At 64.9% G+C, this 57,671-nt stretch carries 18 protein-coding genes (1 of these 18 running past the window's edge); 7 read left to right on the top strand and 11 right to left on the bottom strand.

The features are described 5' to 3' along the window. Positions 1-387 precede the first annotated feature (387 nt). Positions 388-1,362: a LysR family transcriptional regulator gene (locus GIB19_RS24745; protein WP_274888379.1), complete on the top strand. Its 975-nt coding sequence runs from the start codon at positions 388-390 to the stop codon at positions 1,360-1,362. Between the two features lie 48 nt (positions 1,363-1,410). On the opposite strand, the gene GIB19_RS24750 is transcribed toward GIB19_RS24745, so the two are convergent. From GIB19_RS24750 to hisN, 3 genes are all read right to left on the bottom strand, one after another. Next, complete coding sequence (locus tag GIB19_RS24750) at positions 1,411-2,244, bottom strand: RHS repeat-associated core domain-containing protein (RefSeq protein WP_274888380.1); 834 nt, start codon at positions 2,242-2,244, stop codon at positions 1,411-1,413. A gap of 123 nt (positions 2,245-2,367) precedes the next feature. Further along, on the bottom strand, positions 2,368-3,099 hold the full coding sequence (locus tag GIB19_RS24755; RefSeq protein WP_027596802.1) for a hypothetical protein: 732 nt from the start codon (positions 3,097-3,099) through the stop codon (positions 2,368-2,370). Positions 3,100-3,187: 88 nt separating this feature from the next. Beyond that, positions 3,188-3,979, bottom strand: coding sequence for a histidinol-phosphatase (hisN, locus tag GIB19_RS24760; RefSeq protein ID WP_085273361.1), 792 nt, complete (start codon positions 3,977-3,979; stop codon positions 3,188-3,190). A 220-nt stretch (positions 3,980-4,199) separates the two neighbouring features. Here hisN and GIB19_RS24765 point away from each other — a divergent pair, with 220 nt between their 5' ends. Next, entirely contained in the window at positions 4,200-4,844 is a 645-nt protein-coding gene (locus GIB19_RS24765; RefSeq protein WP_274888381.1) for a helix-turn-helix transcriptional regulator, read from the top strand. A 149-nt stretch (positions 4,845-4,993) separates the two neighbouring features. Here GIB19_RS24765 and GIB19_RS24770 read toward each other — a convergent pair whose 3' ends face one another. The 5 genes from GIB19_RS24770 to GIB19_RS24790 form a co-directional block, all read right to left on the bottom strand. Continuing rightward, positions 4,994-6,997 carry a MacB family efflux pump subunit gene (locus GIB19_RS24770; RefSeq protein ID WP_027596799.1) on the bottom strand — a complete coding sequence of 668 codons (2,004 nt, stop codon included), beginning with the start codon at positions 6,995-6,997 and terminating at the stop codon, positions 4,994-4,996. Between the two features lie 2 nt (positions 6,998-6,999). Continuing rightward, positions 7,000-8,157 (bottom strand): macrolide transporter subunit MacA, encoded by a 1,158-nt coding sequence (gene macA / locus GIB19_RS24775; protein WP_099430906.1) that lies wholly within the window; start codon positions 8,155-8,157, stop codon positions 7,000-7,002. A 63-nt stretch (positions 8,158-8,220) separates the two neighbouring features. Next, a complete protein-coding gene (locus GIB19_RS24780; protein ID WP_274888382.1) occupies positions 8,221-19,545 on the bottom strand; it encodes a non-ribosomal peptide synthetase in 11,325 nt (3,774 codons plus the stop codon). After that, positions 19,542-41,873, bottom strand: coding sequence for a non-ribosomal peptide synthase/polyketide synthase (locus tag GIB19_RS24785; RefSeq protein ID WP_274888383.1), 22,332 nt, complete (start codon positions 41,871-41,873; stop codon positions 19,542-19,544). The genes GIB19_RS24780 and GIB19_RS24785 overlap by 4 nt, the downstream gene beginning before the upstream one ends. Positions 41,874-42,244: 371 nt before the next feature. Next, positions 42,245-48,613, bottom strand: coding sequence for a non-ribosomal peptide synthetase (locus GIB19_RS24790; protein ID WP_274888384.1), 6,369 nt, complete (start codon positions 48,611-48,613; stop codon positions 42,245-42,247). A 415-nt stretch (positions 48,614-49,028) separates the two neighbouring features. On the opposite strand from GIB19_RS24790, the gene GIB19_RS24795 reads away from it, so the two are divergent. The 4 genes from GIB19_RS24795 (at position 49,029) to GIB19_RS24810 (ending at position 54,633) form a co-directional block, all read left to right on the top strand. Next, positions 49,029-49,811: a helix-turn-helix transcriptional regulator gene (locus tag GIB19_RS24795; RefSeq protein ID WP_274888385.1), complete on the top strand. Its 783-nt coding sequence runs from the start codon at positions 49,029-49,031 to the stop codon at positions 49,809-49,811. Positions 49,812-49,828: 17 nt separating this feature from the next. Continuing rightward, complete coding sequence (locus tag GIB19_RS24800) at positions 49,829-51,295, top strand: efflux transporter outer membrane subunit (protein WP_274888386.1); 1,467 nt, start codon at positions 49,829-49,831, stop codon at positions 51,293-51,295. Between the two features lie 55 nt (positions 51,296-51,350). Continuing rightward, the gene (locus tag GIB19_RS24805) at positions 51,351-52,241 is read left to right on the top strand and encodes a universal stress protein (protein ID WP_099429421.1); all 891 of its coding nucleotides are present in this window, start codon (positions 51,351-51,353) and stop codon (positions 52,239-52,241) included. 256 nt (positions 52,242-52,497) lie between these two features. Continuing rightward, a complete protein-coding gene (locus GIB19_RS24810; protein WP_274888387.1) occupies positions 52,498-54,633 on the top strand; it encodes a TonB-dependent siderophore receptor in 2,136 nt (711 codons plus the stop codon). 114 nt (positions 54,634-54,747) lie between these two features. Here the strand turns inward: GIB19_RS24810 and GIB19_RS24815 are convergent, their stop codons facing one another. The 3 genes from GIB19_RS24815 to GIB19_RS24825 all read right to left on the bottom strand — a co-directional run bounded on the left by GIB19_RS24815 (position 54,748) and on the right by GIB19_RS24825 (position 56,718). Continuing rightward, positions 54,748-55,269 carry an acyloxyacyl hydrolase gene (locus GIB19_RS24815; protein ID WP_027596791.1) on the bottom strand — a complete coding sequence of 174 codons (522 nt, stop codon included), beginning with the start codon at positions 55,267-55,269 and terminating at the stop codon, positions 54,748-54,750. A 201-nt stretch (positions 55,270-55,470) separates the two neighbouring features. After that, entirely contained in the window at positions 55,471-56,217 is a 747-nt protein-coding gene (locus tag GIB19_RS24820; RefSeq protein WP_274888389.1) for a phytanoyl-CoA dioxygenase family protein, read from the bottom strand. Positions 56,218-56,274: 57 nt separating this feature from the next. Next, positions 56,275-56,718 carry a carboxypeptidase regulatory-like domain-containing protein gene (locus GIB19_RS24825; protein WP_274888391.1) on the bottom strand — a complete coding sequence of 148 codons (444 nt, stop codon included), beginning with the start codon at positions 56,716-56,718 and terminating at the stop codon, positions 56,275-56,277. 431 nt (positions 56,719-57,149) lie between these two features. On the opposite strand from GIB19_RS24825, the gene tssG reads away from it, so the two are divergent. Next, positions 57,150-57,671, top strand: the 5' portion of a protein-coding gene (tssG, locus tag GIB19_RS24830; RefSeq protein ID WP_274888392.1) for a type VI secretion system baseplate subunit TssG. 489 nt of this gene lie beyond the right edge of the window; 522 of the gene's 1,011 nt are visible here — the first part of the coding sequence; it begins with the start codon at positions 57,150-57,152; the stop codon falls past the right edge of the window.

A 57,671-nucleotide genomic window follows, 5' to 3' on the forward strand; every position in this document is an offset into this window, starting at 1 on the left:
GTTATTATGCTTATTAACCAATCTATCAACATCGCACTGTTCGGTAAGGCGGGTAGATCAGTGCGAGTACGCTTGGCAGTCCGTTCAAGAGCGAACGTGAGTCAACACCGGCACGCAGAAAGTCCTGCTTCAAAAAGTTATTCGACATCGATGTCTCAATGTCGCGCCGTGGGATTTACGTTATGCCTTGGCCCAGGGTGGGTCCAACGACATTTGCAGGGCGCTAATCATTACCTGAAGTTATCAATCAAGGCCCTATCCCGCCCCGCCCTTTGTAGGAGCAGCCTTGTGCTGCGAAGAGGCCCGCTCATACACTGGCTATGGGTGCCTGTACGGGCCCTTTCGCAGCACAAGGCTGCTCCTACACAGGACCTGAACCCTACCGACATGGTCAGACACTCCGAACCCGATCAGACCTTGATCAAGATGCCTTCGCTGCGCGCGGTCAAAGTCTTCGTCGCGGCCGCCAAATACCAGAATTTCACCCGTGCCGCCGAGGCCCTGTGCGTCACCCAGGCCGCCGTGAGCCGGCAGATCCGTGAGCTGGAAACCTACCTGGGTGCCGAACTGTTTACCCGTGTCGGCCGCGCGGTAGAGCTGACCGTGGCGGGTTCAATCTTCTTCGATGCGGTGCAGTTATCGTTCGTCAACATCTCCCAGGCGGCCGAGCGAATCCGCAGCAACATCAACCCCAAGCACGTGGTTACCCTGTGCTGCTCGCCAGCTTTTGCCGCCCTGTGGCTGGGGCCACGGATGCCGAAGTTCTTCGAGCAAAACCCGGACATCGACATCAACCTGGTGACTACCCAGAACTTCCTGTCGATGGAGCCTGGCGTACGGCCGGACATCTACATCACCAAGCTGGGCAAGATCCAGGCCGGCTACAGCTGCCACCCGCTCAACCATGATGTGGTCTACCCGGTATGCAGCCCGCAATACCTGGCACAGCACCCACAGCTGGCTACCTTGGAAGGGATTCGCGACGGCTCGCTGCTCAACCTCAGCCCCTATGGGCGCTCACAGGTGGCCGAGCACGTCGACTGGAATGTCTGGTTGGCGTTCCATGACGTCGACCTGAAGAGCCGTGCCAGCACGGCGCCGCATTTCTTCAATGCCAATGACTACAACCTGCTGGTGCAGCTTGCCCTGAGTAGCCAGGGCGTGGCATTGGGTTGGCACCACCTGGTGGGCCCGCTGGTGGAGCAAGGCTTGCTGGTGCGGCCGGTCGAACAGCAGTTGGTGCTCAAGGACACCTTCCATTTCCTGGCCTTCAACGAAGACAAGGAGCATGACGCCAGTTGCCGACGGTTGCGTGACTGGTTGTTGGTAGAATTTCAACCGTTGCTGGAGGCTGCCACCTGACGCCTGCACATTGATTGCCTGATAGACGCTCGATCTGGCAATGACTCGTCAGCGGAGGCGCTTCCTCCGCTCCAAGCCCTTAGGTGGCGGCTTGTTGTTATAAAGTCTAGTATAAGCGTCGTCTAGGCTAAGCATCCCGAAATCAAAATCTCCTCCTCGCAAAGCTGCAACCAATGCAATAAAAGTGGATTCCACCCTGGTTTTAACTTCAATGTTGTGCAGACCAATTGCCGCCGCCGCCCAACCGGCATCTCCGACGATCATCCCCAAGTTGCCAGGTGTTATCTGGCCGTTCTGGATCGCCTGCAACGCCGTCAATCTAGAGTTTAACACCATCGAATACTCTGAACCGGGGTTCAATTTTACGAAATCCACCATTGACCGCGACCCCACCTTTGACAACTGCCTAACATAATCAGCATGGATATCTTCAGACCGCTTAATTATTTTGCTTTTTACATGCTCTGGCAGATTAGCATCCGTACCGCCCCTCAAACCGTTGCGAAGACGAGTTCGAGCTTGATTTTCGATGATTTTGCTGTGGATCTTAACCCTATTTCTGGCTCTCGACGCCCATTCCGCAGCAGCTTTGGCATAGATAGGTTTAAGCTCATGACCGGTTGGGTCAGCATAGTTTATTGGATCATTGTTGCAATATGCATACGCATTGAACCCTCCTTCATCAAAGGGACTCCATCCATCGGGTGAATTAAAACGCATCCTACAGGGGCTGTAGACTCTGTAACCATTGCCTAAAACATATCCATCCCATTTGCTATCCTGTCGTTCACCCACGTAACGAACAAGCGGGATACTGCTTAGCCCGAAATGGCTATACCCATAGGGTGAGTAATTGAATCCATTACTTTTTTCTTTTCCCATGACACAAGCACCGTGCTTGATGAATAATGCCAAATACGATAGTAACTATTCTACTTTGTGCAACTAGCAAAAATACCAGGCAACGCATAACTCGCTCGTACGGAAACGTACTAAAACCGTACTTCACTGCACCGGCAAGAAATTCATCAACAACAGGCTTTGCGCATAATTGAGTCCGATCCGCCGATAGCGCTCGTCCAGCAGCTCTGCCAGCAAATCCAGCCGCGCCACAATCTTGCCGAACTCGACGGCGAAACTCAGGTTGCTGCCCTCCTCCGAAATCTCGTTGGAGAACAGCAACAGCACGCCGTTGGCATCCTGCCGCTGGCTAAGCATCCAGGTGGCTTTCTCGATATTGCGTGCCGCGTTGTTGACGAACAGCGGGTCGATGGTGTCCGTCATGTAGAACTCGGTGCGCCCGCCATGGGCGGTAATCAGCATGCTGCCGATGGCATAGATGAACGCGCCGACCCGGTCCCCGCGAAACTCCGGGCTCAGCGCGTAACTCAAGGCGGCAAGGTCGCGGCGATTGCCCAGTTGCGCCAACGGTTGGCGCTGTTCGATGGCGATGCGGATCTGCCGCTCGGCCGTGGCGGCATCGACGTAGCCAGACATCTTCCACTGGTTGGGGTTGCGCAGGTACAGCTTGTTCATCAGCAGGTACAAGCTCTGCAGGTTGTCGCGCATCGACAGTGTCGCCAGGCGGTCGACGCTGGTCTGGAACAGCTCGCTGGGCTTGCCGTTGCCGAACTGGCTGACGATGTCACGGCCCTGCTCTTGGGTACAGGCGCACAGGCACGTCAGGGCGCCTGCCAACAGCAGGCCGGGGACTATTCTGGAAGGGCTTGCAACCATCGGCACCGGGTCGATATTCGGCGGCCGCACCGGGGATCAGTGCAGCCTGGCCAAGCATAGAGCCCAAGAAACCGAAAAAGTGCGATGGTCACATGGCGTGACGCAACATCTCCACCACCTGCGCATGCAACGCCGGGTCACCACAGGCCACCACACACCCGCCATGCTGCGCCGAGCTGCCATCCCAGGCCGTGATCACACCGCCCGCCCCTTCGATGATCGGCATCAAGGCCTGCACGTCATACGGCTGCAGGCTCGCCTCCACGATCACATCGACAAAGCCCGACGCCAGCATGCAATAGGCATAGCAGTCGCCGCCATAACGCATCAGCCGGGCCTTGCCGGCGACGGTCTCGAATGCCGCCTTGCGCGCTGCGGTGTCGAACATGTCCGGGGTGGTGCACATCAGCGTGGCCGAGGCCAGGTCTGCGCAGGCACGGGTTTTCAGCGGCGTGCCACTGCGCCAGGCACCTTCCGGGGTGCCGACGAAGCGTTCGCCGGTAAAGGGCTGGTTCATCACCCCTACCCGCGGACGCGTGCCATCGTTCAAGGCAATCAAGGTGCCCCACAGCGGCAAGCCGGTGATGAACGCGCGGGTACCGTCGATCGGGTCGAGTACCCAGGTCAAGGGGCTGGTGCCCACTGCCACGCCCTGCTCTTCACCCAAAATACCGTGCTCGGGATAGCGCGCCTGGATCAGCGCGCGCATGGCATCTTCAGCCGCCTTGTCGGCCACCGTCACCGGGTCGTACAACCGCCCGCCCTTGTCCTCGACGTCCAGGCTGGCACGGAAATACGGCGTGATCGCCACAGCGGCGGCATCGGCCAACTGCTCGGCAAAGGCGCGGAATTCGCCAATCTGTTCAGCACTCAGGGACATGGGGCAGGCCTCTTGAAGATGATGGAGGCCAGCATCATACCCGACAACCCGCGCCACAGCAGTCGCCTGCCATAGAGGCCATTATTATGCCACTATCGCTACTTCATTTAACCGTCACTCAATCGTTGTACTAGGATACCCATCACCTCCCGAATGCGGCCCAGGATGCGGGCCAACAGCCAGACGGGAAATTGCACCACCGGACCTCATGGACGACACGATGAATTCGCACCTGCTCTACCCACAAATCGGCAAAGTCATTGCCAGCACCGGCAGCCGCCAATTCCCGCGCATGCTGCACGACCTGATCCAGGCCCACCTGACCATCGACGCCACGCACATACGCCTGCTGCCCGTGGCCCCGGCCGGCCCTGATGCCAACGCGCCCGTGATCAACGAGACCGTATTTTCCTCGGACGTGCAGCCAAGCAGGGACTGCAGCGACCCGACGCGCTTGCACCTGATTCGCCGCAAAGGCGACGCCCGCTACGAAATCCATGTGCTGCGCGCTGACTCCACCTACGGCTTCTCCGCCTTCGAACGCAACCGCCTGGACGACATCTCGCCCCTGCTGCTGCCGATGCTGGAAAAGCACATCGATGCCCTGCAACCCGCCGCCGAGCGCGCCACGCAAGAGAGCCTCGAACAGCGTTTTCTCGACCGCCTGGCGCAATCGGGGCTGAAGCTGTCCGAACGGGAGCGCCAGGTGTGCCTTGGCCTGCTGGCCGGGCATACCGCACCGGAGCAGGCCGAGCGGCTGGATTTGAAGGTGAATACGGTCGAAAGCTATTTGCGCCGGGCGGCGATCAAGCTTGGCATCAGCGGGCGGCATTCGTTGATGCGCTGGATGTATACGGCAGTTTGATCTTGTAATCCCCACCGGGGCACGAATCGCCGTGTAGGAGCAGCCTTGTGCTGCGAAGAGGCCGGTGATAACACCGTGAATCTTCGTTGCTATTACCGGCCTCTTCGCAGCACAAGGCTGCTCCTACAAGGGTTGAGGTACAGGGCACCTCAATCCCGTGCCAGCGCTTCGATCGGGTCAAGCCGGGCCGCGTTGCGCGCTGGCACAAAACCGAACACCACCCCAATCAACGTCGAACAGGCAAACGCCATCACGATCGACGCCGGTGAGAACACCATCTCCCACTGTTTGACGAACAACTCGAACAGGTAGCCGATCCCATACGACAAGCCAATACCGACTAACCCGCCAAACAGGCAGACCATCACTGCCTCCACCAGAAACTGCTGACGAATGTCCGACTGCCGTGCCCCCACCGCCATGCGAATGCCGATTTCGCGGGTACGCTCGGTCACCGACACCAGCATGATGTTCATTACCCCGATACCGCCCACCACCAGCGAAATCACCGCGATCAGCGACAGCAGCAGGGTCAGCGAGCGGCTGGTCTTTTGCACGGTCTGCATGATGCTGTCGAGGTTGTTGGTGAAAAAATCCTTTGTGCCATGGCGTTGCAGCATCAGCTTGGTCACCTCCTCCTCAACCCGCTTGCTGGGCACGCCGTCCTTGATGCGTACGCTGATGCTGTCCAAGTGGCGTTGGCCAAGCACGCGGCCGGCAGCAGTCTCGTACGGCACCCAGATATTCAGCTGGTTGCTGGCGACGAACAGGTTCTTGTTCTCGGCGGTAACGCCGATCACCGTGCACGGCAGGTTCCCCACCAGGATCACCTGCCCCAGCGGATCTACGTTGGGGCCGAACAGGCGCTTGCGGGTGTTGTGGTCGATCACCACCACCTGGGCCTGGCGCCGTGCGTCCTCGGCACTGAACACGATACCGGCGGCCAGGGGAATGTTGCGCACCTGGAAGTAGTGTTCGCTGACGCCATTGAGCTGCACATCGACATCGAGGTTGCGGTAGCGCACCAAGGTGCTCTGGCCGATCACCGGGGTGGCGCTGTCGACGTAGTACAGCGCGTTGAGCGCCGTGACGTCGGCGGGCACCAGGGTTTCGATGGTCTTCGCCCGGCTGTCTCCGAAGTTGCTACCCGAATAGATATCGATGGTGTTGCTGCCAATTGCCTGGATGTCCTTGAGCACGTAGCCCTTGGCCCCTTCGCCGATGGCCGAGATGGACACCACCGAGGTGATGCCAATGACAATCCCGAGCATGGTCAACAAGGTGCGCATGCGGTGCGAGATCAAAGCGATCCAGGCCATCTTGAAGGCCTCGCGGAACATCCCCAGGCTAGCGACCAGGCGCCTTGCCGGCGAGGCGGCCGGTGCCGGCTCGGCCACCGGGGTGGGCATGGCTGCAGTGCCCGTGCGCCGGTCGCTGACGATTTGACCGTCGCTGACCTCGATGACCCGTTCGGCATGCGCGGCGACCTTGGGGTCGTGGGTCACCAGGATCACCGTGTGCCCGGCTGCGTGCAGCTCCAGCAGAATATTCATCACCTCTTTTCCGCTGGCCGTGTCCAGCGCACCGGTCGGCTCGTCGGCGAGGATCACCTGGCCACCGTTCATCAGCGCCCGGCAGATACTCACCCGCTGCTGCTGCCCGCCGGACAACTGGCTGGGGCGGTGCTCCAGATGCCCGGCAAGGCCCAAGCGCGTGAGCAGCTCACGTGCCCGGTCGTGGCGTTGCCCGTGCGCAGTGCCGGCATACACTGCTGGAATCTCGACGTTGTGCAGGGCATCCAGGTGCGGCAGCAGGTGGTAGCGCTGAAAGATGAAGCCAAAATGGTCGCGGCGCAGCGCCGCCAGGGCATCGTCGTCCAGCGTGCGCGTCTCTTGCCCGCCGACCTGGTAGCTGCCACTGCTGGCGTTGTCCAGGCAGCCGAGGATGTTCATCAATGTGGACTTGCCGGACCCGGAGGCGCCGATGATCGCCACCAACTCGCCACTGTGGATCTGCAGATCGATACCCTTCAGCGCCAGGAACTCGCGGTCGCCGGCCAAGAAACTGCGGCTGACCCCCTGCAGGCGCAACAATGGCTCGCCGTTGCTGCAGGCAACGGCGCTGTGTGCGCTCAGCTCGACATTCATGTTCATGCTCACGCCCCTGCTTCGCCAGACACCGGTTCGCCGATCACCACACGGTCACCTTCGGCCAGGCCATCCTTGATCTGCACTTTGACGTTGTTGTTGATCCCCGCCTGCACGTTGCGCACCTGAGCGAAGCCCTTGGCATCGATCACCCGCACCGGGAAGCTGCCGTCGCCATTGCGCGCGCCCAGGGCGGCCACCGGCACAGTGAGCACGCCTTCGGCCGTGTCGAGCACGATGTGCACCTGCGCGGTCATCGAGATGCGCAGGCGGTGCTCGGGGTTCGCCACCTCGAACAGGGCGTTGTAAAACACCGCGCCATTGGGTTTCGTGGCGCTGCCATCGCTGTTGTCGGTGCTTTGCGCGTAGTTCTGCGGGGCCGGTTCGGTGCCGCGCAGCTTGGCGTAGTAGCGTTTGTCTTCACCGAGGATGGTGAAGTACACCGGTTGGCCTGGGCTGATGTGGATCACATCGGCTTCCGACACCTGCGCCTTGACGGTCATGGTGTCGAGGTCGGCCAGCTTGAGCAGCACGGGCGCCAACTGGTTGGCGATCACGGTCTGCCCTTCTTGCGTGACGATGCCCACCACATGGCCGTTGATCGGTGCATTGATACGGGTGTAGCCCAGGTTGACCTTGGCCGTGTCGATCTCGACCCGGGCACTCTGGATTTGCGCATCGAGCGAGCGCACGGCGGCCTGCTGTACCTCGTATTCGGACTCGGCGTTCTCGAAGTCCTGGCGCGATACCGACTCGTCGGCCTGCAGTTCGCGATAGCGCTCATACACCCGCCTGGCCTGCTTGAGCTGGGCCAGGCTAGAACGGCGCTCGGCCTGCAATTTGTCCTCGTCGACCTCAGCCTGGCGCAAGGTATTGCGCAGCACCAGCGGGTCGATTTCGGCCAGCCACTGGCCCTCGGTGACCTTGTCACCCAGCTTGACCTTCAACGAGCGCAACTGGCCCGACACCTGGGCGCCGACGTCAACCTGCTTGATGCCCTGCAACGTGCCGGTGGCCAACACGGCGTTTTCGATGTCGCCACGCTCGACCGTGGCGGTGATGTATTGCGGCGGCTTGGCCGGGGCCTGGACGGCATACAGCGTGATGCCGGCGACCAGGGCCACGGCGATGCCGAGGCTGTATTTGCGGAATCTGGACTTTTCCATGAACACTCACTATCTCTTCGGATTCGCATAACCCGGCCCCAGTGGGGCCGGGAAGGCCCATCTTTAAGGGGTAACCTTGCCGTGGTGCAGCGCCTGCCCGTCGTGCCACCAGGCCGCCAGGCTGAACACATCCGGCACCTTGAGGATGCTGAAGTGGTCACCGGGCCCCTGCCACAGCGCAAGCTTGGGCATCAGTTGCTGCCAACCGGCCTGCATGGCGGCATGCTCGCGGGCATTGCCCAAGGCATCCAGGCCCGGGTCATCCACCAGCACCAGGCCGATCGGCCCGTGGTAGCTCAACGTTGGCCGGTAGGCCGTGCGCAACGCCGTGGCGAAGGTCCGTACGGTGCCGTCCAGCGCCCCTGGCTGCGACCGCGCCGGCAGTAATCCGACCCGCACCATGGCCGCGTGCAGCTGGCTCAACTGCTGGTCTTCGCTGGCCTCGGCAAAGGCGCCTGGGTCAATACCCAGGGTTTTGCCGGTGGACAGCTGCAACGCCTCGATCAGCCGCTGCAAGGCTTCGCCCAGGGTGTAGGGCTGGCCACAGGTGCCCCCCTCGCCCGGCGCTTCGCTGTCGATCAGTGTCAATGAACGCACCTGCCGCCCCTTGGCCTCGAACCGGGCAGCCATGGCATGTGCCACCCAGCCGCCAAACGAATGCCCGACCAGGTTCAGCGGCCCTTGCGGATAAAGCGCCTCGATGGCCTGCACATGGCAATCGGCAGCAGCCTCCACCGAAGTGTGCGGCACCGAGCAGCCGTCCAGCCCCCGCGCCTGCAGGCCGTACAGCGGCCAGTCCGGGCCCAGGGCCTCGGCCAGGCCTATGAAACTGGTGACGCTGTCGCCAGCCCCCGGCACGCAAAACAACGGTGCATGCCCGTGCTGACCGGTCTGGATCGCCACCAAGGGCTGATAAGCCGCTGCCTTGGTGCTGTTCGTGCTAGGCACACTGCCCAGTAGCTGGCCAAGCGCCTGACCGAGCGCGGCCACGTGGGGCGCCTGCATCATGCTGCGGTGGTCCCCCGGCACGCCCAGGAGGATCAGGGCCTGGGACGGCAAGGTCTCGCGCCAGCCCAGAGTCGACTGGCTGTCACTGCCCTGTTCGGCGCGCAGCAGGTGCACCGGCACGCTCAACGGTGAAGGGCGGTAATGTGCCAGCGCATGGCCGTGCGCCAGTTCACGGGTGAAGTAGTGCAGCAGTTGCGCGTCGCTCATGCTCGCCCACAGCCCATAGAGCAACTGGTGCTCGCGGCAGCTGGCGACCAGCGTGGCAAAATCGGCCTGACCGGCCTCCAGTTGCTGCAGGCGTGCCAGCTTGTCGGCGCCTGCCGGGCCTTGCGTGCGCCAGAACGTGCTGCAGTTCAACAGCAACTGCCGTTCGAGTGCTCGTGGCCCCTGCCAGCGCGCCTTGCCCTGGTCGGCCAGGCGCGGCACATAGGTGTCGATCAAACCGAGGAATTCGACCTCCTCGTCCACACCCAGCAATTGGTTAGCCATTTCGAAGGCCAATACTCCGCCGAACGACCAGCCTGCCAGGCGATACGGCCCCTGTGGCTGCACGCTGCGCATCTGTTCGATCTGGTAGCGGGCCAGGCACTCGAGCGTCTGTGGCTGCGCTTGATCGGCCGGGATGCCGGGCAGCCCATAGAGGGCGAAATCACCGGGCAAGTGCTGGCCCAGCACCGGGAAGTAGAAATCCAGGCCGGTGAATTCGTGAACCAGGAACAGCGGCGTCTGGCTGCCCCCTGCACGCACCCGGATCACCCCGCGGTGCGCAGCGTCAGGGCTGCCGAGCCTGGCCGCCAGCAACGCTACGCTGGGGTGCTGGAACACATCGTTGATGGCCACCTTCAGGCCCGCCTTGGTCATCTTGTCGACCAGCCGGATTGCCGCCAGGGAGTGGCCGCCCAGCTCGAAGAAGTTGTCGTGCCGCCCTACCCGCTCCACGCCCAACAGTTCGGACCAGATCGTTGCCAACAGGGTTTCGGTTTCACCTTCTGGCGCTTGGTACTCGCGGTTCTGCAGGGCCTCGGTATCCGGTAATGGCAAAGCCTTGCGGTCGAGCTTGCCGTTGGGGCTCAAGGGCAGTGCCTGCAGGTGGACGAACAGCGCCGGCACCATGAAGGTCGGCAGGCGCCCGAGCAATGCCGAGCGCAGCGCCTCCACCGGGAACGACTCGCCCGTGTAGTAAGCGAGCAACTGCTGCTCATGAGCGATCACCACGGCCTCCTTGACCCCCTCTATTCGCGTCAGGCAGGCCTGAATTTCGCCCAGTTCGATGCGCAAGCCGTGGATTTTGACCTGGTCATCGTTACGGCCCAGGTATTCGATGTTGCCATCGGCCAGGTGACGCGCCAGGTCGCCGGTGCGGTACAGGCGTGCACCAGGGCGGGTGCTGAGCGGGTCTTCGAGGAAGCGTTCGGCGGTCAGTTCAGTGCGGTTCAGGTAGCCTCGGGCGACCTGCACGCCGCCGATGAACAGTTCGCCGGCCACGCCTTGCGGGACCGGCTGGCCTTGGCTGTCGAGTACGTACAGCGTGGTGTTGGCGATCGGTTTGCCGATGGGGGTGTTGTCCGGTGCCGTCACGCAGTGCCAGGCGCTCACGTCCACCGCTGCTTCAGTCGGGCCGTACAGGTTGTGCAGTTCAACGGTTGGCAATTGCGCGTGGAAGCGTCGGACCAGGCTGCCCGGCAAGGCCTCGCCGCTGCACAGGACGCGTTTGAGGCCATCGGTCGACGCGTCGCCATGGGCCAGGAATACATCCAGCATCGAGGGCACGAAGTGCAAGGTGGTGACGTTTTCGCTGCGGATCACCTGACGCAGGTACTCCGGATCGCGATGGCCGCCGGGACGCGCCATGACCAGGCGCGCGCCGGTTTGCAGGGGCCAGAGGAACTCCCATACCGACACGTCGAAGCTGAACGGGGTCTTCTGCAAGACCACGTCTTCAGCGCCGAGGTTATAGGCGTCTTGCATCCACAACAGGCGGTTGACCACGCCGGCATGCTCGTTCATCACACCCTTCGGCAAGCCGGTGGAACCTGAGGTGTAGATCACGTAAGCAAGGTGACGCGGGGTCAAGTTGGTGACAACTGGGTTGCTGGACGGCTGGGCGTTCCAGGTCGGCTGATCCAGGTCGATAACCTGGGCCGAATCCGGTACGTGCCGCGTAGCGCTATGCACCAGCACCGCCACCGGCGCGCTGTCACTCAGCATATGCCGCACGCGCTCCGCTGGGTAATCGGGGTCAACCGGCACATACGCGCAACCCGCCTTGAGGATGGCCAGCAAGCCAACCACCATCGACAGCCCACGTTCAACGCAGATCGCCACCCGATCATCAGGTTTAACACCCAGTTCAATCAGGTGATGCGCTAATCGGTTGGCCTGCTCATTCAGCTGGCAATAGCTCAGTACCCCTTCTTCGGCTTTAACCGCGATCGCATCCGGCGTACGCAACACCTGCGCCTCGATCATCCCGTGCAGGGTCTGCTCAAGGTCATAATCCACCGCCGTGTCGTTAAAGCCCTGCAACAACCGCTTGCGCTCATCGGCATCCGGCAAACCGACATGGCCCGGAATGGCCCGATCGCTCTCCACGAAGGCCCACAGCAGTTGTTGGAAATACCCCGCATAACGCGCGATGGTCGAGCGTTCGAACAGGGCTGTGGCAAACACGATACCGCCGGCAAAACCTTCGGCGCGCTCACCCAGGCTCAGGCTCAGGTCGAACTTGGCGATGCACGCAGGCCCACTCACTGCGCTCACCGACAGGTCGGCCAGTTGCAGCGCCTGGCGCTCCGGGCTGGCGTCCCAGTCCAGGGTGGCCTGGTACAGCGGCGTATGCGCAAGGCTTCGGCGCGGGCGCAGCAACTCGACCACCTGCTCGAACGGCAAGTCCTGATGCGCCTGCCCGCCCAGCACCACGGCCTTTACCCGGGCCAGCAAGGTCGCCACATCCGGTGCCCCCGAGGTGTCCACGCGCAACGCCATGGCATTGACGAACATGCCGACCAGGCCATCCACTTCAGCCTGCCTGCGGTTGGCTACCGGCGAGCCGATCACCACTTCATCCTGGCCGGCAAGCCGGCTCAACAACACTGCCCAAGCCGCCATGAACAGCATGTAAGGCGTGACGCCATGGCGCCGGCACACGGCTTTGAGCTCGGCACTCAGGCGCGGGTCCAGGCTCAGCGCGACGCTGTCACCGGCATACTGCTGACGCTCTGGCCGTGGGTGATCCCAAGGCAGGCTGAGCAGCGCCGGTGCCCCGGCCAGCTGGCCAACCCAGTAATCCGCCTGTTGGCGCAGCGCATCGCCGCTCAGCCAGCGCCGCTGCCACAAGGCATAGTCGATGTACTGCACGGGCAAGGCCGGCAAGGGGTCGTCGCCACCGCAACTGAAGGCTTGGTACAACTCGCCAAGCTCGCGCACCAACACCCCCAGCGACCAACCGTCGGCCACCAGGTGGTGCAAGGTCAGCAGTAGCAGGTGGTGGTCCTCGGCCAGCTGCAGCAGGCGCCCACGCACCGGCAGGTCGCGGCTAAGCACGAAGGGTTGGCTCGCCTCCTGGCGGATCAGCGCCGCAATAGCGGCTTCATCCAGGCCCTGGCAAAGGTCCCGGTCAAACAGGAAGCCTTCGCTACCGGTGGCCAGCACCACCTGCGGCTCGCCTTCCTGTTCGACAAAATGGCTGCGCAGGCTTTCATGGCGCTCGACCAGACGCCTTAACGCACGCTCCAGCGCCCCAGAGTCCAAACGGCCCTCCAGGCGCAGGGCCAGGGGAATGTGATAGGCCGCGCTGGCTTCCTCCATCTGCGCCAGAAACCACAGCCGCTGTTGGGCGAACGAAAGCGGTAAAGCACCGTCACGCGGGCCCGGCTGGATGGCCGGCAAGGTGTCGCCGTCACGCGCAAGGCAGGCGGCCACCGCTGCCAGGCTGTCATCGGCAAACAGGTCGCCCAATGCCAGCTCCAGCCCCAGGCGTTGGCGAACTTGGGCCAGCATGCGCATCGCCAGCAGTGAATGGCCGCCCAATTCGAAGAAGCGGTCGTGACGCCCGACGCGTTCCAGGTGCAGCAGTTCGCCCCACAACGTGGCCAGCGCCTGCTCGCGCTCGCCTTCCGGTGCTTCGTACGCTGTCACCGCCAAGTCCTGGGGTGCCGGCGCCGGCAAGGCCTGGCGATCAACTTTGCCATTGTTGTTCAGTGGCATCCGCGGCAATGCCACAAATGCGGTAGGCACCATGTAATCCGGCAAGCGCCCACGCAGGAAGGCTCGCAGGTCAGCGGCCTCCACTGGGGCCTCGTGCCGGGTAAACCAGGCCACCAGCCGCAGTGGGCCCTGCTCGTTCGGCACAGCCATCACCACGATTTCACCGACACCCGGTGCCAGTGCCAACTGCTGCTCGATTTCGCCCAGCTCGATCCGGTAACCGCGAATTTTGACCTGGTCGTCATTGCGCCCCAGGCACTCCAGTTGGCCGTCGGCCTGCCAGCGTACAAGGTCGCCGGTGCGGTACAGCCGAGCGCCCGGCTGCGGGCTGAACGGGTCATCGATAAACCGCTGCGCCGTCAATTCTGGGCGGTTCAGATAACCCAGCGCCACGCCGTCGCCGCCGATATACAGTTCACCGACCACGCCTTGCGGCACGGGCTGTTGCCAGGCGTCCAGCACATACACCTGGGTATTGCCGATCGGCCGGCCAATCGGCACTTGAGCTGCATCGGGCGCCAATTCACGCACCTCGCAGGTCACCGCGAACGTGGTGGTTTCGGTGGGCCCGTAGCCATTGAGCAGGCGCAGCCCAGGTGCTTTGTGCAGCAGCGTGTGGAAGGCTGCAGGTTCGGCACGCTCACCGCCGCTGATCAGCACACGCAACGCGGCCAGGGCCTCGGGGATCAACTGCACGTACTGGTTGAACAACGCCGTGGTCAAGAACAGAACGGTGATGCCCTGCTCCGCCAGCGCCTTCGCGAACAGTGCCGGGTCGACCAGCGTGCGGTGGTCGATCACCCGCACCTGCCCGCCATTGAGCAATGCGCCCCACACCTCCAGGGTGCTGGCATCGAACGCCGGGTTGGAAGCGAAAGCGATGCGGTCGCTGGCCAGCAACCCGGCATACCGCTCGTTCAGCACCAACCGCGCAATACCCCGGTGCGGCACGCACACGCCCTTGGGTTTGCCTGTGGTGCCAGAGGTGTACATCACATAGGCCGCACTGCCAGCGTCCTGGGCCACCCCAGGGTTGTGGCCAGGCTGTTCATCGAGGACCAGTTGGTCCAGGTCGACCCGCGGCACCGCATACTCAACCGGTGTGCCAGCAAGCGTCAGCAGCGCGGTGGCCTGGCAATCCTCGACCATGAAGGCCTGGCGCTCGGTCGGGGCATGAATGTCGAGCGGCACATAGACCGCGCCACACTTGAGCACAGCCAGTTGCGCGACCAGCAGGTGCAACGAGCGCGGCAGCAGCACGGCCACATAGGCACCCGGTACCACACCTGCGCCCATCAGGTAATGGGCCAGGCGGTTGGCGCGTTCGTTGAGTGCCCCGTAGCACAGCGCCTGGTCGCCCTGCACTGCCGCCACGGCCAGGGGATGGCGCGCCACGCGCTGCTCAAAAAGCTGCTGCACGGCCTGGTCACGGGGGTAATCGCGCTGCGTGGCATTGAAACTGTGCAGCAAGGTCTGGCGCTCGGCGTCGCCAAGCAACGGCAACTGTGCTAGCGGCTGTTGATCATCGCCGATCATGGCCCAGAGCAAGGTCTCGAAGTAGCCAACATAGCGCCGCACGGTTGTTTCGTCGAACAGCGAGGTGGCGTAGTCCAGGCTGCCGGCCAGCGTGTCGCCGAACTCGCCGAGGTTCAGCGTCAGGTCGAACTTGGCGACCTGGCCAGCCTGGGCCACGGCCTCCAACTGCAGGCCCGGCAGTTGCAAGGCGCCACCTTCGATCGCCTGCCAGTTGAGCGTGGCCTGGAACAAGGGGGTGTGGCCGAGGCTGCGCACTGGGCGGACGATTTCCACCACCTGCTCGAATGGCAGGTCCTGGTGCGCCTGAGCCTCCAGCACGCGCGTACGGACCTGCTCCAGCAGGGTTTGCGCCGTCGGTGCGGCAGCCGTGTCGATGCGCACGGCCAGGGTATTGACGAACAAGCCAACCAGCGGCTCCAGCTCGGCACGGCCGCGGCCCGCCACAGGGCAACCGATGACGATTTCGCCCTGACCGGACAGCCGCGTCAACACGGCGGCCCAGGCACTGAGCACAGCCATGTACAGGGTTACCCCGTGGCGCTGGGCCAGGCTGCGCAGGCCAGCCGCCAGGCGGGGCTGCAACTGCAGTGGCAGGCTTGCGCCGGCAAAGTCCTGGCGTTCGGGGCGTGGGCGATCACTGGGCAGCTTGAGCAGGCTGGGTGCACCGCCCAGGGCCTGGCGCCAGTAATCGGCCTGGCGCTGCAACTGGGCGCCGGCCAACCAGCGGCGCTGCCACACGGCATAGTCGCCGTACTGGATGTCCAGGGCCGGCAGCGGATTATCCTGGCCCTGGCAGCAGGCCGTATACAGCGCGCTCAGTTCGCGGGTCAGCACGCCCAGCGACCAGCCATCGGCAACGATGTGGTGCACGGTCAGGGCCAGCACATGGTGTTCTGCGCCTAGACGCAGCAAACGCGCTCGCAACAGCGGCCCGTGGGCCAGGTCGAAAGGCGCACTGGCCGCTTCATGCAAGCGGGCGGGCAGCGCATCGACGCTCAGGTCTTCACGCTGGAACCAATCGGCACCCGCGGTGGCGGCCAGCACCACCTCGGCACTGTCATCGCGTGGTACGAAGCGGCTGCGCAAGGTCTCGTGGCGCTCGATGATGCCCAGCAAGGCCGCTTCCAGCGCATCGGCATCCAGTGCCCCGCGCAGGCCCAGGGCCAGCGGCACATTGTAAGCCTGGTTGCCGCCTTCCATTTGCGCCAGGAACCACAACCGCTGTTGGGCGAACGACATCGGCAGCGGCGCGTCGCGCGGCACCGGGCGTATCGCTGGCAGCTCACTGCGCCCGGCATGGGCCAGTACCTCGGCCACGGCGGCCAGCTCGGGGTTGGCGAACAGGTCGGCCAGGCTCAGTTCGACACCCAGGCGCAGGCGCACCTGGGAGACCATGCGCATCGCCAGCAGTGAATGCCCGCCCAAGCTGAAAAAATGGTCGCGACGGCCGACTCGCTCAACGTGCAGCAACTCGGCCCATAGTGTTGCCAGCGCCTGCTCCAACGCCCCTTCGGGGGCCTCGTAGCCCTGCTCGAACAGCGCCGAGCGCTCGGGGCGTGGCAATGCGCGGCGGTCGAGTTTGCCGTTGGCCGTCAGCGGCAACGCCGGCAGCTCGACATAGGCCACAGGCACCATGTATTCCGGCAGGTGCGCCTGCAATTGGCTGCGTAGGCCTTCTGGGGTGAGCGGTTCGACACCTGCCTGGGCGGTGAAGTAGGCCACCAGGCGCGGCTGGCCGGGCTGGTCCTCACGGGCCAGCACCACGGCTTCATCGATGCCAGCCAGGGCGTTCAGCCGGCTTTCGATCTCGCCCAGTTCGATGCGCACGCCGCGGATCTTGACCTGGTCATCGTTGCGCCCCAGGTAGTCCAGGGTGCCGTCCGCCAGCCAGCGCACCAGGTCGCCTGTGCGGTACATGCGCCCACGGGCGGCGAAGGGGTCGTCGAGGAAGCGCTCGGCGGTGAGCGCCGGGCGGTTCAGGTAGCCCCGGGCAACCCCAGCGCCACCAATGTACAGCTCACCTGGCACACCCAGCGCGACAGGCTGCAGGTGTGGGTCGAGTACGTACAGACGGGCGTTATCGACCGGCCGACCGATGTGCAGCGCTCCGCCCGCTTCCACCGCGCCGGAGCTGGCCACCACCGTGGTTTCGGTCGGGCCGTAGTTGTTGACCACGGCAAAGCGCTGGGTGCGGTTGAACTGGCGCAGACGGTCACCGCCGATCAACAGGGTGCGTAGGGTCGAGTGTTCGAGCTGATGGTTGAAGGCATACTCGGCCACCGGCGTCGGCAAGAAGCTCACGTCCAGGGGCTGCGCCTGCCACCAGGCAAGCATGGCATCCAGGTCGTCGTTGCCCTCCGACGCCGGCGCCAGGTGCAACGTGGCCCCGGCGCACAACGCCGGCCAGACTTCCCAGGCCATGGCGTCGAAACCAAAACCGGCCAGGCTCGAAGTGTGCCGGCCATGGCACAGGTCGAAGGCGCGGCAGTGCCAGTCGACCAGGTTGTTGACGGTCTGGTGCTCGACCACCACGCCCTTGGGCTGCCCGGTGGAACCGGAGGTGTAGATCACATAGGCCAGGTGGCACGCGCTCAGCCCCGGCACAACCGGGTCGCTCTCGCATACAGGCCAGTGCGGCTGGTCGAGCAGCACCACCGGCACCGCGACAGGCCCCAGGCGCTCACGCAGCGTCTGCTGCGTCAGCACCGCTACCGGGCCGCTGTCATTCAGCAGGTAGTGCACGCGCTCATCCGGGTGGGCGGGGTCTACCGGCACGTAACCGGCTCCGGCCTTGAGTACCGCCAACAAGCCCACCAGCGTCTGAAGGCTGCGCCGCGCCACCACGGCGACGCGGTCGTCAGGCCGCACGCCCAGGTTGATCAGGTGCTGCGCCAGGGCATTGGCCTGGCGGTTGAGCTCGGCGTAACTCAAGCGCGTACCGTTACAGGTGGCGGCGACGGTGTCAGGGTGCAGCTCGGCGCGGTGTGCAATGCGCTGGTGCAGGGTCAGTTGCCGCTCATAGGGGGCCGGATAATCGTTGAACGCTTCCAGCAGCTCCGTGCGCTCGCTGTCGGGGAGCATGGCCAGCGCCAGGACCGACGACTGCGGTGCCTGCACCAGGCTTTCGAGGGTCTGCTGCAGGTAAGCACAGACGCGCTGCGCCGGCACTTCGGCGCTGGCCAGCAAGGTCAGGCGAAACGCTTCGCCCAAGTCGTCGACGCTGAGCGTCAAGGGATAGTTGGTGGCCTCGGCAGACTCGACGATGTCGATGCCGGCCTGGGCTGCGCGGCGTGGCTGAGTGCTGTCCACTGCGCTGTGGCGGTAGTTGAGCAAGGCATTGAACAGCGGCGCCGGCGCCGCCACACCGCTGCACCGCTGGGCCAGGGCCAGTGGCGCGTGTTCATGGCGCATCAATGCGCTCAGCCGTTGGTGGGTGGCGCGGATCGCCGTCGGCAAGTCAGCACTGTCCAGGTCAACGCGTACCGGCAGGGTATTGATGAAAATCCCCAGCGCCCGGTCGGTGGCTTCGGCGCCCTGCAAGCGCCCCATCAGCACTGTGCCGAACACCACCTGCTCGCGCCCCGTCAGCCCGCCCAGCACGCGGCCCCAGGCCAGGTGGAAGAGGCTGGCGACGCTCACGCCCAGGCTTCGTGCCTGGCTGCGTAACTGCTGGCACAGCGCAAGTGGCAGGTCGAGTGCGTGCTCGTTGTGCACCTCGCCCACGCCTTGCACATCCTGGATGCCGTAGGCCAGGGTCGACGCGTCGATCCCACCCAGCATGTCGCGGAAAAACGCCTCGTGTTCGGCCTCGCTGATACCCAGCACGGCTTGTGCCACATAATTGCGAAACGGCACCGGGGTGCCCAGCCGATCACCCTCGCCGGCCAGAAACGCGATCAGTTCGTGACGCACCACTTCCAAGGCACTGTGGTCCATGGCGATATGGTGGAACTGCAGGGTGGCGGCCAGTGCGCCATCGGCTTGCTCGGCCTCACGCAGCAGGCGGATTAGCGGTGCCTGGGTCAGGTCGAGCCTGCCGCGCATGGGGTCGTTGTCGGGTAACGTCGCCACCTGCAGGTCAGCGCGGCGCCAGACCACCTGCACCGGCGTTTCCAGCCCTTCCCAGTGCACCGAGGTGCGCAAGATGTCGTGGCGGGCAATTACACCACGCAGCGCATCGGCAAACGCCTGCAAGCGGGCTTCGCTGGCAAACACGAAACGCGCCTGCATCACGTACGGGTCGCTGTCGGTGGCACTGGCGTGGTGGAACAGCATGCCCTGCTGCAGCGGTGCCAGTGGGTAGACATCTTGCACGTTGGCCGCGCCGCCGGGGATGCAAGCGACGATGCGTTCAAGGGTGCCCTGGTCCAGGTCGATCAGGTTGAGGTGCTGCGGCGTAATGCGCGTGCAGCCCGGCTCGATGAGGTTGGACGGCACGTGTACCGCACCCTGTTTCACGGCCACGTACTCGCCGCGCTCGATCATCGCCACCAGCGTTGGCTTGTGTTCACGCAGTTGCGCCACCAACGCGGGGTCGGTCAGGGCCTGACGGTTGCCCTGGACGGCCAGTTGGCCGTCCTTCAACGCCAGTTGCACGTTTTTGGCCGTCAGTGTTGCCAGTAGTTGGTTGATGCTCACAGGACGATCTCCATTCTGTCTGTGATGGCTGCGTAGCCCGCCAAGGTCGGTTGGTCGAACAGGGCGCGCACGTCGGCTTCCAGGCCTTGATCACGCAGGCGGGAGGTGAGGGTCACCGCCAGCAGCGAATGGCCGCCCAGTTCGAAGAAGTTGTCGTGGCGCCCTACCCGCTCCACGCCCAGCAGCTCAGCCCATATCGTTGCCAGCAGGGTTTCGGTTTCGCCTTCTGGGGCTTGGTACTCGCGGTTCTGCAGGGCCTCGGTATCCGGCAGTGGCAAAGCCTTGCGGTCGAGCTTGCCGTTGGGGCTCAGGGGCAATGCGTCCAGGTGCAGGAACAGCGCGGGCACCATGAACTCCGGCAGGTGGGCCAGCAATGCCGTGCGCAGAACGTCTGTGGCCTGCTGCTCACCGGTGTAATACGCCACCAGACGCTGGTCGCGGGCGACAACAACTGCCTCCTTCACGCCTTCGATGGCCGTCAGGCCAGCCTGGATTTCACCCAGCTCGATGCGTAGGCCGCGCAGCTTCACCTGGTCATCGTTGCGGCCCAGGTATTCGATGTTGCCATCGGCCAGGTGCCGCGCCAGGTCGCCGGTGCGGTACAGGCGTGCACCAGGGCGGGTGCTGAACGGGTCGTCGAGGAAGCGTTCGGCGGTCAGTTCGATGCGGTTCAGGTAGCCTCGGGCGACTTGCACGCCGCCGATGAACAGCTCGCCAGCCACGCCTTGCGGGACCGGCTGGCCTTGGCTGTCGAGTACGTACAGCGTGGTGTTGGCGATCGGTTTGCCGATGGGGGTGTTGTCCGGCGCCGTCACGCAGTGCCAGGCGCTCACGTCCACCGCTGCTTCAGTCGGGCCGTACAGGTTGTGCAGTTCAACGGCTGGCAATTGCGCGTGGAAGCGTCGGACCAGGCCGCCTGGCAAGGCTTCGCCGCTGCACAGGACGCGCTTCAACGAAGCCGCCGAGACATCACCATGGGCCAGGAATACATCCAGCATCGAAGGCACGAAGTGCAAGGTGGTGACATTTCCGTTACGGATCACCTGACGCAGGTACTCCGGATCGCGATGGCCGCCGGGGCGAGCCATGACCAGACGTGCGCCGGTTTGCAGCGGCCAGAGGAACTCCCACACCGACACGTCGAAGCTGAATGGGGTCTTCTGCAAGACCACGTCGTCAGCGCCGAGGTTATAGGCGTCTTGCATCCAAAGCAGTCGATTGACCACGCCGGCATGCTCGTTCATCACGCCCTTCGGCAAGCCGGTGGAGCCTGAGGTGTAGATCACGTAGGCAAGATGACGCGGGGTCAAGCCGGTGACAACTGGGTTGCTGGACGGCTGGGCGTTCCAGGTCGGCTGATCGAGGTCGATAACCTGGGCCGAATCAGGTACGTGCCGCGTAGCGCCATGCACCAGCACCGCCACCGGCGCGCTGTCGCTCAGCATATGCCGCACGCGCTCAGCTGGGTAATCCGGGTCAACCGGCACATACGCGCCACCCGCCTTGAGGATGGCCAGCAAACCAACCACCATCGACAGCCCACGCTCGACGCAGATCGCCACCCGATCATCAGGTTTAACACCGAGTTCAATCAGGTGATGCGCTAATCGGTTGGCCTGCTCATTCAGCTGGCAATAGCTCAGTACCCCTTCTTCGGCTTTAACCGCGATCGCATCCGGCGTACGCAACACCTGCACCTCGATCATCCCATGCAGGGTCTGCTCAAGGTCATAATCCACCGACGTGTCGTTGAAGCCCAGCAGCACACGCTCACGCTCCTGCGCTTCCAGCACCGGCAAGCGCTGCACCGGCAGTTCCGGCGTCTGCTCCAGCGCCTCGACCATGGCCTCCAACACCTGGTTCATCTGCCCGCAGATACGCGCCGCGCCTACGTCGGCCGGGGTCATGGCAACCAGGCGGAAGCCCTCCCCCAGGTCATCCACGTTCAACCCCAGCGGGTAGTTGCTGCGTTCCTGGCTTTCCAGGTTGTCGATACCTTGTGTCGCCTGCCGCTGGCTGTCAGTGACCTGCGTGCTGTGCCGGTAGTTGAGCATGGCGCTGAACAACGGCAAGGGCGCAGCCACGCCACTGCAGCGCTGGGCCAACGCCAGCGATGCATGCTCGTGGGCCAGCAAGGCACTGAGGCGCTGATGGGTAGCACGGGCCCCTTCACGCAGGCTGATACCGCCCAGGTCGACCCGCAGCGGCAAGGTGTTGATGAACATGCCCAGCGCCCGCTCGGCGCCTTCACCGCCTTGCAGGCGGCCCAGCAGTACGGTGCCGAACACCACGCTGTCCTGGCCACTGGCGGCCGCCAGCAGGCGCGCCCAGGCCAGGTGGAACAGGCTGGCGACGCTGATACCCAATTGCCGGCCTTGTTGGCGCAGCCGTTGTGCCAAGTCGTCACGCAGCCACAGCTGGGCCTCCTCGATGTCACGGCCGTCACCCTGCACATCGCTAAGGCCAAACGGCAGCGTTGGCGCGTCGATATCCGCCAGTTGCCCGCGGAAGAACGCTTCATGCTCGGCCTGGCTGATACCCAGCCGCGCCTGGGCCACGTAGTTGCGGTACGGCACCGGTGCCTGGGCCGGCTCGGCCGCACCCTGCAGATAACCGATCAGCTCCTCGCCGACCACTTCCATGGCCGTGTGGTCGAGCACGATGTGGTGGAACTGCAAGGTGGCTTCGATGCGGGCCGCGCCCGGCTGCTGCGTGTACAGCAGACGGATCAGCGGTGCCTTGCTCAGGTCGAGCATTGCCTCGCTGTCGCGACCACGCGCCATGACCGACAACGGCGCCTGCCGCCAGACCACCTGCACCGGCTGCGGCAGGCCTTCCCAGAGTACCGCTGTGCGCAGCACGTCGTGGCGGGCGATGACCTTGTCCAACGCTGCCGCAAAGTTGTTCAAGTGTTCGCGGCTGGCGAACCCGAAGCGCGACTGCAGCACATAAGGGTCGTGCCCCTGCGCGCTGAGGTGGTGGTACAGGATGCCTTCCTGCAAGGGTGCCAGCGGGTAGATGTCCTGCACATTGCGGGCACCGCCGGGTACCTGGGCAACGATACGGTCGATGGCCGCCTGCTCCAGCGCCACCAGCGGCAGCATGCCGGGGGTGATGTGCGGGCAGCCGGCCGGGATCAGGTTGTCCGGCACCTGCACTTGTTGCACCTGGCCCAGGGTCGTCGCCAGTGCCGCCACCGTCGGCTGGCCAAACAGCGTACGCACATCCACCTGCACGCCCTCGCGGCGCAAACGCGCGGTCAGGTTCACCGCCAGCAACGAATGGCCACCCAGCTCGAAGAAGTTATCGTGCCGGCCCACTCGCTCGACGCCCAGCATGTCGGCCCACACCGCTGCCAGGGCCATTTCCACTTCGCCCTGCGGGGCGACATAGGCCTGGCCTGCAAGCAGCGCCGGATCCGGGTCGGGCAACGCCTTGCGGTCGAGCTTGCCATGGCTGGTCAACGGCAGTGCTGGCAGGCAGGTGAAGGCCAACGGCACCAGGTGTGCGGGCAGGCTTGCCTGCAAAGCCTGGCGCAGTGTGTCCACTGCCACCGGTGTGGTTTCAGTGAACCAGGCCAGCAGCCGCTCGCCACGCACCAGCACCACCGCATCGCCGATACCAGGCTGCGCGGCAAGTACGCTTTCGATCTCGCCAAGCTCTACCCGTACGCCGCGGATCTTCACCTGGTCGTCGTTACGGCCCAGGTAATCCAGAGTGCCGTCAGCGTTCCAGCGCACCAGGTCACCTGTGCGGTACAGCCGCGCATGGGGTTGGGCGGTGAACGGATCGGCAATGAAGCGCTCCTCGGTCAGTGCCGGGCGGTTGAAGTAACCGCGGGCCACCCCGGCGCCGCCAATGTACAACTCGCCCACGGCGCCCACCGGCACCGGCTGGCGGCGCTCGTCGAGCACATACACCTGGGTGTTGGCGATAGGCTTACCGATATGCAGCCCCCCCGCGGGTATCAGTTGCCCGGACGTGGCCACCACGGTGGCTTCGGTCGGGCCATAGTTGTTGACCAGGGCAAAACCTGGGTCGCGCTCGAACTGGCGCAGGCGATCGCCGCCGACCAGCAGCGTGCGCAAGGTCGGGTGCTGACGCTCGCGGCGCAGCGCCTGTTCGGCCACGGGTGTGGGCAGGAAGCTGACGGCCAGCGGCTGCTCCAGCCACCAGTCGAGCAATTCGTCGACGTGCTCACCGGCAATGCGTGCGGGCGGCACGTGCAGCACGGCCCCCGTGCACAGCGCCGGCCACACCTCCCAGGCCACCGCATCGAAGCCGAAACCGGCCACCGTGCTGGTATGGCTGCCGGCTTTCAAGGCAAAGGCCTCACAGTGCCAGTGCACCAGGTTGGCCAGGGTCGCATGCTCGACCATCACCCCTTTCGGCTGGCCGGTAGAGCCGGAGGTGTAGATCACATACGCCAGTTGGCGATCATCCAGGCCTGCCACGCAGGGGTTGCTGTCGGCTGCGCCCTGCCAGGCATCGCGGTGCAGCTCGACACGTGGGGTGTCCCCCACCAGCGCCAGGGTGGCCGCATCGACCAGCACCAATGCCGGCGTGCTGTCTTCAAGCAGGTAGGCGATGCGTTCGCTTGGGTAGGCCGGGTCGATCGGCACATAGGCCGCACCGGCCTTGAGGATGGCCAGCAGGCCGACCAGGCGCTCCAGGGTGCGCGGCAAGCACAATGCCACCCGGTCGCCGACCTTCACCCCGCGGCTGATAAGGTGATGCGCCAGGCGGTTGGCGCAGCGATTAAGCTCGCCGTAGCTCAGTACCTGGCCATCCTGCACCAGCGCTGCCGCTTGCGGTGCGCGGGCCGCCTGGGCCTCGACCAAGGCGTGCACGGCCTGCCCTTTCGGGTAGTCGCGTGCAGTGGCATTGAACGCTTCCAGCACCTGCTGCCGTGCCACCGGGTCCAGGATCGACAATGCCTCGACCGGCTTGGCCGCAGACTGCGTCAGCGCCTGCAGCAGTTCGACCAGGGCCTGGTTCATCCAGCCAGCGACCCGCTCGGCGCCAATGCCTGCCTGGGCCAGCACACTCAAGGCAAAGCCTTCGCCCAGGTCGTCGACACTGAGGGTCAGCGGGTAGTTGCTGCGCTCCTCACCGCCCAGCAGGCGAACACCCTGGCTGTGGGTATCGCCGTCGGCAGGCACCCCTGCCGTGCTGTGGCGGTAGTTGAACAGGGCGCTGAACAACGGTGTGGACGCCGCCACGCCACTGCAGCGCTGGGCCAACGCCAGCGAGGCATGCTCGTGCGCCAACAGCGCCGAGAGCCGCTGATGGGTGGCGCGCACCGCCTGCGCCACCGGTGCAGTCAAGTCGATGCGCAGCGGCAAGGTGTTGATGAACACGCCCAATGCCCGGTCGGCCCCTTCACCGCCCTGCAAGCGCCCCATCAGCACGGTGCCAAACACAACATCGGTGCGGTTGGCGAGCACACCCAGCACCCGTGCCCAGGCCAGGTGCGCCAGGCTCGCGGCACTCACGCCAAGCTGCCGAGCCTGTTCGCGCAAGCCGCGCGCCACGATGGCGTCGATGACCAGGTGGGCTTCTTCGATAGCGTGGCCGTCACCCTGTACGTCGCTCAGGCCAAACGGCAAGGTCGGGGCATCAAGGTCCCCCAGCATCTCGCGGAAGAACGCTTCATGGCTGGCATCGTCGGCCCCAAGGCGGGCTTGGGCAACATAGGTGCGATAAGGCACTGGCGCCGGCAAGCGTTCGCCCTGGCCCGCCAGCAACACCTGCATCTCGCTGGCGATGACTTCCATGGCGGTATGGTCCAGGGCCAGGTGATGGAATTGCAGAATCGCCACCACGCGCTGGTTGGCCGGGTCATCGGCATGCAGCAGGCGCAGCAAGGGTGCCCGCGACAGGTCGAGGCGCTGGTGACGGGCGTCGAAGCGGGCCTGCAAGGCATCGATCACCGACCCGGTAGCCAGGCCTTCGATTGCGCTCACCTGCATCCTCGCTTCCCGCCAGACCACTTGTACTGCGTGCGCAAGCCCTTCGCTGACCACTGCGGTGCGCAGAATGTCGTGCCGGTCGATGACCTGCTGCAAGGCGCCCGCCCAGCGCTGCAAGTGCGCCAGGCTGTCGAAGGCCAGGCGCGACTGCAGCAGGTACGGGTCGCCCTGTGCGGCGCTCAAGTGGTGGTACAGGATGCCCTCCTGCAGCGGGGCCAGCGGGTAGATCTCTTGCACATTGGCGGCGCCGCCCGGCACCGTGGCGACGATACGGTCGATACTGGCCTGGTCGAGCTCGATCAGGCTGAGCATGTCCGGGGTGATGTGGCGGGCCGTGTGTGGCACACGGTTGGCGGGCACCTGCACCTCGCGACCGCTGCCCACGGCGGCGGCCAGCGCCGCCAGGGTGGGCTGGGCAAACAGCACGCGCACATCGGCACTGAGGCCGGCCTTGCGCATGCGCTCGACCAGGGTCACGGCCAGCAGCGAATGGCCGCCCAGCTCGAAGAAGTGGTCGTGGCGCCCGACCTGCGCGACCTTGAGCAGGTCGGCCCAGATCGCCGCCAGGGTGGTTTCGACCTCACCCTGTGGCGCCTCGAAGGCGCGGCTGAGTACTGCCTCGTTGCCGGGCTGCGGCAAGGCACGGCGGTCGAGCTTGCCGTTGGCGGTCAGCGGCAGTGCATCCAGGCACACGTAGGCCGCTGGCAGCATGTAGTCCGGCAACTGACCTTGCAGCTGTTGGTGCAGTTCGGCAATGCCAAGGGCCGGATTGTTGGCGGTGAAATAGGCCACCAGGCGCTTGTCACCGGGCACGTCCTCACGCACTACCACGGCCGTGTCACGCACACCGGCACACGCGCCCAGGCGCGCTTCGATTTCACCCAGCTCGATGCGGAAGCCTCGCAGCTTGATCTGCTGGTCGGCACGGCCCAGGTAACGCAACGTGCCGTCGGCCTGCCAGCAGGCCAGGTCGCCACTGCGGTACATGCGCGCACCCGGCTCACGGCTGAACGGGTCCTCGAGGAAGCGCTCAGTGGTAAGAGCCGGCTGGCCGAGGTACCCCAAGGCGACGCCAGCGCCGCCGATGTACAGCTCACCGACCGCGCCAACCGGCAACGGCTGCTGACGGGCGTCGAGCACGTAGCAACGGGCATTGCCGATCGGCCTGCCAATCGGGATGCTGCCCTCGCCGACCGTGGCGATGAGGTGGGTGGTGCTGAAGGTGGTGGCTTCAGTCGGGCCATAGCCATTGAGCAGGTGTTGTGGGGCGCCTTCGCGCAGCACCCGGCCGACGATGGCCGGGTCCAGCACATCGCCGCCCACCATCAGGTAGCGAAGCTTGGCGAATGCCGGCAGCAGGTCATCGGCAAACTGATGGAACAGGCCGGCAGTCAGCCACAGCACGCTGACGCGCTGCTCCAGCAACACCTCACGCAAGGCCTGACGCGACAGTACCTGATCCTGGTCGATGACGACCACCGTGCCGCCGTTGAGCAGCGGCGCCCAGACTTCCAGGGTACTGGCGTCGAACGCAGGGTTGGAGGCGAACGCGACACGGTCCTGGCAGGTGAATTCGGCAAAGCCGTTGTTGATCACCAGGCGCACGATGGCCCGGTGCGGCACTTGCACGCCCTTGGGGGTGCCGGTAGAGCCGGAGGTGTACATGATGTAGGCGGCGCTTTCGGCAGCTACCGCCAGGCCCGGCGACTGCTGCGCGTACCCGGTGAGGTCGAGGCGGTCCAGCTCGACGCGCAGGGCATTGCCTACCCGCTGTTCGCTGCTGAAGGTGAGCAAGACACGCGCCTGGCTGTCTTCGATCATGAAGGCCTGGCGCTCGGCAGGCGCGTTGCTGTCCAGCGGCACGAACACCGCCGCGCATTTGCTCGCCGCCAGTTGCGCAGCCAGTAACTCGATGCTGCGGGGCAGCAGCAGGGCCACACGATCGCCAGGGCGCACGCCCAGGGCGAGCAGGTGGTGAGCCAGGCGGTTGGCGTGCTGTTCGAGCTGCTCATAGCTCCACTGCCGGCCACCGTGAACCACCGCCGGTGCAGCCGGGCTGAGCGCGGCATAGGTGCCAAACAGGGTGTGCAGCGCATGTTCCCGTGGGTAATCGCGGCGGGTGGCATTGAAGCCTTGCAACACCAGTTCGCGCTCGGCAACTGCCAGCTGGCTCACCTTGTGCAGGGCCGTGGTCGGCGCCTGCGCAAGGGCTTGGGCCAGTTGCTCAAGGGCGGTACTGAGCAGGCGGCAGACCTGCGCGCCATCGACTTCCGGCACCGCTTGCACGGTCAGCACAAAGGCGTCGCCCACGTCGTCGACGTTGACCACCAATGGATAGTTGCTGCGCTCATGCGCGGCCAGTTGCTCGATACCCTGCCAGGCCTGGCGCAGCTCGGCCTTGGCCGGTGCACTGTGGCGGAAGTTGAGCAGGCTGGTGAACAGCGCCTGAGACGCCGGCACTGCGCTGCAACGCTGAGCCAACGCCAGCGAGGCTTGCTCATGGGCCAGCAGGCGGGCCAGCCGCTGGTGGGTCAGGCGTACGCCCTCGGCCACCGCCGTGGCACCCACGCTCACCCGCAGCGGCAAGGTGTTGATGAACATGCCCAGGGCCCGTTCAGCCCCCTCGCCGCCTTGCAGGCGACCGAGCAACACCGTGCCGAACACCACTTCCTCGCGCCCTGACAGTTGCGCCAACACCTGCCCCCAGGCCTGGTGCACCAGGCTGGCGACGCTGATGCCAAGCAGGCGCGCCTGCTCGCGCAAACGGCCGGCCAGCGCCGTGTCCAGGGCCAGACGGCTGTCCAGTACACGGCTGCCGTCACTGAGCGCATCGCGTAGGCCGAATACCGTGGTGGGTTCGTCGATGTCGCCCAGCAGCTCGCGGAACAGTGCCTCGTCAGCCTGGGTATCGGCGCCCAGGCGTGCCTGCGCCACATAGTTGCGGTAGGGCACGCTGGCCTGCGACAGGGCCTGGCCTTGCAGCACAGCGGTGATCTCGGCCACCAGCTGTTCGACGGCTGCGTGGTCGAGGATGATGTGGTGGATCAGCAGCGTGGCTTCCACGCGTCCCTCGCCGTGGCTAGGGAGCAGGCGGATCAAGGGGGCCTTGTTCAAGTCGAGCGTGGTGCTGCTTTCATCACCGCGCACGGCTGCGCCGACTGCCGGCACAGTGTGCCAGACGACCTGCACGGGCTCCTCCAGGCCCTGCCAGTGGATGCTGGTGCGCAGGATGTCGTGACGGGCGATGACCTGGTCGAGCGCTGCGGCAAAGGCATCGAGTTCGGCTTGCGTCGGGAAGGCAAAGCGTGCCTGCAGCACGTAGGGGTCTGCGCCTTCGCTGGCCAAGTGATGGTAGAGAATGCCTTGCTGCAGCGGGGCCAGGCCGTAGACATCCTGGACATTGGCCACGCCACCGGGGATCTGCGCGACCAGGGTGTCGATGGCCGCCTGGGACAGCTCGGTGAGCGGTAGCATGTCCGGCGTGATGCGTGTGCCCTCTGCCGGAATGCGGTTGGCTGGCACGCTAATGCGGGTTTCACCGCCCACCGCAGCGGCGAGCGCTGCCAAGGTCGGCTGGCCGAACAGTACGCGGATATCGGCATGCAGGCCTTGCTGGCGCAGGCGCGAGGTCAGGGTCACCGCCAGCAGCGAATGGCCGCCCAGTTCGAAGAAGTTGTCGTGGCGCCCTACCCGCTCCACGCACAGCAGCTCAGCCCAGATCGCAGCCAGCAGCGTTTCGGTTTCGCCTTCTGGGGCTGCGTACACACGGTTTTGCAGGGCCTCGGTATCCGGCAGTGGCAAAGCCTTGCGGTCGAGTTTGCCGTTGGGGCTCAGGGGCAGTGCGTCCAGGTGCAGGAACAGCGCGGGCACCATGAACTCCGGCAGGTGGGCCAGCAATGCCGTGCGCAGAACGTCTGTGGCCTGCTGCTCACCGGTGTAATACGCCACCAGACGCTGGTCGCGGGCGACAACAACTGCCTCCTTCACGCCTTCGATGGCCGTCAGGCCAGCCTGGATTTCACCCAGCTCGATGCGTAGGCCGCGCAGCTTCACCTGGTCATCGTTGCGGCCCAGGTATTCGATGTTGCCATCGGCCAGGTGCCGCGCCAGGTCGCCGGTGCGGTACAGGCGTGCACCAGGGCGGGTGCTGAACGGATCTTCTAGGAAGCGTTCAGCGGTCAGTTCGGCGCGGTGGAGGTAGCCTCGGGCGACTTGCACGCCGCCGATGAACAGTTCGCCGGCCACGCCTTGAGGGACCGGCTGGCCTTGGCTGTCGAGTACGTACAGCGTGGTGTTGGCGATCGGTTTGCCGATGGGGGTGTTGTCTGGTGCCGTCACGCAGTGCCAGGCACTCACGTCCACCGCTGCTTCAGTCGGGCCGTACAGGTTGTGCAGTTCGACGGTTGGCAATTGCGCGTGGAAGCGTCGGACCAGGCTGCCTGGCAAAGCTTCGCCGCTGCACAGGACGCGCTTGAGACCATCTGCCGATATTTGGCCGTGAGCCAGGAACACATCCAGCATCGAGGGCACGAAGTGCAAGGTGGTGACGTTTTCGTTACGGATCACCTGACGCAGGTACTCCGGATCGCGATGGCCGCCGGGGCGCGCCATGACCAGACGTGCGCCGGTTTGCAGCGGCCAGAGGAATTCCCATACCGATACGTCGAAGCTGAATGGGGTCTTCTGCAAGACCACGTCGTCAGCGCCGAGGTTGTAGGCCTCTTGCATCCACAGCAGGCGGTTGACCACGCCGGCATGCTCGTTCATCACGCCTTTCGGCAAGCCGGTGGAGCCTGAGGTGTAGATCACGTAGGCCAGGTGACGCGGGGTCAAGTCGGTGACAACTGGGTTGCTGGAAGGCCGGGCGATCCAGGTCGGCTGATCCAGGTCGATAACCTGGGTCGAATCCGATACATGGCGGGTAGCACTGTGCACCAGCACCGCCACCGGCGCGCTGTCAGTCAGCATATGCCGCACGCGTTCCGCTGGGTAATCGGGGTCAACCGGCACATACGCGCCACCCGCCTTGAGGATGGCCAGCAAGCCAACCACCATCGACAGCCCACGTTCAACGCAGATCGCCACCCGATCATCAGGTTTAACACCCAGATCAATCAGGTGATGCGCTAATCGGTTGGCTTGCTCATTCAGCTGGCGATAGCTCAGCGCCCCCTCTTCGGCCTTAACCGCGACCGCATCCGGCGTAAGCAACACCTGTACCTCGATCATCCCGTGCAGGGTCTGCTCAAGGTCATAATCCACCGCCGTATCGTTGAAGCCCAGCAGCACACGCTCACGCTCCTGCGCTTCCAGCACCGGCAAGCGCTGCACCGGCAGTTCCGGCGTCTGCTCCAGCGCCTCGACCATGGCCTCCAGCACCTGATTCATCTGCCCACAGATACGCGCCGCGCCTACGTCGGCCGGGGTCATGGCAACCAGGCGGAAGCCCTCCCCCAAATCGTCGACGTTCAGGCTCAACGGGTAGTTGGTGCGCTCCTGGCCTTCGAGCACGTCGATGCCTTGCCACGCCTGCCGCTGTTCGGCGCTGGCTTCTGCGCCATGGCGGTAGTTGAGCATGGCGCTGAACAACGGCAACGGTGTAGCCACAGCGCTGCAGCGCTGGGCCAACGCCAAGGACGCGTGTTCGTGCGCCAGCAGTGCACTGAGGCGCTGATGCACGGCCTGCGCCCCATCGCGCAGGCTCACCTCGCCCAGGTCGACCCGCAGCGGCAAGGTATTGATGAACATGCCGAGCGCCCGCTCGGCGCCCTCACCGCCTTGCAGGCGCCCCAGCAACACCGTGCCGAACACCACGCGGTCCTTGCCGCTGGCAGCGGCCAACAGGCGCGCCCAAGCCAGGTGGAACAGGCTGGCGACACTGATGCCCAGGTGCCGTGCCTGGCGCCGCAGCCCTGCGGCCAGCTCGGCCGACAGCGCCAGCTTGGCTTCTTGCATGCCAAGGCCATCGCCTTGCACATCGCTAAGGCCGAACGGCAACGTCGGCTCGTCGACATCCGCCAACTGCTCGCGGAAGAACGCCTCATGCTCGGCCTGGCTGACACCCAGGCGCGCCTGGGCCACGTAGTTGCGATACGGCACGGGGGGTTGGACCGGCGGCGTGCCCTGCAGGAAGCCAATCAACTCCTCACCGACCACCTCCAGGGCGGTGTGGTCGAGGACGATGTGGTGGAACTGCAAGGTGGCTTCGATGCACCCGCTGCCCGGTGCCTGGCGATGAAGCAGACGAATCAGCGGCGCTTGGCTCAAGTCCAGGCCAACGGTAGCCGCATCGTCGTCGCGCAGGACCTGCAGCGGTGCGTGACGCCAGACCACCTGCACAGCCTGCGGCAGGCCGTCCCACAGCACAGCTGTGCGCAGCACGTCGTGGCGGGCGATGACCTGGTCCAGCGCGCTGGCGAAGGCTTGCAGGCGTTCGCCGTTGTCAAAACGCAGCCGGGAATACAGCACATAGGGATCGTGCTCGGCGCTCAGGTGATGGTAAAGGATACCTTCCTGCAGCGGAGCCAGCGGGTAGATGTCCTGCACATTGGCCGCACCGCCCGGCACGCGCGCGACGATGCGGTCGATTGCGGGTTGGTCGAGGTCGATCAGGCTCAGCAGGCCCGGGGTGATATGAGTACAACCGGCAGGGATGCGGTTTTCAGGTACCAGCACTTGCTGGTTGCGACCCAAGGTCTCGGCCAGGGCCGCGATGGTAGGCCGGCCGAACAGGGTCCGTACATCGACTTGCAGCCCTTCCAGGCGCAGCCGCGCAGTCAGGCTTACCGCCAGCAGCGAGTGGCCACCCAGCTCGAAGAAGTTGTCGTGACGGCCCACGTGCTCGACGCCCAGCAGTTGCGCCCACAGTTGGGCCAGCAGGGTTTCGGTCTGCCCCTGCGGCGCCTGGTAGGGGCGTTCATGCAAGGCAGCATCCGGCGCCGGCAGCGCTTTACGGTCGAGCTTGCCATTGGGCGTCAACGGCAGCTGGTCGAGGTGGATGTACTGTGCCGGCAGCATGTATTCCGGCAGGTCGTGCAGCAGTGCCTGACGCAGGCTGTCCGCCTCGGGTGGCTCACCGGTGAGGTAGGCGACCAGGCGCGGCCCACTGGCCGGGGCATCGTAAGCCAGTACCACGGCCTCGCGCACACCGGGCACACGCACCAGGCAGGCTTCGATCTCGCCCGGCTCGATGCGCAGGCCGCGGATTTTGACCTGGTGGTCGTTACGGCCAAGGAAGACCAGGTTGCCATCCTCGCGCTGGCGCACCAGGTCACCGCTGCGGTACAGGCGATCACCGTCAACGAAGGGGCTGGCGATGAAGCGTTCGGCCTGCTGTTCGGGCAAACCCAGGTAACCCCGCGCTACGCCCGCGCCGCCGATATGCAGGTGGCCGACCACGCCCCACGGCACGGGTTGGTCGTAGTGGTCGAGTACATACAGCCGGGTATTGTCGATGGCGGTGCCAATCGGCAACGCCCCGTGCGGCAGGTCCGCGCCCGGTTCCAGCGTCCAGGCGCTGCAATCGACGGTGGTCTCGGTCGGGCCATATACGTTGTGCAGGCGCACACCCGGCAGACGCTCGCGTACCTGGGCGGCCAGCGCCTGGGTCAACTCACCGCCACCGCAGACGATATCGCTGAGGCTGGTGCAGCGAGCGCTCGCAGGTGCTTCGAGGAACTGCTGCAGCAACGCCGGCACGAATTGCACCACGCTGACCTGCTGCGCCTCAATCAATTGCGCGAGGTAGTGCGGGTCACGCTGGCCGTGCGGGCGCGCCAGTACCAGGCGTAGGCCGCTGCACAACGGCCAGAACAGTTCCCACACCGAGGCATCGAAGCTGACCGGGGTCTTGTGCAGCACAGCGCCTTTGCCAGGTAGGTGGCAAAGGCGCTGGCTCCAGCGCACCAGGTTGACCACGTTGCGGTGTTCGACCATCACCCCCTTGGGCTGGCCTGTGGAGCCCGAGGTGTAGATCACATACGCCAGGTGGCTCGCGTTCAGCGCAGCTACGCGAGGGTTGCTGATCGGCTGGGCTTCCCAGCAAGGCTGATCGAGGTCGACCAGCTGCACCGGGGTGCCGTGTAGGACCTCACGGGTAGCGCTGTGCATCAGCACGGCCAGCGGCGCACTGTCGCTCAGCATGTGGCGGATACGTTCAGCCGGGTATCCTGGGTCAACTGGCACATAGGCGCCGCCTGCCTTGAGGATGGCCAGCAAGCCGACCACCATCGACAGCCCGCGCTCGACGCAGATCGCTACACGATCATCCGGTTTGACGCCCAAGCCGATCAAATGATGGGCAAGCCGATTGGCTTGCTCATCGAGCTGGCGATAGCTCAGCTCGCCTTCCTCGGCGACCAGTGCAATGGCAGTGGGCGTGCGCCGTACCTGGGCCTCGAACAGCCCGTGCAGCGGTTGCGCCACGTCGTGAGGCGTTTGCGGGGCATTGGCCAGCAGTCGCCGGCGCTCATCAGGCGTCAGTACCGGTAACTGCTGCACTGGCGTGTCAGGCGCGTGCTCAAGTGCATTCAGCAACCCGTGCAGCACCTGCAGCAGTTGGTCGCAGACACGCTGCGCGCCCACCTGAGCGCTGACCTGGGCCGTCAGCCGCAGGCCGTCGCCCAGGTCGTCCACGTTGACACTCAGCGGGTAGTTGCCGTGGCCGCCGCTGGGCAGTGCCTGGATGCCTTCCAGGGCTTCGCGTTGCGCTTGCTGCTCGGGCTGGCTGGCGCCATGCCGGTAGTTGAGCATGGCACTGAACAACGGCGTCGGCGCAGCCACGCCGCTGCAACGCTGGGCCAAGGCCAACGAAGCGTGCTCGTGCACCAGCAACGCACTCAGCCGCTGGTGGGCCAGGCGCACCCCTGCACGCACGCCTAGCCCTTGCAGGTCCAGGCGCAGTGGCAAGGTATTGATGAACATGCCCAGGCCCCGATCAGCGCCGGCACCCCCTTGCAGGCGCCCCAACAGCACAGTGCCGAACACCACGCGGTCGTTGCCACTGGTGGCGGCCACCAGCCGCGCCCAGGCCAGGTGCAGCACGCTGGCAGCGCTCACGCCCAACTGCTGGGCATGGCTGCGCAGGCGCTGGTACTGCTCGGGCGCCAGTTGCACCGTGGCCAACTCGAAGGCGCTGGCCTGGCCCTGCAGGTCGGCCAGGCCATAGGGCAAGGTCGGTTCGTCGATGTCGGCCAGCTCGGCGCGGAAGAACGCTTCGTGCTCGGCCTCGCTGATGGCCAGGCGCGCCTGGGCCACGTAGTTGCGGTACGGCACGGCCGGTTGGCTGGGCTGCTGGCCGCGCAGGTGATCGCGGATTTCTTCCAGCACCACCTTCATGGCCGTGTGGTCCAAGGCGATGTGGTGGAACTGCAGGGTGGCTTCGAGGCCTTCGGTGCCTGGCTGTGGGGTCTGCAGCAGGCGGATCAGTGGGGCTTGGCTCAGGTCGAGAGGGCCGGTGGCTTCGCTGCTATTGACCAGCACCGAGCCCGGCACCCTGCGCCATACCACCTGCACCGGCTGCACCAGGCCGTCCCAGAGCACGGCGGTACGCAGGATATCGTGGCGCGCGATGACCTTGTCCAAGGCCTGGGCGAAGGCCAGCAGGCGGGCTTGGCTGTCGAATGCCACACGCCACTGCAGCAGGTACGGGTCTTCGTCTGCGGCACTCAGGTGATGGTAGAGAATGCCCTCCTGCAGCGGTGCCAACGGGTAGATGTCCTGCACGTTGGCAGCACCACCTGGCACCGTGGCGACGATGCGCTCGAGGGTACTGGCGTCCAACGTCAGCAAAGGCAGCATGGCGGGGGTAATGTGGGTGCAGCCCGCTGGAATACGGTTCTCGGGCACGCTGACCTGGCGACCTTTGCCCAGCGCGGCAGCCAGTGCAGCCACGGTGGGCTGGCCGAACAGCACCCGCACGTCGGTCTGCAGGCCCTGTTGGCGCAAGCGTTCGATCAGGGTCACAGCCAGCAGCGAGTGGCCGCCCAGCTCGAAGAAGTTGTCGTGCCGCCCTACCCGTTCCACGCCCAGCACGTCGGCCCAGACGCTGGCCATGGCCGCTTCGGTCTCGCTGGCAGGGGCTTCATAGCCCTGGCTGATCAGTTGGGCCGCGTCCGGCTCAGGCAGCGCCCGGCGGTCCAGCTTGCCATGGCTGGTCAACGGCCATTGGTCCAGGCGGATGAGCGCCTGCGGCACCATGTGCCCCGGCAAGCTGGCCTGCAGCGCGTGACGCACAGCCTCGACCGCCACCGGCACCTGTTCGGTGAACCAGGCCACCAGGCGCTCGCCGCGCACCAATACCACGGCATCGGCAATACCGGCCTGGGCCGTCAGCGCCGCCTCGATTTCACCCAACTCCACGCGCACGCCGCGGATCTTCACCTGGTCGTCATTGCGGCCGAGGTAGTCCAGCGTGCCATCGGCGTTCCAGCGCACCAGGTCGCCACTGCGATACATGCGCGCGCCAGGCTTGCGGCTGAACGGGTCGGCGAGGAAGCGCTCTTCGGTCAGTTCAGGGCGATTGAAATAGCCCCGCGCTACCTGTGCGCCGCCGATGTACAGCTCGCCCACGACGCCCACGGGCACCACTTGGCGATGGGCATCGAGCACATAGACGCGGGTATTGGCGATGGGCGTGCCAATGTGCAACGCCGCACCCGGCAAGACCTGGCCAGACGTGGCGACCACCGTGGTCTCGGTCGGCCCATAGTTGTTGACCAGGGCGAAGCCTGGATCGCGGTCGAACTGGCGCAGGCGGTCGCCACCGATCAGCAAGGTGCGCAAGGTGGGGTGTTGCCGTTCGCGGCGCAGCGCCTGTTCGGCCACCGGCGTGGGCAAGAAGCTGACCGCCAGCGGCTGCTCGAGCCACCAGTCGAGCAGTTCATCCACATGTTCATTGCCGATGTGCGCAGGTGGCAGGTGCAGCGTGGCACCGGCACACAGCGCCGGCCATACTTCCCAGGCCATGGCGTCGAAGCCAAAGCCTGCGACGCTCGAGGTACGCACACCGGCCTCCAGCGCGAAGGCCTGGCAGTGCCAGTGCACCAGGTTGGCCAGGGTGTGGTGTTCGATCATCACGCCCTTGGGCTGGCCGGTGGAGCCGGAGGTGTAGACCAAGTAGGCCAAGTGGTGCGCATCCAGCCCAGGTACGTGCGGGTTGCTGTCCAGGGCATCATCGGCGGCGGCCTGGTCGAGGTTCAGGCGGGGTATGTCAGCAGGCAGGCCGGCAATGCCCGTTTCGCTCAGCACCAGGGCGGGCGCGCTGTCGGCCAGCAGGTAGGCAATGCGTTCGGCAGGATAGCCCGGGTCGACCGGCACATAGGCAGCGCCGGCCTTGAGCACGGCCAGCAGGCCGATTACTCGCTCGGCACTGCGGCCCACGCACAATGCCACGCGGTCACCGCCGCGCACGCCGCGTGCGATCAGTTGATGCGCCAGGCGGTTGGCCCGCAGGTTCAGGTCACCATAGCTGAGTGCCTGGCCATCCTGGTTCACGGCCGTGGCATCCGGGGTCTCGGCTGCTCGGGCCTCCACCAGCGCGTGTACCGTCTGCCCTTGCGGGTAGTGCTGTGCGGTGGCGTTGAAACTGCCCAGCAGCTGTTGGCGCGCTTCGTCGCTCAGGATCGACAAGCTGTCGACCCGCGCATCCTGCCCTTGCTGTAATGCTTGCAGCAGCTGGGTGACGGCATTGACCATCCAGGCGGCGACCCGCGCCGCACCAATTCCTGAAATAGCCAGCACACTGAAGGTGAAACCTTCACCCAGGTCATTGACGCTGAGGGTCAGCGGGTAGTTGCTGCGCTCCTCGCCACCGAGCAGGCGCACACCCTCCCAGATTGCCTCGCCGGTGGCCGCGTCGGCGCTGTGCCGATAGTTGAGCAAGGCACTGAACAACGGCGCGGACGCGGCCACGCCACTGCAGCGCTGGGCCAAGGCCAGCGGCGCGTGCTCATGGCCCAGCAAGGCCGAGAGGTTGCGGTGGGTGGCGCGCACGGCGGCACGCACGGCCAGCGTGGTGTCCACCCGCAGCGGCAGGGTGTTGATGAACATCCCCAATGCCCGGTCGGCGCCCTCGCCGCCCTGCAGCCGGCCCATCAGTACCGTGCCAAACACCACATCATCGCGGTTGGCCAGCACGCCCAGTACGCGCGCCCAGGCCAGGTGCATGAGGCTGGCGGTACTGACGCCCAGTTGCCGCGCCTGGCTGCGCAAACCGTGGGCAACTTCGCCGTCCAGTGCCTGGAACGCCGTTTCGATGCCGCGGCCATCGCCCTGCACATCGGCATAACCCAGTGGCAGGGTCGATTCTTCGACATCCGCCAGCATTTCGCGGAAGAACGCCTCGTGGCCCGCCTGGTCACCCAGGCGAGCCTGGGCCACATAATTGCGGTATGGCACCGCTGCCGGCAGTGTGTGCCCCTGGCCGAACAGCAAGGCGCGCATCTCGCGGGCGACCACGTTCATGGCCGTGTGGTCGAGGGTCAGGTGATGGAACAGCAGAATCGCCACCACCTGCTGGTTGGCGGGGTCCAGGCTGTAATACAGGCGGGTCAATGGCGCCTGGGTCAGGTCCAACCGGTGGTGCCGCGCATCGAACCGGGCATGCAACTGTTCAACCCGCGCCAGGCCATCGTCATCGGCCAGGTCGTCGATTTCGCTGACCACCAACTCGGCCTTGCGCCAAACCACCTGCAGCGGCTGCGCCAGCCCTTGCCAAAGCACGGCGGTGCGCAGGATATCGTGGCGATCGATGACCTGTTGCAGCGCACCGGCCCAGGCCAGCAAGCGCTCGACACTGTCGAAGGCCAGACGGGTCTGCAGCAGGTAGGGGTCGCCCTGCTCGGCGCTCAGGTGGTGGTAGAGAATGCCTTCCTGCAGCGGGGCCAGCGGGTAAATTTCCTGCACATTGGCGGCGCCACCCGGCACCGTTGCGACGATGTCGTCGATTGCTGCCTGGTCCAGGTCGATCAGGCTGAGCATGCTCGGCGTGATGCGTTGGGCCTGCGCGGGCACCCGGTTGGCCGGCACCTTCACTTGGTGGCCGATGCCCGCCGCGCCGGCTAGGGCAGCCAGGGTCGGTTGGGCGAACAGCACCCGCACATCGATCAGCAGGCCAGCCTTGCGCACGCGCTCGACCAACGTCACCGCCAGCAGCGAGTGGCCGCCCAGTTCGAAGAAGTTGTCATGGCGCCCTACCCGCTGCACACCCAGCACATCGGCCCAGATCGCCGCCATCGTCGCTTCGGTTTCGCCCGTGGGCGCTTCGTAGGCCTGGCCGAACAACTGCGAGGTCTCTGGGTCAGGCAGCGCACGGCGGTCGAGTTTGCCATGGCTAGTCAGCGGCAGCTCATCGAGGCGCACGAACGCCAGCGGCACCATGTGCGCCGGCAAGCGGGCCTGCAGGGCCTGGCGCAAGGCGTCGAGGGCGACAGGGGCGGTCTCGGTGAACCAGGCCAGCAAACGCTCGCCCCGCACCAGCACCACGGCGGCGTCGATACCCGGCTGCGCCGCGAGGGTGGCCTCGATTTCACCCAGCTCAACCCGCACACCGCGGATCTTCACCTGGTCGTCGTTGCGGCCGAGGTAGTCGAGGGTGCCGTCGGCATTCCAGCGCACCCGGTCACCGCTGCGGTACATGCGTGCGTTGGGCTGCTCGCTGAACGGGTCGACAAGAAAAGCCTGTTCGGTCAACGCCGGGCGATTGAAGTAGCCCCGCGCCACTTGCGCGCCGCCGATGAACAGCTCACCCGCGACGCCAACCGGGACTGGCTGCAAGCCTTCGTCCAGTACATAGACGCGGGTATTGGCGATGGGTCGGCCGATGTGCAGTGCCCCGTTGGGCAAGACCTGCCCAGAGGTGGCGACCACGGTGGTTTCGGTTGGCCCGTAGTTGTTGATCAGGGCAAAGCCTGGCGCTCGCTCGAACTGGCGCAGGCGGTCCCCGCCCACCAGCAAGGTGCGCAGGGTCGGGTGCTGGTGTTCGCGACGCAGGGCTTGCTCCGCTACCGGGGTGGGCAGGAAGCTGACCTTCAGTGGCTGCAACAGCCACCAGTCGAGCAACTCATCGACATGCTCGTTGGCGATGTGCGCGGGTGGCAGGTGCAGCGTGGCCCCGGCGCACAAGGCTGGCCAGACCTCCCAGGCCATGGCGTCAAACCCGAAACCGGCCACGCTTGACGTGTGCGCATCGGCGTCCAGCGCAAAGGCCTGGCAGTGCCAATGCACCAGGTTGGCGAGCGTGTGGTGCTCGATCATCACCCCCTTGGGCTGGCCGGTGGAGCCGGAGGTGTAGACCACATAGGCCAGTTGCTGCGCGTCCAGCCTAGGTCGCTGTGGGTTGCTGTCGTGCGCAGTACAGGTGCTGATGTGGTCCAGGTCCAGGCGCGGCACCTGGGCCGGCAGCCCATTTACCGCAGTCTCGCTCACGACCAGTGCCGGGGCACTGTCAGCCAGCAGGTAGGCAATGCGCTCTGCTGGGTACGCCGGGTCCACCGGCACATAGGCCGCGCCCGCTTTAAGCACTGCCAGCAACGCAACCACGCGCCCACTGTTGCGCGGCAGGCACAGGGCCACGCGGTCCCCCACCTGAACGCCGCGTTCGATCAGCTGGTGAGCCAGTTGGTTGGCACGGCGGTTGAGTTCGTCGTAACGCAGCGCCTGGCCATCCTGCAACAGCGCAACCGCTGCTGGCGCGGTGGCGGCACGGGCCTCGACCATGGCGTGTACGGTCTGCCCCTGCGGGTAAAGCTGAGCGGTGTGGTTGAACTGTTGCAGCACCTGATCACGCTCGGCAGGCGGCAATACCTGCAACCCTTGCAGCGCTGCCGCGGGGGTGTGTTCCAGGGCGTCGACCAGGCTTGCCAACACCTGTTCGAACTGCGCGCACAGGCGTGACGCGCTCCACGCCGGCAGGCTCTGCACGGTCAGGCGCAGCGCATCACCCAGGTCGTCGACGCTGACAGTCAGCGGGTAATCGGTGCGTTCCTCGGCGCCGACGATATCGATGCCAGCAGCCACCGGGATGATCTCGGCGGCATCACCGGCGTCACTGTGCCGGTAGTTGAGCAGACTATTGAACAGCGGCGCCGGCGCGGCCACACCGCTGCAGCGCTGGGCCAGGGCCAGCGACGCCTGTTCGTGGCCGAGCAAGGCGCTGAGCCGTCGGTGGGTGGCCAGCAGGGCGTCACGCACGCTGGTTGGGCCCAGGTCGATGCGCAACGGCAGGCTGTTGATGAACATCCCCAGCGCCTGCTCGCTGCCGTCGCCGGTGGTCATGCGGCCCAGCAGCACGCTGCCGAACACCACCTGCTGGCGGCCCGACAGTTGCCCGATCAACCGGCCAAAGCCCAGGTGCAACACGCTTGCCGGGCTCACGCCGAGTTGCCGGGCCTGGCTGCGCAGGCGCTGGCTGAGCGTAGGCGGCAGGGTCAGGCGTGCTTGCTCCAGTTGCACGTCACCTTTGTCCTGCAGGCCGAAGGCAAGCGTGGGCTCATCGATGTCGCTCAGCATCTCGCGGAAGAAGCGCTCATGGGCGTCCTCATCCAGTGCCTGGCGAGCGGCGGCCAGCACATTGCGAAACGGCATGGGGGCCGCCAGTCGGTCGGACTGGCCGGCGATGTGCGCCTGGATTTCGCGGCGCACGATATCCAGGGCGGTATGGTCCATCACCACGTGGTGGAACATCAGCAGCGCCACCCACGTAGTGCCCTCGCCTTGCGCGTGCATCAGTTGCATCAGCGGTGCCTGGCGCAGGTCGAGACGATACTGTCGCGGGTCGAAGCGCGCGCACAGCTCGGCAAGGGCTGTGCTGCCAGCGACTGGCACGGCTTCGCGGACCAGCGTCGCCTCGTGCCAGACCACTTGCACCGGTTGATCGAGGTATTCCCAGTGCAGCGCGGTGCGCAGGATGTCATGGCGTTGGATCACCCACTGCAGCGCCTCGGCGAAGGCTTCCAGGTGGGTTTTGCTGGCGAAGCGCAGTTGCACCTGCGACAGGTACGGGTCGCCCTCGGTGGCGGACAGGTGGTGGTACAGCATGCCCTGCTGCAGCGGGGCCAACGGGTAGATGTCCTGAACGTTGGCTGCGCCGCCCGGCACGCTGGCGACGATGCGGTCGATGGTTTCCTGGTCCAGCGTGACCAGCGGCAGCATGTCGGGGGTGATCCGGAAGGCCGGGCTGAGCCAGTCGTCATCGCGTTCGGCGAGCATCTCCAGCAACGCCGGCTTGTGCCGTGACAACGCCTCCCACAAGCTGTCGTCCAGGGTATCGTCATCGCCGAGGACGATCAGGTCCTGGTCTTCACGCTGGAGTCGGATCGCACGGGTGGAAAGAGCAGCCATCAGTTCGCTGAAGTGCATCGGTAAGCATCCTGCTTTGCCTGGAATGGGAATCGTGGACACGCTAAAGGATCGTGACCGGTCGGTCTGACATGGGAAGCGGGGACAATTTCGGATAGCGCCATCGCCGGCAAGCCAGCTCCCACAGGTGCGGCGCTAGCCTTGGAGGCTAAACAGTTCGGGTGAGAGCAACTGTCTTGCGCAATTTCTGAAAAAGGAACGCATTACGTGGGAGCGGGCTTGCCCCGCGAACACCGGCGAAGCCGGTGCCATGCACCGCGTAGCCCCATTCGCGGGACAAGCCCGCTCCCACCTGAACTGTGTAGCCTCCAAGTCTAGCGCCGCACCTGTGGGGCTTGCCGGCGATGGGCCGCAACGCGGCCCCGGCGATCTTAGATGCGCCTGCGTTTACCCAGGCTGGGAATGGTGGTCTGCGGTATCACCACCTCGACCTGCTCGAGGCGGGTGCTGGCGGCCAGCGCAGCCAGGGTCGGCTGGCTGAACAAGGTGCGGGCATCCACATGCAACCCGGCCTGGCGCATGCGTGCCACCAGGCTGACCGCCAGCAGCGAGTGGCCGCCCAGTTCGAAGAAGTTGTCGTCACGCCCAACCTGCTCGATCTTCAGCACATCGGTCCAGATCTCGGCCAGCGCGGTTTCCAGCTCGCCACGCGGGGCCTGGTACTGGCGGCTGATCACCGACTCGGCCCCAGGCGCTGGCAAGGCCTTGCGGTCGACCTTGCCGTTGTTGCTCAACGGCAGCTCGGCCAGGGCCACGAACGCCTGCGGCACCATGTAATCGGGCATGCGCGCCAGCACGTGGCTGCGCAGCACCTCAAGCGCGGGTGCGCTGCTGCCCTCGCGGCAGGTGAAGTAGGCCACCAGGCGCTCTTCGCGCATCAGCACCACGGCCTGCCCGATGGCCGGGTGCGCCGTCAGCGACGCTTCGATTTCCCCCAGCTCGACCCGCAACCCACGCAGCTTGACCTGGAAATCGTTGCGGCCGACAAAGTCCAGCTCACCGTCCAGGCGGTAGCGCACCAAGTCGCCGGTGCGGTACAGGCGGTCGCCCTCGACGAACGGGCTGGCGATGAAGCGCTCAGCCTGCAATGCCGGCAACCCGAGGTAGCCGCGGGCCACGCCGACCCCGCCAATGTGCAACTGGCCCACCGCGCCGAGTGGCACCGGGCGGTCATGCGCATCGAGCACATACAGGCGGGTATTGGCGATCGGCCGGCCGATCGGCGGCGCGATCAACGGCAGCGGTTCGTGCGGCTGCAGGGTCCAGGCGGTGCTGTCTACCGTCGCTTCGGTCGGGCCATAGACGTTGTGCAGGCGCACCGTGGGCAGACATTCGCGCAGGCGTTGTACCAGCGCCAATGTCAGTTCACCGCCGCCGCAGAAGATGTCCGTCAGGCTAGTGCAACGCTCAACACCCGGCTCTTCCAGAAACTGATGCAGCAGCGCCGGGACGAATTTGATCGTGGTCACCTGCCTGGCCTGCACCAACTGCACCAGGTACGCCGGGTCACGGTGCCCATCCGGGCGCGCCAGGACCAGGCGCAAACCGGCGGTCAGCGGCCAGAACAGCTCCCAGACCGAACCGTCGAAGGTGAACGGCGCCCGTTGCAGCAAGGCATCGCCCGGGCGTGGCGGGCAGATGCGCGAACCCCAGTGCATCAGGTTGCACAGGCCACGGTGCTCGACCATCACCCCCTTCGGGGTGCCGGTGGAGCCCGAGGTGTACATCACATAGGCCAACTGCCTCGGGCCCAGGCCCGGCACTTGCGGGTCGGCTGCCGAGCAGGCGTGCCAATCGCCCCGGTCAAGGTCAAGCACAGGGCCTGGCATTGGCTCGAACAGGCCCAGGGTAGCGCCGTGCACCAGCACCACCGACGGCGTGCTGTCTTCCAGCATGAAGCGCAGCCGCTCGGCCGGGTAAGCGGGGTCGAGTGGCACGTAGGCGCCGCCGGCCTTGAGCACGCCCAGCAAGGCGACCATCAGTGCAACGCCACGTTCGACACAAACCGCCACCCGCGCATCGGGCTTAACACCCAGGGCGATCAGGTGGTGGGCCAGGCGGTTGGCCTGGGCGTTGAGGGCCTGGTAATCGAGGCAGCCGTCCTCAGCCTGCAGCGCGATGGCATGGGGTGTACGCCGCACCTGGGCCTGGAACAGCGCCGGCAAGGTCTGCCTGACCGGGCTTTGCGGGTCTTCGGTGGCGTTGAAACCCTGCAGCAAGCGGTGCAGCTCGCCGTCTGGCACCGCGCACAGTGCATCCAGGCGCGTGCTGCGGCGCTCGGCCAGGGCATTGCCCAGTTGGCGCAAGGTGGTCAACAGGTAGTTCAGCACCCGCTGCGCGCCAATCGCACGCGGCGCGCGCAGGGCGAACTGTAGCCCGTCGGCATGGTCGTCCACCGTGAGGACCAGGCCATGGCTGTGCACTTCACTGGCTTCGGCCAGCTCTACGCCCAGCAATACCGGACCGAGCATTACTGCCCCTTGGCGGTAGTTGATCAGGCTGTTGAACAGCGGCGTGCCGGCGGGCAAGCCACTGCACTGCTGGGCGAGGATCAGCGGCGCATCTTCATGGCCAAGCAAGGCCGCCAGCCGCGCGTGGGTCTCGCTCAGCGCCTGGTCGACCGAGCGATTGGCCAGGCCTACCCGTAAGGGCACGCTGTTGATGAACATGCCCAGGGCACGATCAGCGCCGTCGCCAGCCATGCTGCGGCCCAGCAACACGGTACCCAGGGTGACCTCATCACGCCCTCCGAGGGCGCCAAGCACCTGAGCCCAGGCCAGGTGCAGCAGGCTGGCCAGGCTCGCGCCATGGTGCCGGGCCTGAGCGCGCAACTGGCCTGCCAGCGGCGCATCGATCACCTGGCTGTGGCTGTGCAGGTCACCCTCGTCGACCGGCTCGCCACCCAGCCCGGCAATCGGCGCTGGCGGCTCAACGCCAGCCAGTTGCTCGCGGAAGAAGGCTTCGTGCCGGGCCTGGCGCTCGGGGGCAGCGCTTAGCGCCACGTAGTCACGATACGGCACAGGTGCCGGCAACGGCTCGCCGCGCCCAGCCATGAAGGCGTCCAGCTCGCCCAACAGCACCTGCAGCGAAACAGCATCGTTGACCAAGTGGTGGAAGCGCAGCAAGCCCAACCAACGCCCGTGCTGGGCATCCTCGGCGCAGGCCAGCGCCATCATCGGTGCCTGGCGCAGGTCCAAGGGCCGTTGCTGGGGGTCGAAGTGGCTGCGCATTTGCCCGGCAATGTTGCCTGCGTGTGCCTCCCCCACCCAGTTGTCGACCGTCAGAAGGGCCTGGCGCCAGACCACCTGCTGGGGCTGTTCTAGCCCCTCCCAGGCCAGGCTGGTGCGCAAGATGTCGTGACGGCCGACCACCTGCTGCAACGCTTCGGTGAAGGCCTCTAACTGCATGCGGCTGGCAAAGGTAAACAAAGCCTGTTGCTGGTACGGGTCGCGAGCATCGGTGACGTGGTGGTAAAGCAGGCCTTGTTGCAGGGGCGCCAGCGGATAGATTTCCTGCACGTTGCCTGCGCCCCCCGGCACCGTGGAAACGATGCGGTCGATATCAACCTGCGACAGTTCGCTGAGGGTGAGCATGCCCGGCGTGATGTGCTGGCACCCTGGCGGAACCCGGCTGGCCGGCACGCGCGCGGCTTCGCCGACCACTACGCTGGCCGCAAGGCTGGCCAGGGTCGATTGGCCGAACAGTACCTGTACATCGGCTTGCATGCCCTGCTGGCGCATGCGCTCGATCAGTTGCACGGCCAGCAGCGAGTGGCCGCCCAGCTCGAAGAAGTGGTCCTGGCGCCCTACCCGCTCGACCTGCAGCAATTCGGCCCACAGCAAGGCCAGGCGTTGCTCGACGTCGCCGATCGGCGCCTCGTGCTCGCGACGCACCTTGGCGGCTTCGTCCGCTGTCGGCAAGGCACGGCGGTCGAGTTTGCCATTGGCAGTCAATGGCCAACTGGCCAGGTTGACATAGGCCACCGGCAACAAAGCGACTGGCAGGCGTTTGCGCAAGTGGTCATGCAGCGCCCTGGGCTCCACCGCCGCCTCGCCAATGAACCAAGCCTGCAACTGGCCTTCGCGCAGCATCACCACACACTCGCGCACCGCCGCATGGCTGGCCAGGGCAGCTTCGATTTCGGCCAGTTCAACCCGCACACCGCGGATTTTCACCTGGTCGTCATTGCGCCCGAGGTACTCCAGCGTGCCATCGGGCAGCCAGCGCACCAGGTCGCCCGTGCGGTACATGCGTGCCCCTGGCAGCGCACTGAACGGGTCGTCGAGAAAACGCTCGGCGGTCATCTGCGGCCGGTTGAGGTAACCCCGGGCCACCCCCTGGCCGCCCACATACAATTCGCCTGGGGCGCCGATCGGCAGCAGGCGGCACTGCTCATCGAGGACGTACACCTGGGTGTTGGCCACCGGGCGGCCGATATGCAGCGGACCGCCGGCGTTTACTTCGCCCGACGTCGCCACCACCGTGGCTTCGGTGGGGCCATAGTTGTTGATGACCCGGTAGCGCCGCTCGCGGGCCAGGCGCCGCAGGCGGTCGCCGCCAATCAGCAGGGTCTGCAAGGTTGGGTGCAGCTCGCCCTGGGCGAAGGCATGCTCAGCCACCGGGGTGGGCAGAAAGCTGACATCCAGCGGCTGGGCGCGCCACCAACTGAGCAAGGCGTCGATGTCTTCAGCACCGTCACGCACCGGTGCCAGGTGCAAAGTAGCGCCACTGCACAGCGCGGGCCACACCTCCCAAGCCATGGCGTCAAAGCCGAAGCCGGCCAGGCTCGACTGGTGGCGCCCGGGACCCAGGTTGAAGGCACTGCAGTGCCAGTCGACCAGGTTGGCCAGCATGTGGTGCTCGACCATCACGCCCTTTGGCTGGCCGGTGGAGCCGGAGGTGTAGATGACATAGGCCAGGTCGCTCGCTTGCGGCTGCACAGCCGCTGGCATTGCGGCGGTTGCCGTGTTCCAGTCCCAGCGGTCCAACACGATTTGTGGCAGGCCATGGGGCGGAAGGCGGTCGAGCAGCCGCGACTGGGTCAGCACCACGGCCGGCGCGCTGTCTTGCAGCAGATAGGCCAGGCGCTCCTGCGGGTGGGCTGGGTCGATCGGCACGTAAGCGGCCCCGGCCTTGAGCACGGCCAGCAGGCCGACCAAGGTGTCCAGGCCGCGCTGGGCGACCACCGCAACCCGCTGGTCAGGTTTGGTGCCAAGGGCTGCCAGGTGCCGGGCCAGCGCGTCGGCACGCCGGTCGAGTTCGCCATAGCTCAGGCGCTGGCCGTCGTGCAGCGCTGCCACGGCGTGTGGCGTGGCGTTGGCCTGGGCTTGGATACGACGATGGATCAACGCCTCAACCTGTTCAGGCGCTGCTTGCGCCGTCGCATTCCACTGCCGCAGGCGGGCGTGCTCGCGGGCGGTCAGCAGGTCGAACGCCGCGATGCTTTGTTCGGGCTGCTCCAGGCCTTGCTCCAGCACATGCAGCAGGCGCTCGGCCAACGCTGTCACGTCCTCTTCACTGAACCAGGCGCGGTTGTGCACCAGGTGCAGGCACGCGCTGTCGCGTTGGCTGTTGCAGCGCAGGTGGATGCTCAAGGGCGTGGGCTCGTGGCCATTGCAGACCATCACCGTGTGGCCGGGCACGTCACCGAAGCGCAGGTCGTTGCCATCCTCCTCGAACGACACCATCAGCTCGAACAGGTGCGGCCGCTCTTCACGCAATGCACCAAGGCTGCGATTGAGTTCGCTAAGGGCGAAACGCTGATGGCGAAAGTCTTGCTTGAGCGCATCGCGGATCCCCTGTACCAGCGCGCTGAACGAGCGTTCACGGCCAAAGTCCATGCGCAGTGCGCTGACTTGGGTAAACAGCCCCAGGGTCGACTTGAACTGGGCGTTGCCACGGTTGCGCACCGGCAGGCCGACTACCCACTCGTCACGCTGCCAGGTACGTGCGCTGCACACATGCAACGCCGCCAGCAGCACATGGAAGGGCGAGGCCTGCAGCGTGGTGCCGAGGGCCCGCATACGTGCCAGCAAGCGGGTATCGAAGGGCTGTTCGAGTACCGCACTGGGCGGCGACACGTGCTGCGCATTGCGCTCGCGGGGTGCCAGCAAGGCATCGGGTAGCTGCTGGTACTTGGCCAGCCAGTAATCGCGGTCGCGGTCATGGCGTGGCGAACCCTGGTACTGGGCATCGTCCTCGATGAACGCGCGGTAAGACGGGGCGCTGTCTGGCAATGCCAGCCCTTGTTCAAGCAGGCGATAATGGTCGGCGATCTGCTTGAACCACTGGTCCACGCCCCAGCCATCGAGAATCAGGTGATGGGCCTGCACGGCAAACAGGTACCGCTGCTCGCCCAGGCGGATCAATGTCGCCCCCCACAGTGGGCTGGCATCCAGGCGGTAGGGTGTCTGCATCTGTGTTTGCAACAGGCCTTGGGCAGCGCCGAACGGGTCATCCGCGCTGCGGACATCGTGCTGCACCAGCGGCACATCGAGGGCCTCGGCAAAGTACTGGCGGGCTACCCCACCCTGGCCCGCGTGCGTCACCAGCACGGTGCGCAGGCCATCATGCTGGGCGACCAGGTGTGCCAGTGCCCGGTTTAGCCGCTCGGCATCCACCCCGCCGGCCAGTTCGACGTACGCGCCGATGTTGTACAGCGGCGAGTCGCCGTGGCTGATCTGGTCCAGCCAGATGTCGCGCTGGGCAACGGTCAGGGCAAAGGTTTGGGCGGCAGGCATGGTTCGGCAGGTCCTTCTGGTTGATCATCCGCGGATTCAAGCACCCTACCTTCAGGCTGTATGGCCCCCGAAACCCGGACACGCACCGGGCCTGTCGATGGCTGCTGAAAAACATGTAGGAGATTTGCCACAGCGGCTGCCCGGTTTGGCCTACGCCAGGGTCCATCGGTCGTGATCAGGCCTTGATCGCCACGCTTCTGACGTCAATTGGCTGGCTGATCCGTTCATGTGCAGCGTCTCGCCTGTAAGTGCCCTGCCCCACTGATCCGTAATCGGTGGCACTTTCTGTCCCTGTTTTCCATTACAGACGCGGCCCCCAGGCCGGGCTTGAATACCGCCACAAACCACTCGCCACCCGGAGGACTCGCCAGCGACACCACCCGCCGTAACGCTTTGGATCAAGGATGACAACGCTATGAAGCTGACCGACAGCCTCGAACACCGCCCCGACCCCCAGCTGTATCTGCAACTTGGCGAATTGATCGCCAGTACCGGCGCCGAGGGCTTTGCCGAACAGATGTTGCACCTGGTCGATGCCCAAGTGCCGATCCACAGGCTCGACCTCAGCGAATGGACCCTCGACCCACACGGCGCCAGCATCAGCCGCATCAGGGTACTCGGCAGCGCCGGCCCTGCACCTGAACAGCCCGGTGTCGACCCTCTGCGCCACCCACTGCTGCAGAGCATCATGCAGATGAAGGACCCGCTGCTGATCGAATTCAAGGCCCCTCCGGACACCGACCACCCGCGCCACAGCGCCCACCAGTGCAACTTGGTGTCTTGCAGCGGTGCCCGGCGCTGGGTCATCTGCTTTCACCGCCTGCCCAGCCAGCGGGGCTTTTCGTTGAGTGAGTTGTCGCAGTTGAAAAGCCTGTCCGACACCTTGCTGCCCCTAGTCGAGCACCACGGCCAGTTGCTCAACCAAGGGGCCGCGCGGCAGGCCGGGTCGCCGCTGTGCGATCTGCAGGCGGGCGCGTTACGCCACTCCTTTGGCGAACGGCTGGTGCAGGAAGCCGTGCGGCTTTCGACGCGTGAGCAGGAGGTCTGCCTGGGCCTGCTGACGGGCGGCACGGTGCCAGAAATGGCGCAGCGGCTTAACGTGAAAAACAGCTCGATCGAAACCTACCTCAAGCGCGCCACCGCCAAGCTGGGGGTCAGTGGCCGCCATGGGCTGACCAAATGGATGGCAGGCGCCTGACTCTGCGAGACCCTCTGATGCCCCGACCCAGCCTTATCCTGTGCGCGGCGCTGTTGTGCGGCTGTTCGTTGGCCCCTGACTACCAGCGCCCGGACCCCCCCGTCGCCACCCAGTACCCGCAGGGGCCGGCCTACGCCGGCGATGTGCAGAAGCACCCGGCCGTCGAGGACTGGCGCCAGGTGTTCCACGACCCGATCCTGCGCCAACTGATCGACAGCGCCCTGGCCAATAACCGCGACCTGCGCAGCGCGGCGCTCAATGTCGAAGCCTACCGCGCCCAATACCGCATTCAGCGCGCCGAGCTGTTGCCAAAAGTCTCGGCCAATGGCCAGGGGCAACGCCAGTACCTGCCGCGGCGCATGACCGGTACCGACCAGGGCATGATCAGTTCCACCACTGCTGCGACGCTAGGCGTGAGTGCTTATGAACTGGACCTGTTCGGTCGCCTGCGCAGCCTCAGTGACCAAGCGCTGTTGACTTACCTGGCCAGCGACCAGGCCCGGCGCAGCACCCAATTGAGCCTGGTGGCCAGTGTCGCCAGCGTGTACCTGACCTGGCGTGCCGACCAGGAACTGCTGACGCTGGCCAACGAAACCCTGGCCGCGGACGAGCGCAGCCTGCGCCTGACCGTCAACCAGCGCCGCGCCGGCACAGTGTCGGCACTGGACCAGATCCAGGCGCGGACCAGCGTCGACAGTACCCGGGCGGCCGTCGCCCGTTACAAACGCCAAGTCGCCCAAGACCTCAACCAACTGACGGTACTGGTCGGCGCCCCTGTGGCCGACGGCCTCGGCGCCTTGCCGCTGGCCGACGAACAGATCGCCGGTTTGCAAGCCGGGCTGCCGTCAGACCTGCTGCAACGCCGCCCCGACATCCTCCAGGCCGAATACCAGCTGCGTGCGGCCAACGCCGATATTGGCGCCGCGCGTGCGGCGTTTTTCCCGAGCATCAGCCTGACCGCCAATGCCGGCAGTACCAGCCCGGCGCTCAGTGGGCTGTTCGATGCAGGGTCAGGGACCTGGCTGTTCCAACCACAAATCAACCTGCCGATCTTCACCGCCGGCAGCCTGCGTGCCAGCCTGGACTATGCCCAGTTGCAGAAAGACATTCAGGTAGCGCAGTACGAAAAAGCAATCCAAAGCGCCTTTCAGGAAGTGGCCGACGGCTTGGCGGCGCGGGCGACTTACCAGCGGCAATTGCAGGCGCAACGCGACTTGGTGGCCTCCAACCAGCGTTACTACAACCTTGCTGAACACCGCTACCGGATCGGCGTGGACAGCAGCCTGACCTTTCTCGACGCGCAGCGCTCGTTGTTCAGTGCCCAGCAGGGGCTGATCAATGACCGCCTGGCGCAGTTGGTGGCAGAGGTGAATCTGTACGCGGCGTTGGGTGGCGGGTGGAAAGAGGCCGCTGACACCCAGGCTCCGTCTGCGGCAAGCGCAAGCGAAGCGGCGCCCAAGGGTGCCTACGTGGGTCTAGACTGAACAGGGCCAGATCACCAGGCATGAACCGGGGGGCTTCCACACGCGGAGGTGTGAGATGAGCCAGTTCAAGCGTTTGTTCGTCATGCTCGGCCCGCAGATGCGCCACACGCCGGCTCTGCAACGCGCGGCGGCGTTGGCAGAGTCAAGCGGTGCGCTACTCGATATCAACGTATTCGTCGACGATGTCGACACTTTCGGTTTGATGAGCGATGGCCGGGAGCGTGAACGGCTGCTCAGCGACAATCGCCAGTGGCTGGCCGATGAAGCCGAGCAGATGGCCGACGCCGGCCTGGATGTGTCCACCGAACTGCTGTTGACCCGCGACCCATTGACCAGCGTGCTCGAGCGCATCGAACGCCTGGGCTGCGACCTGCTGATCAAGGACGTGCAGCACGAACCGGTGCTCAAACGCTTGCTGGTGACACCGCTGGACTGGCAGTTGCTCAAGGACAGCCCGGTCGCCGTGCACCTGGTCAGTGATATCCGCCTGCCCCTGCCCAAGCAGATTGCCGCCGCTGTGGACCTGAACAGCCATGGCGCCGGTGAACACCTCGACGAGCAGGTCATTCACAGCGCCCATGCGCTGGCGCTGCAGTGCAATGCCGAACTGCACCTGCTGCATGTGTGCGACGCGGCCAAGACCCACATCGCCGACTTCGGTGCGGGCACCGTCACCATGCCTGGCTTCGATGGCAGTGTGCGAGCTGCGCAACGGTCAGCATTCAACCGGTTGGGCGACCATCACCAGGTGCCCTTGGAGCGCAGGCATTTCGTCGAGGGGCCAGCGATTCGTGCGATTGCCCAGTTCGTCAGCCATAGCCGGGTCGATGTGATCGTCATGGGCAGCCACCGCCACGACGCCATGCAGACCTTCCTGGGCGGTACCACGGCACATGTGCTGGAGCATCCGCTGTGCAATGTGCTGGCGATCAAGGCGATGCATTAATCGGCGAACTGCCTGTCCCGGTAGGAGCAGCCTTGTGCTGCGAAGAGGCCTGTTCCAGCAACAGATAGGTATTGGGGTTTACGGCCTCTTCGCAGCACAAGGCTGCTCCTACCGGGATCGCGTATGGGCGGAGACTGAGCTTGGAGTTTGGCACGCGCGCTCCATTTAAAAAGAATGCATTTGATAATGATTCGTAGTAGTGTCGCGACACTTTCTACCCCTCCCCCTAGCGCCCCACTCCAGGATCGTACCGTCGATGCGTCGCACGTTCGTTTCGCTTTGTGTGCTTCATGCTGTCTCCCCGTTGGCCTGGGCTGAGCCCGAATCGCCCAGCGACCCCGCCCGGATCGAACTCCAGGCCTTGAGTATCACCGGTACTGCCGACAGTGAGCGTGCCGATGGCCCGGTCGTCGGCTACAAGGCCAGCCGTTCGGCAAGCGCCACGCGCACCGACACCGCCCTGCACGAAACCCCGCAATCGGTCAGCGTGGTCCCCAAGGACGTGCTCGAAGACACCGGCGCCACGCGGCTGCAAGATGGCCTGGACTACGCCGGCGGCGTTGGCCGCGCCAACAACTTTGGCGGCCAGGGCCTGACCACGTTCACAGTGCGTGGCTTTACCACGGGCGAGTTCTACCGCAATGGCTTCCCGATCAACCGCGGCTACCCCAACGCCCCCGACGCCAACACCGTCGAACGCCTTGAAGTGATCCGCGGCCCAGCCACCAGCCTGTATGGGCGTGGCGACCCTGGTGGCACCTTCAACGTGGTCAGCAAGCAACCGCTGGCTGAACGCAAGGTCACCCTGGGCAGCCAGATCGACGACCAAGGCATGCACCGCGCCACCCTCGATGCCACCGGCCCGCTGAATGAGGACGGCTCGCTCGCTTACCGGTTGAACATGCTTGGCGAAGGTGGCGAGAGCTTTCGCGATGATGTCGAGAGCGAGCGCTACGACGTGGCGCCCGTGGTCAGCTGGCAGGTCAACGACAGCACCAGAATCGTCTTCGAAGGCGACTTCATGCGCAACAACCACCCACTGGACCGCGGCCTGACCCGCTATGCCACCCAGACCGGCAGCGCCTCGCGCGACACCTACATCTGGGAGAAAGGCAGCGACAACGTGCTGCACAACGACAACAACATGGCCCAGGTGCGCTTCGAGCACCTGCTCAATGACAACTGGACGTTGGGGGGCGGGTTCCAGTTTCTCGATGGCTCGCTCAAGGGCAACGCGGTGGAGGCCAACGGCGCACCCGCTGACGGGCGTACCCTGCAGCGCAACTTCAACTACCGCAAACTGGAATGGACTGACCGTGACTGGCAGTTGAACCTTACCGGGCATTTCGACACCGGTGGTTTCAGCCACACCCTGCTGACCGGCATCGAGTACGAAAACTACGATTACAACTCGATCATCCAGCGTTCCTCGGCAGCCGTCGGCACCTACCCCATCGATATCTACGACCCGGTGCTCGGCCAGCCAAGGCCCGCGTTGACACGCACCACCACCTGGGACAAGGAAAACCTGCAGACCTGGGCCTTCTTCATTCAGGACCAGGTGGCGTTGACCGAGCGCCTCAAAGCGTTGGCCGGCATCCGCTTCGAGCGCTTCGAGCACGACTATGACGACAAGCTGGTCGACACCCGTGACTTCAGCAAAGGCGAGAACGGCGTCACCCCGCGCGTTGGCCTGATCTACGACCTGACCGACACGGTGGCGGTCTATGCCAACACGGCGCGTTCATTCAAGCCCAACAGTGGCGCCCCTGCCGGGGGCGGCAGTTTCGACCCGGAGAAGGGTAAATCCTACGAGCTGGGCGTGAAGTGGGAAGCGCTCGATCGCCAACTGAGCATTGATGCGGCGGTGTACCACATCGTCAAGGAAAACGTGCTGGCACGCGACCCCAACGACCCCACCGGGGTCTACAGCATCGCTGCGGGTGAGGTGCGCAGCCGCGGGCTGGACATCAACATTGCGGGCAACATCACCCCTGAGTGGCGCGTGATCGGTGGCTACGCCTATGTCGATGCCGAAGTGACCAAGGACACCAGCTTGCCTACCGGCACCCACCTGGCCAACATCCCGCGCAACAGTTTCAGCCTGCTGAACACTTACGAATTCCAGGACGGCGCGGTCAAAGGCCTTGGATTGGGTGTTGGCCTGAAATACGTGGATGATCGCGCCGGCCAGACAGCCGTGACGACCTACACCATGGAGCGCTACAGCGTGGTTGACCTGCTCAGCTTCTACAAGGTCAATGAACACGTGCGGCTGAACTTGGATGTGAAGAACGTCTTCAACAAGGGTTATGACGAAGGGGCGTTCAACAACTACGTGTACCCGGGCGCACCGCGAACGGTGCAGGCCGGGGTTTCGTACACCTTCTAGCTGACTGTAGGAGCAGCCTTGTGCTGCGAAGAGGCCGGTACCGACAACATATATGCAGTGCCAGTACCGGCCTCTTCGCAGCGCAAGGCTGCTTCTACAAAAAGCGCATCAAACTCAGAACGCCTTGCTGTAGAACAACGCGTACGACTCGATCCCGTCGTTAGGCTGTTTGATGCCCGCGTTGGAGTAATGCATCGCGCGGATGCCGACCTTCTGCGCACCCGGCAGCTTCAGGCCAAAACCGATGCGGTCTTCGAAGTTGACCGCCGAACCTAGGCGCTGGTCGCCCACTTCTGTCTTGGAAAACGCCGCCAGGCCAATGCCGGCCTCGATGTAGGGGGTGTAGGTGAAACCGCTGAACTCGTACGTGAATACCGGGCTGAACGACAACGAGTGCGCGCCGCTGGCGTCGCCGCCTTCCCAATAGGTGTAGGCCGCATCCCAGTAACCGGTCACATAACCGGTACTGCTTTCCAGCCATTTCTTGTCCCAGTCGAACGACAGGCCGATACGGTAGGTCATGTCGCCTTGGCTGGTGGCGCCAACTGCAGCCGATACCTGCGCGGCCTGGGCCAGGTTGGCCCCCGCGAAGGCCAGCACTGCAGCGGCCAGCGAAGCAGCGAGACGGGTTTTCATCAATGACATCTCCTGATGGTCTACAACACGGGCAAAGTGGGGGCTTGAGCCCCTCGAGCTTATGCGGTGGCCGGCGCATCCAAACCGGTCACACCAAGTAATACTTCTCTGATTATTGTCCAGATAATCAGAAAGTTGAAAGCTGTTTGCCACCATTGGCTAATACCAGGGCGACCGCCTTATCACGGGCCCTGTCGCCATTCAGTCGTAGGCCGCCTCTTCATGCTCACCCAACAGCCGCCGCTGCCTCGGCGTCGCCTCCTGCAACACCTGCGGGTTGAATTGCCAGTGCAAGTACGGCGAAAACTTCTGCGCCACCATGCGTCGGCCGTAATGCACCTGCAGCATGTCGCGCTCACGCGACTGCGTGCAATTGGCGCCGCCGCTGTGCCAGACATCACTGCGAAACACCAATGCATCCCCCGCCTTGCACAACACCGGATGCGCTTCACGCCCTTGCCACTCGGACTCGCCGGCCTCGGGTGGGCGTGCTGCCCGATGGCTACCAGGCACGATCCAAGTCGGCCCGATGCTGTGATCGATATCGCTGAGGTATAACTGCACGGTAAGGATCTGCATGGGTTGGGTAAAGGCACCTCGCTCACTGATCCACGCGGGCAGTTGCATGGGCAGGTGATCAAGGTGCAGCGCCATGCCGGGGTAGCCGGGGTGGCTGCGCCAGACGGTCTGGCCGATCACGTGGCAGTCCTCGCCCAGCGCGGCCTCGGCCAGGTTGATAAGCGGTGGCAGATCAAGAAAGGGCAACCACAGGGGGTTGCGGTTGAACACGCACTTGTAGTGTTCGAGCAGCCCTTGGTAATCCCAGTGAATGGGCTGCAAGTCATCGATGGCGCAGCGCAGCAAAGCGATACGCAGGGGTTCGAGCACACCGGGGATCAACACAAAACCCCGCTCGTCCAACATCTCCAGCTGAAGGTCCAGGCTCATGGCGGTGCGCTCCCATTCGGCAGGAGTACAGATGTACTCCTGCCCGGACTGTACCATTCAACGCCAGTGCAGGTTCACCGTGGCAGGCGCTTTGCCGTCGACGGCCACCTGCTGTTGTACCGTCTCACCTTGGGCGTTACCGGTGACTTTGTAATGGCCCGGTGGCAACTGCACATAGAGCAGCGGGCCTACATTGGTAACGCTCAGCACGGGCTGGCCCTGTGCGCTCTGTATGTCGACTGTGGCCCCACTCTGGAACTCGCTTCCCGGGCCTGCCGAGAGTTCGACATGCAAGTCGTACCCTTTGGTCTTGCGCAGGGCATTGGCTTCATCCTGGCCGATACCGCCTTCCAGGTAACGGATGCCGTTTTGCTCTTGCGGCTGCAGCTGGACAGCCTGCATGTCGATAGGCGCATTGAGGTCGGCAGCCGCCGCCAACGTCCAAGGCATGGCCAAGGTGAGCATTAGCGCAGCACCAAGGGCATAGTGATGATTACGCATGGTAGAACCCTCCTTCTGAGGATGGTTTACCTATTATTACGCCCTCTAACGACACTCGTTTTCTTACTGACAGAGGGTCGTCCGGGCACGGGCAGCAAGTCGTCGCTTCAACGTGCGCATTTATATTTCATGGGCATATTGCACTCTTTATTCAAAAACGGCTGGATCGGCAAACGACTAGCGAACACACATTTTCTTACACCCAAATACTCGACAGGAAACCTTCACCCGGTACATCGTTAATTTTCGGAAGAATGCACTCTAGTGTTCGAGCTGTTTAATTTCGACGAACGCGATAGCGAATTTTCCTACAAACTTTTAAAGATACACCGATCGAACACAACCATCATCCAACAACATGACTTACATCAACACAGATCAAATAGCGCCACGACAGGCATAATCAAACACAGTGGGATATGCAATACGCTATGGACAACCTCGATAAAGAAACACGTCGTGAACGAGCCGATATTGTTCTACGTAGCGCGCACCAGTACACCTACTTCCAATTACTGGAACTGATGCACCAGCTGCACGGGGACGATCTCGAACAACGCCCCCTGTCCCGGGAGGCTCGGCGCCGCTTGCGGCTGGAGGTTTCTCCCAGTTTATCGTTCCCGGTTGCCGACGTACTGCGCGCTGACCGCCTGGAGGACGATCGCTATCGGATTCAGGCCAGCTTCCTGGGGCTGCATGGCACAGATTCGCCGCTGCCCACCTACTATCTCGACGACATTGCCTACGAACACGCTCATGGCATCGGGCTGCGTCCGGCGTACTTCAACTTCTTCAACCATCGCCTGCACACCCTGTTGCATCAGGGCTGGCGCAAGTACCGCTACTACCGGCGCTTTCAACCGGGCGCAAAAGATGGCTTCTCTCGCTACATCTTTGCCCTCATCGGGCTGGATGACTCAGCGTTGCGAGGCGCCACACCGCTACCTTGGAGC

It is taken from the genome of Pseudomonas sp. ITEM 17296 (genome assembly GCF_028895205.1).
Classification (GTDB): Bacteria; Pseudomonadota; Gammaproteobacteria; order Pseudomonadales; family Pseudomonadaceae; genus Aquipseudomonas; species Aquipseudomonas kermanshahensis.

Coding starts and splice junctions, on each gene's coding strand:
- GIB19_RS24745 (WP_274888379.1), top strand. CDS start 388: ATGGTCAGACACTCCGAACCCGATCAGACCTTGATCAAGATGCCTTCG.
- GIB19_RS24750 (WP_274888380.1), bottom strand. CDS start 2,244: ATGGGAAAAGAAAAAAGTAATGGATTCAATTACTCACCCTATGGGTAT.
- GIB19_RS24755 (WP_027596802.1), bottom strand. CDS start 3,099: ATGGTTGCAAGCCCTTCCAGAATAGTCCCCGGCCTGCTGTTGGCAGGC.
- hisN (WP_085273361.1), bottom strand. CDS start 3,979: ATGTCCCTGAGTGCTGAACAGATTGGCGAATTCCGCGCCTTTGCCGAG.
- GIB19_RS24765 (WP_274888381.1), top strand. CDS start 4,200: ATGAATTCGCACCTGCTCTACCCACAAATCGGCAAAGTCATTGCCAGC.
- GIB19_RS24770 (WP_027596799.1), bottom strand. CDS start 6,997: ATGAACATGAATGTCGAGCTGAGCGCACACAGCGCCGTTGCCTGCAGC.
- macA (WP_099430906.1), bottom strand. CDS start 8,157: ATGGAAAAGTCCAGATTCCGCAAATACAGCCTCGGCATCGCCGTGGCC.
- GIB19_RS24785 (WP_274888383.1), bottom strand. CDS start 41,873: ATGCACTTCAGCGAACTGATGGCTGCTCTTTCCACCCGTGCGATCCGA.
- GIB19_RS24790 (WP_274888384.1), bottom strand. CDS start 48,613: ATGCCTGCCGCCCAAACCTTTGCCCTGACCGTTGCCCAGCGCGACATC.
- GIB19_RS24795 (WP_274888385.1), top strand. CDS start 49,029: ATGAAGCTGACCGACAGCCTCGAACACCGCCCCGACCCCCAGCTGTAT.
- GIB19_RS24800 (WP_274888386.1), top strand. CDS start 49,829: ATGCCCCGACCCAGCCTTATCCTGTGCGCGGCGCTGTTGTGCGGCTGT.
- GIB19_RS24805 (WP_099429421.1), top strand. CDS start 51,351: ATGAGCCAGTTCAAGCGTTTGTTCGTCATGCTCGGCCCGCAGATGCGC.
- GIB19_RS24810 (WP_274888387.1), top strand. CDS start 52,498: ATGCGTCGCACGTTCGTTTCGCTTTGTGTGCTTCATGCTGTCTCCCCG.
- GIB19_RS24815 (WP_027596791.1), bottom strand. CDS start 55,269: ATGAAAACCCGTCTCGCTGCTTCGCTGGCCGCTGCAGTGCTGGCCTTC.
- GIB19_RS24820 (WP_274888389.1), bottom strand. CDS start 56,217: ATGAGCCTGGACCTTCAGCTGGAGATGTTGGACGAGCGGGGTTTTGTG.
- GIB19_RS24825 (WP_274888391.1), bottom strand. CDS start 56,718: ATGCGTAATCATCACTATGCCCTTGGTGCTGCGCTAATGCTCACCTTG.